The sequence below is a fragment of the Intrasporangium sp. genome, assembly GCF_039812505.1.
Classification (GTDB): domain Bacteria; phylum Actinomycetota; class Actinomycetes; order Actinomycetales; family Dermatophilaceae; genus Intrasporangium_A.
On the sequence record NZ_JBDIAQ010000014.1, the window covers coordinates 1 to 44,586 of the forward strand.

44 protein-coding genes and 1 pseudogene are annotated in these 44,586 nt (G+C 71.6%); 20 read left to right on the top strand and 25 right to left on the bottom strand.

Annotated elements, in window-relative coordinates:
• Positions 1-355: 355 nt before the first annotated feature.
• Entirely contained in the window at positions 356-655 is a 300-nt protein-coding gene (locus WMI84_RS03625; RefSeq protein ID WP_347350645.1) for a DUF2249 domain-containing protein, read from the bottom strand.
• A 74-nt stretch (positions 656-729) separates the two neighbouring features.
• Between WMI84_RS03625 and WMI84_RS03630 the strand changes: the two genes are divergently transcribed.
• The 7 genes from WMI84_RS03630 to WMI84_RS03660 all read left to right on the top strand — a co-directional run bounded on the left by WMI84_RS03630 (position 730) and on the right by WMI84_RS03660 (position 9,549).
• Complete coding sequence (locus tag WMI84_RS03630; RefSeq protein ID WP_347350646.1) at positions 730-1,401, top strand: helix-turn-helix domain-containing protein; 672 nt, start codon at positions 730-732, stop codon at positions 1,399-1,401.
• A 22-nt stretch (positions 1,402-1,423) separates the two neighbouring features.
• The gene (gene glp / locus WMI84_RS03635; protein WP_347350647.1) at positions 1,424-2,617 is read left to right on the top strand and encodes a gephyrin-like molybdotransferase Glp; all 1,194 of its coding nucleotides are present in this window, start codon (positions 1,424-1,426) and stop codon (positions 2,615-2,617) included.
• Between the two features lie 110 nt (positions 2,618-2,727).
• A complete protein-coding gene (locus WMI84_RS03640; RefSeq protein ID WP_347350648.1) occupies positions 2,728-3,786 on the top strand; it encodes a LacI family DNA-binding transcriptional regulator in 1,059 nt (352 codons plus the stop codon).
• Positions 3,787-3,931: 145 nt separating this feature from the next.
• Entirely contained in the window at positions 3,932-6,250 is a 2,319-nt protein-coding gene (locus WMI84_RS03645) for an alpha-galactosidase (protein ID WP_347350649.1), read from the top strand.
• The gene (locus WMI84_RS03650) at positions 6,247-7,161 is read left to right on the top strand and encodes a sugar ABC transporter permease (RefSeq protein WP_347350650.1); all 915 of its coding nucleotides are present in this window, start codon (positions 6,247-6,249) and stop codon (positions 7,159-7,161) included. The genes WMI84_RS03645 and WMI84_RS03650 overlap by 4 nt, the downstream gene beginning before the upstream one ends.
• A 13-nt stretch (positions 7,162-7,174) precedes the next feature.
• Positions 7,175-8,116 (top strand): carbohydrate ABC transporter permease, encoded by a 942-nt coding sequence (locus WMI84_RS03655; protein ID WP_347350651.1) that lies wholly within the window; start codon positions 7,175-7,177, stop codon positions 8,114-8,116.
• An 11-nt stretch (positions 8,117-8,127) separates the two neighbouring features.
• Positions 8,128-9,549 carry a sugar ABC transporter substrate-binding protein gene (locus WMI84_RS03660; RefSeq protein WP_347350652.1) on the top strand — a complete coding sequence of 474 codons (1,422 nt, stop codon included), beginning with the start codon at positions 8,128-8,130 and terminating at the stop codon, positions 9,547-9,549.
• Between the two features lie 23 nt (positions 9,550-9,572).
• On the opposite strand, the gene WMI84_RS03665 is transcribed toward WMI84_RS03660, so the two are convergent.
• The 3 genes from WMI84_RS03665 to fdhD form a co-directional block, all read right to left on the bottom strand.
• Positions 9,573-11,036, bottom strand: a complete 1,464-nt coding sequence (locus WMI84_RS03665) for a nitronate monooxygenase (protein WP_347350653.1) — start codon at positions 11,034-11,036, stop codon at positions 9,573-9,575.
• 185 nt (positions 11,037-11,221) lie between these two features.
• Positions 11,222-11,560: a YciI family protein gene (locus WMI84_RS03670; protein WP_347350654.1), complete on the bottom strand. Its 339-nt coding sequence runs from the start codon at positions 11,558-11,560 to the stop codon at positions 11,222-11,224.
• Between the two features lie 35 nt (positions 11,561-11,595).
• Complete coding sequence (gene fdhD / locus WMI84_RS03675) at positions 11,596-12,444, bottom strand: formate dehydrogenase accessory sulfurtransferase FdhD (protein WP_347350655.1); 849 nt, start codon at positions 12,442-12,444, stop codon at positions 11,596-11,598.
• Between the two features lie 26 nt (positions 12,445-12,470).
• Between fdhD and WMI84_RS03680 the strand changes: the two genes are divergently transcribed.
• Positions 12,471-13,157 (top strand): NTP transferase domain-containing protein, encoded by a 687-nt coding sequence (locus tag WMI84_RS03680; RefSeq protein ID WP_347350656.1) that lies wholly within the window; start codon positions 12,471-12,473, stop codon positions 13,155-13,157.
• Positions 13,158-13,233: 76 nt separating this feature from the next.
• On the opposite strand, the gene WMI84_RS03685 is transcribed toward WMI84_RS03680, so the two are convergent.
• From WMI84_RS03685 to WMI84_RS03695, 3 genes are read right to left on the bottom strand one after another with little or no spacing between them, the layout of a single operon-like run.
• The gene (locus WMI84_RS03685) at positions 13,234-14,037 is read right to left on the bottom strand and encodes an amino acid ABC transporter ATP-binding protein (RefSeq protein ID WP_347350657.1); all 804 of its coding nucleotides are present in this window, start codon (positions 14,035-14,037) and stop codon (positions 13,234-13,236) included.
• The gene (locus WMI84_RS03690; protein WP_347350658.1) at positions 14,034-14,978 is read right to left on the bottom strand and encodes an amino acid ABC transporter permease; all 945 of its coding nucleotides are present in this window, start codon (positions 14,976-14,978) and stop codon (positions 14,034-14,036) included. Before WMI84_RS03690 ends, WMI84_RS03685 begins: the two co-directional genes overlap by 4 nt.
• Entirely contained in the window at positions 14,975-15,949 is a 975-nt protein-coding gene (locus WMI84_RS03695) for an ABC transporter substrate-binding protein (protein WP_347350659.1), read from the bottom strand. Before WMI84_RS03695 ends, WMI84_RS03690 begins: the two co-directional genes overlap by 4 nt.
• Before the next feature lie 378 nt (positions 15,950-16,327).
• Here WMI84_RS03695 and WMI84_RS03700 point away from each other — a divergent pair, with 378 nt between their 5' ends.
• The 4 genes from WMI84_RS03700 to WMI84_RS03715 all read left to right on the top strand — a co-directional run bounded on the left by WMI84_RS03700 (position 16,328) and on the right by WMI84_RS03715 (position 19,635).
• Positions 16,328-18,325, top strand: coding sequence for a M4 family metallopeptidase (locus tag WMI84_RS03700; RefSeq protein ID WP_347350660.1), 1,998 nt, complete (start codon positions 16,328-16,330; stop codon positions 18,323-18,325).
• Between the two features lie 285 nt (positions 18,326-18,610).
• Complete coding sequence (locus WMI84_RS03705; RefSeq protein ID WP_347350661.1) at positions 18,611-18,844, top strand: hypothetical protein; 234 nt, start codon at positions 18,611-18,613, stop codon at positions 18,842-18,844.
• Positions 18,834-19,145 (top strand): type II toxin-antitoxin system PemK/MazF family toxin, encoded by a 312-nt coding sequence (locus WMI84_RS03710; protein WP_347350662.1) that lies wholly within the window; start codon positions 18,834-18,836, stop codon positions 19,143-19,145. Before WMI84_RS03705 ends, WMI84_RS03710 begins: the two co-directional genes overlap by 11 nt.
• A gap of 301 nt (positions 19,146-19,446) precedes the next feature.
• On the top strand, positions 19,447-19,635 hold the full coding sequence (locus WMI84_RS03715; protein WP_347350663.1) for a DUF1707 domain-containing protein: 189 nt from the start codon (positions 19,447-19,449) through the stop codon (positions 19,633-19,635).
• Positions 19,636-19,839: 204 nt separating this feature from the next.
• Here the strand turns inward: WMI84_RS03715 and WMI84_RS03720 are convergent, their stop codons facing one another.
• From WMI84_RS03720 to WMI84_RS03730, 3 genes are all read right to left on the bottom strand, one after another.
• The gene (locus WMI84_RS03720) at positions 19,840-21,282 is read right to left on the bottom strand and encodes an aldehyde dehydrogenase family protein (RefSeq protein ID WP_347350664.1); all 1,443 of its coding nucleotides are present in this window, start codon (positions 21,280-21,282) and stop codon (positions 19,840-19,842) included.
• A 163-nt stretch (positions 21,283-21,445) separates the two neighbouring features.
• The gene (locus tag WMI84_RS03725; RefSeq protein ID WP_347350665.1) at positions 21,446-22,030 is read right to left on the bottom strand and encodes a hypothetical protein; all 585 of its coding nucleotides are present in this window, start codon (positions 22,028-22,030) and stop codon (positions 21,446-21,448) included.
• A 43-nt stretch (positions 22,031-22,073) separates the two neighbouring features.
• Positions 22,074-23,996: a penicillin-binding transpeptidase domain-containing protein gene (locus WMI84_RS03730; protein ID WP_347350666.1), complete on the bottom strand. Its 1,923-nt coding sequence runs from the start codon at positions 23,994-23,996 to the stop codon at positions 22,074-22,076.
• Positions 23,997-24,117: 121 nt separating this feature from the next.
• On the opposite strand from WMI84_RS03730, the gene WMI84_RS03735 reads away from it, so the two are divergent.
• Genes WMI84_RS03735 through WMI84_RS03745 form a run of 3 tightly spaced genes read left to right on the top strand, consistent with a single transcriptional unit; the run spans position 24,118 to position 26,882 of the window.
• Positions 24,118-25,254, top strand: a complete 1,137-nt coding sequence (locus WMI84_RS03735) for a phosphatase domain-containing protein (RefSeq protein ID WP_347350667.1) — start codon at positions 24,118-24,120, stop codon at positions 25,252-25,254.
• 27 nt (positions 25,255-25,281) lie between these two features.
• The gene (locus tag WMI84_RS03740) at positions 25,282-26,142 is read left to right on the top strand and encodes a DNA-formamidopyrimidine glycosylase family protein (RefSeq protein WP_347350668.1); all 861 of its coding nucleotides are present in this window, start codon (positions 25,282-25,284) and stop codon (positions 26,140-26,142) included.
• Positions 26,139-26,882, top strand: a complete 744-nt coding sequence (locus tag WMI84_RS03745) for a hypothetical protein (RefSeq protein WP_347350669.1) — start codon at positions 26,139-26,141, stop codon at positions 26,880-26,882. Before WMI84_RS03740 ends, WMI84_RS03745 begins: the two co-directional genes overlap by 4 nt.
• A gap of 7 nt (positions 26,883-26,889) precedes the next feature.
• Here the strand turns inward: WMI84_RS03745 and WMI84_RS03750 are convergent, their stop codons facing one another.
• Positions 26,890-27,279: a CD225/dispanin family protein gene (locus WMI84_RS03750; protein ID WP_347350670.1), complete on the bottom strand. Its 390-nt coding sequence runs from the start codon at positions 27,277-27,279 to the stop codon at positions 26,890-26,892.
• A 106-nt stretch (positions 27,280-27,385) separates the two neighbouring features.
• Between WMI84_RS03750 and pdxY the strand changes: the two genes are divergently transcribed.
• Together pdxY and WMI84_RS03760 are read left to right on the top strand one after the other, a co-directional pair.
• Positions 27,386-28,234 (top strand): pyridoxal kinase PdxY, encoded by an 849-nt coding sequence (gene pdxY / locus WMI84_RS03755; protein WP_347350671.1) that lies wholly within the window; start codon positions 27,386-27,388, stop codon positions 28,232-28,234.
• 190 nt (positions 28,235-28,424) lie between these two features.
• Positions 28,425-29,702 carry an ATP-binding protein gene (locus WMI84_RS03760; RefSeq protein WP_347350672.1) on the top strand — a complete coding sequence of 426 codons (1,278 nt, stop codon included), beginning with the start codon at positions 28,425-28,427 and terminating at the stop codon, positions 29,700-29,702.
• A 130-nt stretch (positions 29,703-29,832) separates the two neighbouring features.
• Here the strand turns inward: WMI84_RS03760 and WMI84_RS03765 are convergent, their stop codons facing one another.
• The gene (locus tag WMI84_RS03765) at positions 29,833-30,270 is read right to left on the bottom strand and encodes a hypothetical protein (protein ID WP_347350673.1); all 438 of its coding nucleotides are present in this window, start codon (positions 30,268-30,270) and stop codon (positions 29,833-29,835) included.
• 36 nt (positions 30,271-30,306) lie between these two features.
• Positions 30,307-30,771: a hypothetical protein gene (locus WMI84_RS03770; RefSeq protein WP_347350674.1), complete on the bottom strand. Its 465-nt coding sequence runs from the start codon at positions 30,769-30,771 to the stop codon at positions 30,307-30,309.
• A gap of 825 nt (positions 30,772-31,596) precedes the next feature.
• Between WMI84_RS03770 and WMI84_RS03775 the strand changes: the two are divergent.
• Together WMI84_RS03775 and WMI84_RS03780 are read left to right on the top strand one after the other, a co-directional pair.
• Positions 31,597-32,220, top strand: a pseudogene (locus WMI84_RS03775) (transposase); the annotation flags it as partial.
• Positions 32,135-32,452: a transposase gene (locus WMI84_RS03780; protein WP_347350688.1), complete on the top strand. Its 318-nt coding sequence runs from the start codon at positions 32,135-32,137 to the stop codon at positions 32,450-32,452. The pseudogene WMI84_RS03775 and the gene WMI84_RS03780, both read left to right, overlap by 86 nt.
• Before the next feature lie 167 nt (positions 32,453-32,619).
• Here WMI84_RS03780 and WMI84_RS03785 read toward each other — a convergent pair whose 3' ends face one another.
• The 10 genes from WMI84_RS03785 to WMI84_RS03830 form a co-directional block, all read right to left on the bottom strand.
• Entirely contained in the window at positions 32,620-33,405 is a 786-nt protein-coding gene (locus tag WMI84_RS03785; RefSeq protein ID WP_347350675.1) for a DUF1883 domain-containing protein, read from the bottom strand.
• A 9-nt stretch (positions 33,406-33,414) separates the two neighbouring features.
• Complete coding sequence (locus WMI84_RS03790; RefSeq protein ID WP_347350676.1) at positions 33,415-34,098, bottom strand: hypothetical protein; 684 nt, start codon at positions 34,096-34,098, stop codon at positions 33,415-33,417.
• Positions 34,099-34,111: 13 nt separating this feature from the next.
• Complete coding sequence (locus tag WMI84_RS03795) at positions 34,112-34,759, bottom strand: hypothetical protein (RefSeq protein WP_347350677.1); 648 nt, start codon at positions 34,757-34,759, stop codon at positions 34,112-34,114.
• Positions 34,756-35,562: a TIGR04255 family protein gene (locus WMI84_RS03800; RefSeq protein ID WP_347350678.1), complete on the bottom strand. Its 807-nt coding sequence runs from the start codon at positions 35,560-35,562 to the stop codon at positions 34,756-34,758. Before WMI84_RS03800 ends, WMI84_RS03795 begins: the two co-directional genes overlap by 4 nt.
• Before the next feature lie 427 nt (positions 35,563-35,989).
• Positions 35,990-36,349, bottom strand: coding sequence for a type II toxin-antitoxin system VapC family toxin (locus WMI84_RS03805; protein ID WP_347350679.1), 360 nt, complete (start codon positions 36,347-36,349; stop codon positions 35,990-35,992).
• Positions 36,346-36,543 (bottom strand): type II toxin-antitoxin system VapB family antitoxin, encoded by a 198-nt coding sequence (locus tag WMI84_RS03810; protein WP_347350680.1) that lies wholly within the window; start codon positions 36,541-36,543, stop codon positions 36,346-36,348. Before WMI84_RS03810 ends, WMI84_RS03805 begins: the two co-directional genes overlap by 4 nt.
• Before the next feature lie 412 nt (positions 36,544-36,955).
• Complete coding sequence (locus tag WMI84_RS03815; protein WP_347350681.1) at positions 36,956-38,395, bottom strand: insulinase family protein; 1,440 nt, start codon at positions 38,393-38,395, stop codon at positions 36,956-36,958.
• A 247-nt stretch (positions 38,396-38,642) separates the two neighbouring features.
• Positions 38,643-39,449, bottom strand: coding sequence for a hypothetical protein (locus WMI84_RS03820; RefSeq protein WP_347350682.1), 807 nt, complete (start codon positions 39,447-39,449; stop codon positions 38,643-38,645).
• Between the two features lie 153 nt (positions 39,450-39,602).
• A complete protein-coding gene (locus tag WMI84_RS03825) occupies positions 39,603-40,331 on the bottom strand; it encodes a hypothetical protein (RefSeq protein ID WP_347350683.1) in 729 nt (242 codons plus the stop codon).
• Between the two features lie 73 nt (positions 40,332-40,404).
• Entirely contained in the window at positions 40,405-40,884 is a 480-nt protein-coding gene (locus WMI84_RS03830) for a PspC domain-containing protein (protein WP_347350684.1), read from the bottom strand.
• A gap of 312 nt (positions 40,885-41,196) precedes the next feature.
• On the opposite strand from WMI84_RS03830, the gene WMI84_RS03835 reads away from it, so the two are divergent.
• Positions 41,197-41,700 carry a hypothetical protein gene (locus WMI84_RS03835; protein WP_347350685.1) on the top strand — a complete coding sequence of 168 codons (504 nt, stop codon included), beginning with the start codon at positions 41,197-41,199 and terminating at the stop codon, positions 41,698-41,700.
• Positions 41,701-41,802: 102 nt separating this feature from the next.
• Here WMI84_RS03835 and WMI84_RS03840 read toward each other — a convergent pair whose 3' ends face one another.
• Both WMI84_RS03840 and WMI84_RS03845 read right to left on the bottom strand, forming a co-directional pair.
• Positions 41,803-43,137, bottom strand: a complete 1,335-nt coding sequence (locus WMI84_RS03840; protein WP_347350686.1) for an MFS transporter — start codon at positions 43,135-43,137, stop codon at positions 41,803-41,805.
• Complete coding sequence (locus WMI84_RS03845; protein WP_347350687.1) at positions 43,134-44,357, bottom strand: M20 family metallopeptidase; 1,224 nt, start codon at positions 44,355-44,357, stop codon at positions 43,134-43,136. The genes WMI84_RS03840 and WMI84_RS03845 overlap by 4 nt, the downstream gene beginning before the upstream one ends.
• Positions 44,358-44,586: the final 229 nt, after the last annotated feature.

The following is a 44,586-nucleotide window of genomic DNA, read 5'->3' on the forward strand; positions in this document are numbered from 1 at the left end:
GCCGGCCCAGGACGACGCGATCGACCTCGGCGCGACCGTCGGGCCCGTGCTGGTCCGGCGCTACGCCGGGCTCGGCGTGGCCGCCCTGGTCGGGCTGCTCGTCGGCTGGCTCCTCGGGCGACGCGGCCGGCGCGGCTGAGCCCCCGGCCGGCCCCGGAAGCACGAGAACGGCCCCCTGACCGTACGGTCAGGGGGCCACTGGTGGGACCGTGCGGTCCCACTCGCCGCTCACGACGTCCGCCCCTCCCCGGCAGCCTCGAGCGACGAGGTCCTGGTCGCGCGCCCGGTCGTGCCGACCGGGCGCGCGGGTCTCCCGGCAACCGCAGGAGCGGCCCGCGCAGGAGGCGTCGAGGGCTCAGCCCTTACGCGTGAGCCGGAGCGTCCACTTCTCGGGACCCTCCTCGAGGTAGGCGATGTCGATCTCGCCGAACATGCTCTGCAGCTGGGCCAGCAGCGGCAACGGGTTGTGCGGCGCGATCAGGTCCAGGGCTCCGCCGACCGGGATCGCGTTGAACGCGCCGAAGACCGTCGCGTGGCGGATCGCGTGCGGGATGGCGCGGGCGTCGAGGCTGGGCACGTCGGCATCCTCCTCGCCGCACCCACAGGAGTGGCCGTGCTTGACTTCGGTCAGGGGGATCTGGTCGTGCGTGGACACTCAGGTGCTCCTCTGGTCTGGTGGAGGGACGACATCCTTTGTCATCCCGGCGATCATTTTATACGGTTGCTCTTGTGCAAAATACCGAGGGCTGGGGCCCGGCGCCAACTCGGGACGGCACGGCCGACCTGGTCGCCGGCCTGTCCGCGCAGCGCCGCCGCGTCTTCGAGGCACTCGGTGACCAGCCCCGTCCGATCGGCTCGATCGCCGGCAGCCTCGGGCTGCACGTGAACACCGCCCGGGAGCACCTCGACGGCCTCGTCGCCGCCGGCCTCGCCGTGCGCACCCGACTCGCGCCGAAGGGCCGGGGCCGCCCCGGCTGGGGCTACGCGGCCCGCCCCGCCGTCACCTCGGCCGCAGGCGAGTACGCCACGCTGGCAAGGGTGCTCGCCGACCACGTCGCGGCACAGGGCGGCGACGTGCGCGGCGACATGCGCCGGCTCGGCCGCGGGTGGGGCCGGGCGCTCGTCGAGGACCTGCCGGCCGCGACGGCACCGGGCGGGGCCGACCGCCAGGTGGTCGAGCTGCTCGCCCGGCTCGGCTTCGCCCCCGACGGCGCGCCCGAGGGCTGCCTGCACCTGCGCGAGTGCCCGATGCTCGCGGTCGCGCGGGAGCGCCCCGACGTCGTCTGCAGCGTGCACCACGGCATGGTCGAGGGCGCCCTCGAGGCGGCCGGCGGCGACCCCGACGGGGTGCGGCTCGAGGCCTTCGCCGAGATCGGCGCCTGCCGGCTGCACCTGCACTGACCCGGCCCGGCAGACTGGCCCCGTGGGACACCGCTCCGTCGCCGAACACCGCGCCGCCCTGCTCCGCGTGGTCGGGCCGGGGCGGGCCGAGCGGCTCCCCCTCGACCGGCACGCGGTCGGCCGGCGGCTCGCCGCCGACCTGCTCGCCGCCGACGACCTGCCGCGCTTCGACAGCAGCGCGATGGACGGGTATGCCGCCCACCCCGGCCACGACGGCCGGCGCCGCTTCGAGGTGGTCGGGGACGTGCCGGCGGGAGCCGCGGCCGACTTCGAGGTGCGCCCGGGACAGGCGGCCCGGGTCATGACCGGCGCCCGCGTCCCGGGCGGGGCGCTCGCCGTCGTGCCGGTCGAGCGGACCGACGCGTCACCGACCGGCCCCCCGCCGAGGACGGTGACGGTGACCGGGGACCTCGTCGCTGGGCAGCACATCCGGCGTCGCGGCGAGGACGTCACCGCCGGCGAGACCCTCGCCGCGGCCGGAACGCCGGTCGACGCGGCCCTGCTCGCCCTGGCCCGGTCGGCCGGCTGTACCGTCCTGACCGCCCACGCTCCGACCCGGGTCGCGGTCATCGCCACCGGGGCCGAGCTGGTCGGGCCCGACCACGACCCCGGGGCCGGGGAGATCCACGAGTCGAACTCCGACATGATCGCCGCCCTCGCCCTCGAGGCGGGGTGCGTGGTCGGCCACGTCGAGACCTGCTCCGACGACCCGGGCGAGCTGGGCGCGCTGCTGACCGCGCTCGACGCCGACCCGGACGTCGACCTGGTGATCACCACCGGCGGGGTCAGCCAGGGCGCCTATGAGGTCGTCCGGCAGGTCGGCACCCGGCTCGGCGGGTTCGAGTTCGTCCACGTGGCCATGCAGCCTGGTGGCCCGCAGGGGACCGGCCGGCTGGCCCGCACGCCCGTCGTGTGCCTGCCGGGCACGCCGGTCGGGGCCTACGTCTCCTTCCGGATGCTGCTGCGCCCGGCCCTCGACCGGCGGCACGGCAACCCGCCCCCGGAGGCGGGCTGCGCAGCCTACGTGGGGGCCGGCCGACGGGTCCGGCCCGGCCGGGTGCAGTTCGTCTCGGCGGTGCTGGCACCCGACGGCACGGTGGCGGCGGCACCCGGGCACCATCTGCGGGCGCTGTCCCACGCCAACGCGCTCATCGAGGTGCCCGAGCAGGTCGACCGGCTCGGTGCCGGCGCCGAGGTCGTCGTGCACCGGCTGTGACGGGACGCTCGCGAAGAACCCCGTAACGACCTCTTGCGCGCTGCCGTGCGGACTGTCACACTGCAAGTGCAAAAACGATTCAGCAGTTCGGCTCCGAGGGAGGTGCGCAGGTGAAGCCGCCCCGGATCCGCGACGTCGCAGCCCTCGCCGGCGTGGCTCCGTCGACGGTCAGCGTCGTGCTGAACGACGTCGCCGCGTCGCGGATCTCCGACGACACCCGGCGTCGGGTCCACGAGGCCGCCGAGGCGCTCGGCTACACCCCGAACGCGGCCGCCCGCAGCCTGCGCAAGGGCCCGGAGCGGGCGCTGCTGCTCGTGGCCTGTGACGGCCTCGGCCACCTGCCCTACGGCCTGGGTCTGGTCCAGGGGCTGCAGGACGCGTGCTGGGAGCGCGGCGTGCAGCTGCTCACCGTGGCCGTCGGGACGGATCCCGCCCGGGAGGCCGAGGCGCTGCGGTTCGCCGCCGGAGCACAGGTGGTCGGCACGGTGCTGGCCTCGGTCTACCACCAGCGTCGAGCGGTGCCGCGGGAGCGCAACCTGCTGTGCCTGAACATCGAGCCGGACGACGGCGGTGCCCGGACCGCGGCGGTCGTCCCTGACGAGGCGGCCTCGGGTCGGCTTGTCGCGGACGAGCTCGTGGCGCTGGGGCACCGCCGGGTCGCCCTGCTCGGCCTGACCGAGTCGCTGGAGATCTCCAGACGCCGGGAGGCCTTCGTGGACGCGCTGGTCCGGGGCGGTCTCGCGCCGGGCGACATCGTGCTCGACGAGTCGCCGAACCACGACGGCACCGCCTCCGGCGGCTGGGTCGCGGCGACCCGGGTGCTCGAGCTGCCCGAGCGACCCAGCGCGATCGCCTGCTTCAACGACCGGATGGCGATGGGCGCCTACCGGGCGGCCGCGGACAAGGGGCTGCGGATCCCCGACGACGTGAGCATCATCGGCCACGACGACCTGGAACCGGTCGCCGAGTCCCTGGAGCCTCCGCTGACGACGGTCGCGCCGCCGTACGCAGAGCTGGGGGAGCTCGCCGCCGGGCTCATGCTCGAGTCCGGCGGGTCACCCTCGCCGGGGATCCGCAGCATCCCGGGTGAGCTCGTGCGGCGCCGGTCTGCGGCTGCGCCCGGACACCCGGCGCGACCGCCGGTCCGCACGCCCCGACGGCACACCTGAACCGACACCCGAGCCCGGCGCCGCCCGGCGCCGGCTCTCACCTCCCGGCGGAGCCGCGCGAGACCCGCGCGGTGCCGCACCACGTCACGCCCGACCGGGGCGGACCAGCAAGCCCGCAGGCACTCTTCGAGTAGTAGGGAACCCCATGGAAACATCCACGCCTTCCGCGACGTCCGCGACGATCCACCTGCGCTCGGGCGGCGTCTCGCTGCTGCTGATCGTCCGCGACGGGGCCCTGCCGGTCGCCGTCCACTGGGGCGCCGACATCGGGCCGCAGCCGGCGGACCTGGCCCGTGACCTGACCGCCGCGGCCGTGCCGGTCGTCGGCCCCAACGCGGTGGACGTGCCCGTGGCCGTCGCGCTGGTACCCGAGCACCACACCGGGTTCGTCGGACGCCCGGGCCTGGCCGGCTCCAGAGACGGACGGGCGTGGTCACCCCGGTTCGTCGTCACGGACGTGACGTGCGACGACCGGGTCGTGACCGGCTTCGCCGAGGCCGGGCCTGCCACGGTGCGGTTCGAGTGCCGCGACGACGAGGCGCGGCTCTCGCTGGAGCTGGTCGTCGCGCTGCTGCCCAGCGGCCTGGTCCGCCTGCGTGGCACCGTCACCAACCACGGCGGCCCCTACCAGCTGGACCGGCTCGACCTCGCCCTGCCCGTCCCGGCCGAGGCCGGCGAGCTGCTCGACTTCGCCGGACGGTGGGGCCGGGAACGGGCACCGCAGCGCACCGCGTTCACCGTCGGGACCCACCTGCGCGAGAACCGCAAGGGCCGCACCGGTGCGGACAGCGCCTACCTGCTGCACGCCGGCACCCCCGGGTTCGGCTTCGCCGACGGGGAGGTCTTCGCGCTGCACACTGCCTGGAGCGGCAACCACACCCACTACGCCGAGCAGCTCTTCACCGGCGAGCGGGTCCTGGGCGGCGGTGAGCTGCTGCTGCCCGGTGAGGTCGTCCTCGCCGACGGCGAGTCGTACACCACCCCATGGGTGTACGGCTCCTACGGGCGCGGGCTCGACGAGGTGGCCCGCCGGTTCCACCGGCACCTGCGCACCCGCGACCGGAAGGTCGGGACCGACCGGCCGGTCACCCTCAACGTGTGGGAGGCGGTCTACTTCGACCACGACCTGCCCCGGCTGCTCGACCTCGCGGACCGGGCCGCCGCCGTCGGGGTGGAGCGGTTCGTGCTGGACGACGGCTGGTTCGGCGCGCGTCGCGACGACCGACGCGGCCTGGGCGACTGGGTCGTGTCGCAGCAGGTGTGGCCCGACGGGCTGCACCCCCTGGTCGACCACGTCCGGGGTCTCGGGATGCAGTTCGGCCTGTGGTTCGAGCCCGAGATGGTCAACCCCGACTCCGACACCGCCCGCGCCCACCCCGAGTGGGTCATGTCCGCCCGTCGGGAATGGCCGGTCGAGTCGCGCTTCCAGCAGGTTCTGAACCTCGGCATCCCGGAGGCGTACGCCCACGTGCGCGACCAGATGTGCGCCATCCTCGACGAGTACGACATCGGCTACCTCAAGTGGGACCACAACCGCGACCTGATCGAGGCCGGCACCCGGGCCGACGGCGGCCGGCCGGGCGTCCACGCCCAGACCCTGGCGTTCTACCGGCTGCTGGACGAGCTGCGCGCGGCCCACCCATGGCTGGAGATCGAGTCCTGCTCGTCCGGTGGGGCGCGCGTCGACCTCGGCGTCCTCGAGCGCACCGACCGGGTGTGGGTGTCCGACTGCATCGACCCGCTGGAGCGCCAGCACATGATGCGCTGGAGCACCCAGCTGGTCCCACCGGAGTACCTGGGCTCGCACATCGCCTCCGGCCGCTCGCACACCACCGGCCGGGTGCACGACCTGTCCTTCCGGGCCGGCACGGCCGTCTTCGGGCACCTGGGCATCGAGTGGGACCTGGCCCGGGCCACCGATGACGAGGTGCGCCAGCTGCGGGACTGGATCTCCTTCTATGCCGCCCACCGCCGGCTGCTGATGGGTGGGGACCTCGTGCGGATGGACGGCTACGACCCCCACCTGCTGGTCCACGGGGTCGTCGCGCCGGACCGGTCCGAGGCCGTCATCGCCATGGCCACCGTCGGCAGCCTCGCGGCGGTCCCCGGGCCCCGGCTGCGCTTCCGCGGCCTGGACCCGCAGACCCGCTACCGGCTGCGCCCGCTCGTCGTCGGCGCGGCGCCCTCCGGGCTGCAGCCACCTCGCTGGTGGGGGGCAGGGGCACCTGCCCCGCACGCCACCGAGTCCGGCGGCTACCAGCCGCCCACCCTGGACCCGGCCGGCCTGGCCGGAGTTGGCATCACCGGCGCGGCCCTGGCCGGCGTCGGCGTCGCCCCACCTGTCGTGCACCCCGACCAGGTGGTGCTGTTCCACGCCACGACGCAGGGCCCGGTCCCGGGCCTCGTCGACCCCTCCTCCGCCGACCCGTCGGCGACCCTGCCTGAGCCCAAGGAGGACTCATGAGTACGTCGGTGCCAACGAAGCCACCGGTGTCGGCCCCCCGCCGCGCGCGGGACGACACCAGGCTCGCCCTGCTGTTCATCGCCCCTGCCCTCGTCGGGTTCCTCGTCTTCCTGCTGTGGCCGACGGTGCGGGGCATCTACCTCTCCTTCACCCGGTTCAACCTGCTCACCCCGCCGGAGTGGGTCGGGCTCGACAACTACGTGCGGATGTTGCACGACCCGGTGTTCTGGAACTCCATCGAGGTCACCCTCTACTACGTCGTGCTCAACATCGGCATCCAGACCGTCCTGGCCCTGGTGATCGCCGTCATGATGCAGCGCCTGACCCGCAAGACGTGGCTGCGCAGCATCGTGCTGACCCCGTACCTCGTCTCCAACGTCGTCGTCGCGATGGTCTTCCTGTGGATCCTCGACTACCAGCTGGGGATCACCAACAACATCATCGCCGCCGTCGGGCTGGACCGGATCCCGTTCTTCACCTCCAGCGAGTGGGTCATCCCCACGATCGCGCTCGTCAACGTCTGGCGGCACGTCGGGTACACCGCACTGCTGATCTTCGCCGGGCTGCAGACCATCCCCGAGACGGTCTACGAGGCGGGCCGGATGGACGGCGCCAGCGAGGCGACGATGTTCCGCCGGATCACCATCCCGCTGCTCCGGCCGATCCTGTCCCTGGTGCTGATCATCACCATCATCGGCTCGTTCCAGGTCTTCGACACCGTCGCCATCGCCACCCAGGGCGGCCCCGTCAACGCCTCCCGCGTCCTGCAGTACTACATCTACGACGTCGCCTTCAACCGGTTCCAGTTCGGCTACGCCTTCGCGATGTCCGTCGGCCTGCTCGTCGTCCTCGTCGTGATCACCTTCGTCCAGTACCGCCTCAGCCGGGCCGAGTCCAGCGACCTGGACTGACAGGAGAACCCCCATGACCGACACCACCCTCACCCCCACCGACCGGGTCGCCACGATCGCTGCGGCCCCTCCCGAGAAGCCCGGCTTCAACTGGGGCCGGGCCCTGGCCTGGACCTTCATGGTCCTGATGATCATCGTCACCCTCTTCCCCTTCTACTGGATGCTGCGCACGGCCCTGTCCTCCAACAGCGCGCTGTACGCCGGGTCGAACAGCCTGCTGCCGGTCAAGCCGTCCCTCGGTGGCTTCGAGCGGGTCTTCGGGCTGCAGACCGGCCAGGCCGCCGTCGATGCCGGCGGCGCCGGGCAGTCCATCAGCTTCTGGCGCTACCTGCTCAACTCCACCGTCGTGGCCACCCTCATCACGGTCGGCCAGGTCTTCTTCTCCGCGATGGCCGCCTACGCCTTCGCCAGGCTGCGCTGGCGCCACCGCGAGAAGGTCTTCGGCGTCTTCCTCATCGGCCTGATGATCCCGGCGATCTTCACCCTGCTGCCCAACTTCGTCCTGATCAAGCAGCTCGGGCTCGTCGACACGCTGCTGGGCATCGCCCTGCCGAGCATGCTGATGACGCCGTTCGCGGTCTTCTTCCTGCGGCAGTTCTTCCTCGGCATCTCCCGTGAGGTGGAGGAGGCCGCCCTCGTCGACGGCGCCTCGAAGGTCCGCGTCTTCTTCCAGCTCGTCATCCCCATGTCGACGGCGCCCATCGCGACGCTGTCGATCCTGACCTACATCGCCGCCTGGAACGACTACTTCTGGCCCCTGATGGTCAGCTACACCGACGCCTCCCGCGTGCTGACCGTGGGGCTGGGCGTGTTCAAGTCGCAGACCCCGCAGACCGGCCCGGACTGGGCGGGCCTGATGGCCGCCACCCTCGTGGCGGCGTTGCCGATGCTGCTGCTGTTCGGCGCCTTCGCCAAGCGGATCGTCAACTCCATCGGCTTCAGCGGCATCAAGTGAGAGGCAGCCTCATGAACACCATCAGGACCACCCCCGGGACCCCCCGGGCCCGGCGTCGCCGTCGCATCGCGCTCGCCGCCGCCGGCGCCGTGCTCGCGGCCACCGCCCTCGCCGCCTGCGGCCACGGCGACAGCGCCGGGGGCGGCGACGGCGTCATCACCTACTGGCTCTGGGACGCCTCCCAGCAGCCCGGCTACCAGAAGTGCGCCGACGCCTTCCACGCGCAGAACCCGCAGCTCACCGTCAAGATCACCCAGTACGGCTGGGCCGACTACTGGTCCAAGCTGACCGCCGGCTTCATCGCCGGCACCGCCCCCGACGTCTTCACCAACCACGTCTCCAAGTACCCGCAGTTCGTCGACCTGAAGGTGCTGCGGCCCCTCGACGAGCTCGGGCCCACCAAGGACATCGACAACGACGACTACCAGCCGGGCCTGGCCCAGCTCTGGATCGGCCAGGACGGCCACCGCTACGGCACACCCAAGGACTGGGACACCGTGGCGATCTTCTACAACCCCGCGGTGCTCAAGGCCGCGGGCGTCAACCCTGCCACGCTGGACACGCTCACCTGGAACCCCACCGACGGCGGCACCTTCGAGAAGCTCGTCGCGCACCTGAGCGTCGACACCAAGGGTCGCCGCGGCGACGAGGCCGGGTTCGACAAGGAGCACGTGAAGACCTACGGTCTCGCCTCCGACGGCTCCGGCGGCGGCGGCTGGGGACAGACCCAGTGGTCCGCCTTCACGGGCAGCAACAACTGGCGGGCCACCGACAAGAACCCGTGGGGCACCCACTTCAACCTCGACGAGAAGAACTTCCAGGACGCGATCGGCTGGTACTTCGGCCTCGTGCGCAAGGGCTTCATGCCGACGTACGCGGCCACCGGGAGCGGGGCCAACGGCGTCGACAAGCAGCTCGGTTCCGGTTCGGCCGCGATGGGCATCGCCGGCGACTGGATGATCTCCACCTACGCCGCGATGACCGACGCAGACGGCAAGAACCTGGGCATCAGGATCGCGCCCACCCCGATCGGCCCCTCGGGGCACCGAGCGTCGATGTTCAACGGGCTCGCCGACTCCATCACGACCCTGTCCCGACAGCCGGAGAACGCCGCCAGGTGGGTCGCCTTCCTCGCCGGCGCCCAATGCCAGGACATCATCGGGGACTCGGGTGTCGTCTTCCCTGCCCGGCCCGAAGGCACCGCCCGGGCCATCGCCTACAACAAGAAGGTCCGGCACCTGGACGTCACGCCCTTCACCAACCACGTCAAGGACCACACGACGTTCCTGTTCCCGGTCACCTCGAACGGCGCCGACATCACCGCGCTGATGCAGCCGGCCATGGACGCCGTCTACATCGGCAGCGCGCCCGTGTCGTCGCTCACCGAGCTGAACAACCAGCTCAACCAGCTGTTCCGCATCGTGGAACGCTGACCGGGCCCGGTGGCAGCACCCGCCTACGGGGTCGGTTCCGCCACCGCGGCGCCCTCGGACTGCCGGGCCCCGGCCAGCAGCCAGTCGAGCGCCTCGGTGGCGGTCCAGCCGAGCGGGAGGCGGGCCAGCAGGCGGTGGGCGCCGTCGAGGTCCTGCCCCAGGGTGACCGCGGCGACCTCGTCGTAGCCGTCACGCCGGTGCTGGCCCAGGCCGACGTTGGCGGTCAGCGCGTTGCACAGGCACTTGCGACCCTCGGTCGCTTGCACCGACCCGCCCTTGCGGACGAACGCGTCGACCGGCTCGGCCGCGCAGCGGTATCCGACCGACCCGTCGGCGCGCTCGAACGGCTCACGCAGGTAGGACAGGTCGCACAGGCGCGGGCGAGCGGCATACGCCTCGTCCTCGGAGAGGGTGCCGGGCAGCGCGGCGACCTTGAACGGGAACGAGGTCGGCGAGGCGCGCGGGTCGTTGTGCACGGTCAGGGTCCCGCGGGCCAGCTCGTCCAGCACCTGGCGGCGCAGGTCGAGGGTGAGGCCCGACTCCGCGCAGAGGGCGAACAGGGTGCCGCACTGGATCCCGGCGGCGCCGGCGGCCCGGGCCTGCTCGACCCGTTCCGGGGTGCTGTACCCGCCGGCGAGCCAGAACGGCAGCCCGAGCTTGGCGATCGCACCCAGGTTTGCCTCGTCCCGGCGGCTGTAGACCGGCTGGCCGTGCTCGTCCAGCGTGAGCGGGCCGCGCGGTGGCGCGCTGTGGCCGCCGGCGCTGGGCCCCTCGACGACGAAGCCGTCGGGCCGGATCGACTCGTCGCGGCACAGGTAGCCGGCCAGGCTGTGCAGCGAGACGATGGCCAGGAACCGCGGGCGGGTCAGGGCAGGCAGGTGGGCCCCGAGCAGCTCGACCGGGTCGATGCTCGTCGTGTGCGTGCGGGTCGCGCCCAGCACGTCGACCGTTAGGGTGCCCGGTCGGCCCGCGGCCAGGTCGGTCAGCAGGCGCGGGATCTCGCGGGGGATGCCCGCGCCCATGAGGACGTAGTCGACCCCGGCCAGCATCGCGCCCAGTGCCGCGGCGGGGGTGGCCATCTGGATCTTCTCCAGGAAGTTGATGCCGACCGGGCCGTCGTGGCCCTCCTTGGCCAGCCACACGTGCACGAAGTTGCCCAGGACGGTCAGCTCGAGCACCGCCCGGGACGGGGTGATGGTCAGGGTGGGGTTGGGCCGGTAGGGGCGGTCCGGGGCGCGCCCGCCGGCCACGAAGTAGCGGTCCCGGGCCCGCGCAGCCATCCGCGGGTCGGGGAAGGCGTCGAGCGCCCGGCGCAGGTGCCCGCCGGGATCCCCGTCCTGCAGCCCCCGGGCCAGCACCGCGTCCAGGGCGGTGCCCGAGACGACGCCGAGCTGGCCGCGCTCGGCGACCGCGCGGGCCAGCTGCCACGAGGAGACGTTCACGCCCATGCCGCCCTGGATGACGACCGGGAGGGACTGGCCAGCCATTTAACCTCCGAGACCGTAACCTACGTTCCCGTAGGGATGACTTCGTAGGGAGACTGTAGGCCACCGGGTGGCGGCCCGGACAGCCCGCGTGATCTTGCTCATGCCCGGCGAGCCTCCAGCAGCCGACCCTCCAGCAGCCGACCCTCCGACAGCCGGCCCTCCAGCGCCGGCGCCGCCGGCGCGGGTCAGGCGCCGTACGGGCCCTCCTCGGCCACCCACCGGCCGAGCGGCGGGTCCCACTCGCGTACGACGCGACGCAGGACGAAGCCGTTCTGCCAGTACGGGTCGTGCTCGAACGTGGCCACCACCTGCTCCAGCGAGTCGGCCTCGTAGACGATCAGGGCCGCCTGGGCCGGCTCCTGGTCGGTCGGCTCTCCCTCGGAGACCTCGTCGCAACCGGCCTGGTACATCCCGGCCACCAGCAGGCCGGCCAGGCCGGAGAGCCACTCGCGGTGCTCGGGACGGACCTTCAGCTGTTCGGTCAGGTCGTCTGGGTAGGTGTAGTGGATGGCGTAGATCCCCATGCGCTCCTCCTCGGGTCGTGGGTGGGTGGGCCCGGTCAGCCGGTGGTCACCCGGTGGTCACCGGAATACACGTTGAGCCGGCCGCCGCGCACGAAGCCGGCGAGTGTCATACCGGCGTCTTGCGCGGCCTCGACGGCCAGCGACGACGGCGCCGACACCGCTGCCAGACAAGGGATCCCGGCCATGAGGGCCTTCTGGGTGAGCTCGAACGAGGCGCGCCCCGAGACCATCAGGACGGTCCCGCCGGCCGGGAGCCTGCCGTTCAGCAGCGCCCACCCGACCACCTTGTCGACCGCGTTGTGGCGCCCGACGTCCTCGCGCACGACCAGTGCCTCGCCGGCCGCGGTGAACAGCCCGGCCGCGTGCAGCCCGCCGGTGCGCTCGAAGGAGCGCTGCTGGGCGCGCAGCCGCTCCGGCAGCCCCGCCAGCACGGCCGCGCCGACCCGCAGCGGGTCGTCCCGTACCTGCCACGTCGTATCTGCGCGCAGCTGCTCGATGCTCGCCTTGCCGCAGACCCCGCACGCCGACGAGGTGAGGAAGCTGCGCGTCAGCTCCTCGGCCGGGGCCGCCACGTCGGGGGCGAGCGTGACGTCCAGGACGTTGTAGGTGTTCTGCTCCTGACCGGTGTCGTCGGAGACGACGGCACCCTCGCAGTAGCGAGCGAGCAGCACGTCCTCACGCGAGCGGATGATCCCCTCGGAGACGAGGAAGCCGTGGACCAGCTCGATGTCGTGCCCGGGGGTGCGCATGGTCACGGTGAGCGGACGCCGGCCGACGCGGATCTCCAACGGCTCCTCGACGGTCAGCGTGTCCGGCCGGGTGTGCTCGCTGCCCGCGTTCACGTCGATGGAGCGCACCTTGTGCCGGACCGTGACCCGTCCCATGCGCCCAGCGTGCCAGACTCTGCTGTGTGGACTCGCTCGGCGTCATCGTCCTGACCGGGGGTGGCTCGACCCGGATGGGCCGCCACAAGCCCGCCCTCGACGTCGGTGGGCGTTCCATCGTCGGCCGGGTGCTGGCCGCGTGCGCGGGTCTGCCGACCGTCGTGGTCGGTGACGGCGCCGGCGTCCCGACCGGCACCCGGGTGGTGCGTGAGGACCCGCCCGGTGGCGGCCCGGTGGCCGGCATCGCGGCCGGTTTCGCCGCGCTGACGAGCCCGTATGCCGCCCACGCGGTTACCCACGCGCGTGGCCGCCGGCTCGGGGCCGGCCCGGCCCACGGCCCGGGGCCGCTCGGCGCCCCGGTCCCGGAAGGTGTCGCGGTACTGGCCGGGGACCTGCCCTTTCTGACCCGGTCGGCTCTGGAGCAGCTCGCCGACGCGCTCGAGTCCGACCCCTCGGCGGAGCTGGCCCTGCCGGTCGACGCCGACCAGCACGTCAACTGGCTTTGCGGCGTCTGGCGTGCGGCGGTCCTCGCCCGGCGCCTGGTCGCGGTCGGCGACCCGTCCGGGGTCAGCGTCAGGCGGCTGATCGACAGCTCGTCCCGGGCGCTGGTGGCCGACCACTCCGGCTGGTCCGCCGACGTCGACACCCCCGAGGACCTGGCCGCCGCCCGGGCCCTCGCGGCCGCCCGTGCCGTTGCGGCCGGCCGCGACTAGCGCGGGCCTGAACCAGCGCAGGCCGAGCCGGCGCGGCGCGACCGGCTGCCCGGGACGGTCCGGGCGCGGCCCGCGGCTACCGGACGGTGGACAGGAACGCCTGGGTCCGCTTGTGCTGCGGGTTGGCGATCAGCTCGCGCGGGGCACCGTGCTCGAGCACGACGCCGGCGTCGAAGAAGCTCAGGGTGTCGCCCACCTCGCGGGCGAAGCCGATCTCGTGGGTGACCACGACCATCGTCATCCCCTCCCGGGCCAGCTCCTTCATCACCTCGAGCACCTCGTCCACCAGCTCGGGGTCGAGCGCGGACGTGGGCTCGTCGAAGAGCATCACCTTCGGGTGCATGGCCAGGGCCCGCGCGATCGCGACCCGCTGCTGCTGGCCCCCGGAGAGCTGGTGCGGGCGCTTGTGCGCGTGCTCGGCCAGACCCACCCGGTCCAGGTACTGCAGGGCGGCCGCGGCGGCCTCGGCCTTGGGCCGACCGGCCACCTGCACCGGGGCGCAGGCGACGTTCTCCAGGGCGCTCTGGTGCGCGAAGAGGTTGAACCGCTGGAAGACCATGCCGATCTCCGTGCGGAACCGGGCGTACTCCTTCGGACCCCAGGGGTGGTAGTGCCCGCCACGCAGGGTGTAGCCGACCTCGTGGCCCAGCACGCGCAGGCTGCCGGCCTGCACGTGCTCGAGCCCGTTCAGGCACCGCAGGAAGGTCGACTTGCCCGACCCGGACGGGCCGATGATGCAGCTGACCTCGCCGGGCTGGACCTGCAGGTCCACCCCCCGCAGCACCTCGACGTGCCCGTAGCCCATCCGGACGCCCTCGGCCACCACGACGGGTCCGGCGCCCTTGGTGCTGTCCAGGGCCTGCTCGTCCACGAGACTCATGCGACCACCCCCGCCTCAGAGCCGGGCTGTTGGCGCCCGAGCAGCTTGCTGGCCAGGCCGCCCTTGCGCACCAGGCGGACCGCGTCGCTGCCGTAGCGACGCTCCAGCCGGCTCTGCAGGAAGGTCGCGATCGCGGTCATCAGCATGTACCAGAGGCTGGCCACGATGAGCAGCTCGATGATCAGGTTGTTCTGCTTGTAGATCTGGCTGGCGTTGGTCATCAGGTCGTGCCCGGCCACCACGTACACCAGGGAGGTGGTCTTCAGCATGGAGATGAACTCGTTGCCGGTGGGCGGGATGATGATGCGCAGCGCCTGGGGGAGCACGATCACCCGCATCCGCTTCGACGGGGTCATCCCCAGGGCGTACGCCGCCTCGGTCTGTCCGGCGTCGACGGCCTGGATCCCGGCGCGGACGGTCTCGGCGAAGTAGGCCGCCAGGTTCAGCCCCAGCCCCAGCAGGGCGGCACTGAACCCGGTCATCACGTTGTTGGTGTCCCAGATCAGGCCGATCTGGGTGAACGGGATCTTGACGACCAGGTGCGGGAAGAGGAAGGCGAGGTTGTACCAGAAGATCATCTGCACCAGCACCGGCGTGCCCCGGAAGAAGCCGATGTACCCGGTGGAGATCCCGCGCAGGACGGGGTTGTGGGACAGCTTCATCACCGCGAGCACGACGCCGAGCACCAGGCCGAGCACCGTGGCCAGGATGGAGATCTCGATGGTGACCCACACGCCGCTGAGGATCTTGCCGTCGAACAGGTAGTGGCCGACCTGGGACCAGTCCAGCCGGGGGTTGTCGATCACCAGCCAGGCGATCCAGGCGACGACCAGTACCGCGACCGCGCCGGCGATCCAGCGCTGCCAGTGCCAGGTCCGCGCGACCGGGATGACTGTTCCGGAGTGGTCGGTGAACGGTGCCCTCCGGGTCGCCGTGGTCATGACTTGGCCCCGTTCACGGTGACCTTGTCGATCGCGAGAGCCGGCACCTGCCAGGCCTGCAGGATCTTGGCGTAGGTGCCGTCGGCGACCAGCCGGGCCAAGGCAGCCTGCACCACCTCGATCAGGGCCTTGTTCTGCGGGTTCATGGCGATGCCCCACGGGCTCTCGGTGCCCTTGAGCGTCACTGCGTCGACCCCCTCCTTGGGATCAGCCGCCTTGGTCGCGGCAACCACGTAGTCGGTGATGTTGACCTGCGCGCGGCCGCTCTTGAGCGCCAGCAGGGCGTCCTGGTCGCCCGTCATCCGCAGCAGGTCGATGGCCGGCTTGCCGGCGGCGACGCAGGCCTTGCTGTACTTCTCCGCGAGGATCAGCGAGGAGCCGTTGTCCACGACGGACAGGGCGTGGCCGCACATGTCGGCGGGGCCGTTGATCCGGTCGGGGTTGCCGTGCTTGACCAGGAACCCCGCGCCTGCACTGACGTAGTCGACGAAGGACACCTTCTGCTGACGCTCCTTGGTGTCGGACATCGAGGACATCACCAGGTCGTACCGCCCGGTCAGCACCCCGGGGATCTGCGCGTTGAAGTCCTCGTTGGTGACCGTCAGCCGCAGCCCCAGCACCCGGGCTATGGCCAGCCCGATCGCCGGGTCGACGCCGACGATCGTCGTCCCGTCGGGTGCGTAGATCTCCATCGGGGGATAGCCCACCGAGGTGCTGAGGACCAGGCCTTTGGCCCGGATACTCGCCGGCACCTTGGCGGCCAGGGCGGCGTCGGGCTCGATCGCGTCGATGACCGGCGCCGCCTTCTCCCCGGTGGGCGCCGGCTGCTGCACGAGCGCGGTCGCCCCGGCCGACTGGGAGGCGTTGTACGAGGCGAGCGTCTGCACCCCGCAGCCGCTCAGGGTCACTGCCCCGATGACGACCGAGGCAGCTGCGAAGAGGCGGCTGCGGCGACTGTCGGTCGCTACCACTGGGCTGCACCCCCTTCATCGAGCGGCCGTTCGACCCTTTCGTCGCACGGGCAGGCGTACCCTCCGGCCGATCCGGCACCTCGGAATGTCCGCATCGCTCGACTGTAGGGGCAGGGCGCTCGTCCTGAGAAGGGGATCCGGCCACCACCGGCGACATGACCCGGACGCGGTCATCACCACCGTCGCCTCCCTGATAGTCCGCTGGGTGTTCCGTCAAGGAACCGTCAAGCGCCGGGCGGCTTGGACCTGCCACGGGTATGGGCTTGGCAAAGACTTCCCCAGCCCGGTTGACGGCCCTGCCCGGCTGCTGCGATCTTTCGCTCCGACCCCCGTGTCGCAGCCGACCCGGCGCCCGGCCGACGGACAGAGGAGCCCGACATGAACCGACGCAAGTCCGCCCTGGGGACCGGTGGTCTCCTCGCTCTCGCGCTCGCTCTGGCGCCCGCCGCCCCGGCGTCCGCCGCCCCGGTGCAGGCCGCCCCGGCCGGCAGCCCCGCCGGGGAGCAGCTGGTCGTCAGGTCGGTGCTGCACGACCGCGACGGCGGGACCCACGTGCGCTACGAGCGCACCTTCGCCGGGCTGCCGGTCATCGGCGGCGACCTCGTCTCGCACCGCGACGCCAGGGGCACGGTCACGGACGTGACCTACAACCGGGGCCGCCGCAGCGCCGCACCGAACACGCTCACCGCGTCGGTCTCCGCCGCGGTCGCCCGCAGCACCGCCCTGGCCTTCTCGCACGCCCGCCAGAAGACCGCCTCCCCGGGTCGGCTCGTCGTGCTCATGACCGACGGGGGCCCGCGGCTGGCCTACGAGGTGGTGACCGAGGGCGTGCAGGCCGACCAGACCCCCAGCCGCCTGCACACCGTCGTCGACGCGACCACCGGCGCGGTGCTCCGGTCGTGGGACGCCGTCCGGACCGGCACCGGGCACGGCATCTTCGTCGGCACCGTTCCGCTCGGCACGACTGCGCAGTCGGGCGGCTACCGGCTCGAGGACTCGCACGGCAACTACACGACCGACCTGGGCAACCGGACCCGCGGCAACGGCACGACGTTCACCGACGCCGACGACGTGTGGGGCAACGGCAGCCAGAGTGATCGCCAGTCCGCCGGGGTCGACGCCCACTACGGGGCCGAGCAGACCTACGAGTTCTACGACACGGTGCTCGGCCGCGCCGGCATCTGGGGCGACGGGCGCGGCGCCCGCTCCCGCGTGCACTACGGCAACAGCTACGTCAACGCCTTCTGGGACGGCACGCAGATGACCTACGGCGACGGCGCGAGCAACCAGCACCCGCTCGTCGAGCTCGACGTCGCCGGCCACGAGATGACCCACGGGGTCACCGAGAACACCGCGGACCTGGACTACTCCGGCGAGGCCGGGGGGCTGAACGAGGCGACCTCCGACATCTTCGGCACCGCAGTCGAGTGGTACGCCGACAACGCCAGCGACATCCCGGACTTCCTGATCGGCGAGGAGATCGACATCAACGGCGACGGCACGCCGCTGCGCTACCTGGACAAGCCCAGCAAGGACGGCGCGTCCAAGGACTGCTGGAGCTCCAGCCTGGGCGGGCTCGACCCGCACTACTCGTCCGGGCCGCTGAACCACTGGTACTTCCTGGCCTCCAACGGCTCCGGTGCGCGCACGATCAACGGCATCGCCTACAACAGCCCCACATGCAACGGCTCGGCGGTGACCGGCATCGGGCACCAGAAGGTCGAGAAGATCTGGTACCGGGCCCTGTCGGCCTACCTCACCTCGTCTAGCAACTACGCCGCCGCCCGCAACGGCGCGATCCGGGCCGCCAAGGACCTCTACGGCACCGACAGCGCCGAGTGTACGGCGGTCGCCGGCGCCTTCTCGGCGATCAACGTCGCAGCCGGGTCCGAGGCGTGTGGCGCCACCCCGCCCCCGCCGCCACCGTCGGGTGACAGCTGGGTCACCAACGGTGGCTTCGAGTCCGGGCGGACCGGGTGGACCGGCACCTCCGGCCCGATCACCGACAGCGCGAGTCGCCCGGCGCACACCGGGTCGTGGAAGCTGTGGCTCGGCGGCAACGGCCGCCGGACCACCGAGAGCGAGCAGCAGGACTTCACCGTGCCACAGGCGGCGACCGCACCGACCCTGACGTACTGGATCCGCATCGACACCGCGGAGTACTCGACCCGGTACGCCTACGACACGATGAAGGTGTCGCTGAACGGCACGACGGTCAAGAGCTACTCCAACCTGTCCGCGAACGGCTCCTACCAGAAGGTGTCGGTCGACCTGTCCGCCTACAAGGGCAAGTCCGTGACGCTGAAGTTCACGATGCAGGAGGACGGCTCCTACCAGAGCAGCTTCGTGGTCGACGACGTGAGCGCGCAGGGCTGACACCCCGCCCCGCGCCCGGGCGCCGGTATGCCGCTGTGCCCGGCTGAGCGGCATACCGGCGGGTCTGTTTGTCGAATCGCGCAGAGTGCTTGTCTGGGCGGGTCTGGCCCGCCGCACGCTCACGGTCCGCCACCTCGTGTTCCTGATCATCGCGGCCTCGGCGCCGCTGACCGCACGTACCGGGGGAGCGCCACGGCGCGGCACCGCGCGGCCTGAGGCGGCCGAACCGACCCGCCCGCTCGCGATCGCCTGCCTATGTCTTACAACTCGTATTACACTCTTCTCATGGCTGACACGATCACGTTCCGTCCCGACGAGGATGCGGCGCGAGCCTTGGCTGTGCTGACCCGTGACGGCACCCCCGTCTCAACGGCGGTGCGGACCGCCCTGATCGACGCAGCCCGCGAACGGGCCCGCAGGGTCCTTCGTGCCGAAGCCGAGGCACTTGCCGCCGATGAGCAGGACCGGGCCGAGGCGGCGCAGGTGCTGCGTGACATGGAGTCCCTGCGTGCGTGGTGAGGTATACCGGCTGCCTGCCCCCCGTGACGCCCGCGGGCACGAGCAGCGCAACCGCCGGTACGCGGTGGTCGTCCAGTCCGACCAGCTCCCGCTGTCGACCTGGCTCGTGGCTCCGACCTCCACGTCCGCTCGAGCAGCCGGTTTCCGGCCCGAGGTGGACATCGAAGGACGTCTCACGCGCGTTCTCGCCGAGCAGACCGCGGCCGTCGACCCGACTCGACTCGGCGAGAGCGTCGGTCACCTGGGGTTCGACGAGCTGCGGAGGGTGGAGGCAGCGCTGCGCCTGGTCCTGGAACTCTGAGCCGGTGACGAGCCGCCCGGACGGGACTGCGACCGGTGGGCGCGCCTGCTGGTGATCGGAAGAACACAACAAGTCCGGCCGTCACACGTATGGTGTGCGGCGGCCGGGTGGGGGTAGCGCACTTGTTGTGTCGGTCCGTACACCCGGGGCGCCGGCCCCTCGGGACGGGCTGCCGTCGATCCGTACACCCGGGATCCGTCCGACCCGCCCACCCCGGCGCTCCGCCGTGCGGGCGCTCCGCCGTGCGGGCGTTCCGCCGCCGTGGTGTGATGGGCCGAGACGACCGGAAGGGCAGGCCCCGATGACACCGCTGCGGATCGGCACGCGCGAGCGTGAGCAGGTGGTGCGGTCGCTGATGCGGCACCAAGGGTTGGGTCGGCTGACCGCTCAGGAGTACCAGGAGCGGGTCGCGCGGGCCCGGGCCGCGGTCGTGGCCGGTGATCTCGAGGGCCTGCTGGACGACCTGGAGCCGCGGTCCGAGCAGGAGTGAGGCGCCCGCGAGGTCTCGGGCAGGTCGGGACCGTGGGTCTGCTCGGGTGGATGAGGGGTCCGTCGCCCATCCGGGGCGAGCCCGTGCGTTCGGACCGACGGCCCGGCCGGTGACGCCGACGAACCGCAGGTATGCCGCTCAGCGGGCTGAGCGGCATACCTCACGTGCGGCGCCGGGACGGTGGTCCGTGCGTCCCCGCCCGGCTCAGTAGCCGTAGTGCATCCACACGCCCTTGACCTCGGTGAAGGCGTCGATGGCGTACCTGCCCATCTCGCGGCCCCACCCGGAGGCCTTGTACCCGCCCCACGGCGCGGCCTGGTCGGGGATCGGGGGCATGTTGATGTACACGGCACCGGCGCGCAGCCCGTTGGCCACCCGGGTGGCGAACGCGATGTCCTTGGTCCAGACGGTGGCGGCCAGTCCGTACTGAGTGTCGTTGGCGCGGGCCAGCAGCGCGGACAGCTCGTCCTCGTCGTCGTAGGACAGCACCGACAGCACCGGCCCGAAGATCTCCTGCCGGGCGATCGTCATGTCGTCGCGTACCCCGGCGAACACGGTCGGCTCGAAGAAGTAGCCCCGCTCGCCGGTGCGCTTGCCGCCGGTGAGCAGCTCCGCGCCCTCGGCGGCGCCGGTGGCCACCAGCTGCTCGACGTGGGCCAGGTGCTCGGCCGTGACCAGCGGACCCAGCTGGGTGGACTCCTCGATGCCGGGCCCGAGCCTGAGGGCGCTGGCGCCGGCGACGAACTTGTCGAGGAACTCCGGCTCGCGCTTGCGGTCGACGTAGAACCGGGTGTAGGCGGCGCAGACCTGCCCGGAGTTGAGCGTGGCTCCGCCGAGGTTGCCGGCCACGGCAGCGTCGACGTCGCTGTCGCGCCCGATGATGCTCGGCGCCTTGCCGCCCAGCTCCAGGGTGACCCGCTTGAGGTTGCCGGCCGAGGCGCGCACGATGCTGCGCCCCACGTCGGTGGAGCCGGTGAACGAGACCTTGTCCACGTCGTCGTGTTCGGCCAGGGCGGCACCCACGGACCCGTCGCCGGTCACGAGGTTGATCACGCCCTTGGGGAAGCCGACCTGCTCGGCCAGCTGCACCAGCCGGATGGCGCTGAGCGGGGTCTGCTCGGCCGGCTTGATGACGATCGTGTTGCCGGTGGCCAGGGCCGGCGCGATCTTCCACACCAGGATCATCAGCGGGAAGTTCCACGGCGTGATCAGCGCGCACACTCCGATCGGCTCGCGCCGGGTGTAGTGCAGCGTGTTCGGGAAGCCGATCGGGTTGGTCTCGCCGGTGATCTTGGTGACCCAGCCGGCGTAGTAGCGCAGGTGCTCGATCGACGAGCCGATGTTGGCGAACCGCGCGATCCCGATGGGCTGGCCGACGTCGGTGCTCTCCAGCCGAGCCACCTCGTCGGCGTTCGCCTCGAGCGCGTCGGCCAGCCGGAAGATCAGGTTGGCCCGCGCGACCGGGCTCATCTCGCGCCACTCCGGGTTCTCGAACGCCCGGCGCGCGGCCGCCACGGCGGCGTCGACGTCCTGCGTGGACGCGGCCCCGACCTGCTCGATCACCTCCTCGGTGGCCGGGTTGACGGTCTGGAACGAGCCGCCCTGGGCCTCGCTCCACTCGCCATCGATGAACAGCTTCGTCGGCATGTCGTGCTCTCCTGTGGGTCGTCGCTTCTCGGTACCGCTGCCCCCATTCTGTGGGCCGTCGCGCAGGTCGCGCCTTGTCGCTGCGCGAACGCCCGTTGTCTCCGGCTGCACGGTTGCGCGCCCGAAGCCGCGGTATGCCGCTGAGCCGGGTGGGCGGCATACCTCACCTCGGTGGGTGGCCGGGTGTGCAGCGGGTCAGCGCGGGGACGGTGAGCGTCACGTCGGAGACGAGCGCGGCGATCCGGCTGTGGATCTCGCCCAGCGACGGGTCGTCGATGTCGACCGGCCGGTGGTGCACGTCGGTCACGGTGAGCGTGATCGGGTCGCTGCTGGTGGGGGTGCGCTCGGGGAGACCGGCCGGTGTGGTGTGCGGGCTGCCGAGCTGCAGCGTCGACAGGGCTACGAGCAACGCCGTGCGGGTGGCCCGGTCGAGCCGGCAGGTGCGCCCGTGGATCGTGTCGGTGTCGACGGTCAGGGTGCCGTCGCCCCGCAGCACGACGGTGTCGTGGAAGCCGGCGGTGCCTCCGGTGCGCCGCAGCGTCAGCGGGAAGACCGGCCCGGTCAGGACGACCGGCGGGACCTCGAGCCCGGGGGCGCCGGCCACCCGGGAGGTCCCGGGCCGGGTGGTGGCGGCGTCGACCGGTGCCACGGGCGTCGTGGTCGACCCGGGCGCCTGGGTCGCCACGCCGCACCCGCCGAGGCAGAACAGCCCCGCCGACAGGCCGGCGACGATCCCCGAACGGACCACGGGCTCCATCATCGTGCCGACCCGGCCCCGTCGCACGCTGCCGTCACGGAGTGTCGTAGCCGCGCAGGAAGTCGATGATGAACGGCGCTGCATGAGTGGTGCCACTGGGTCCGATCTCGTTGTACGCGGCGATGGCCAGATCGCTGCGCCCGGCCACCATCCAGGCATGGGTCTTCGGGGGGTTGGCGGTGCCGAACTCTGCCGTACCCGTTTTGGCGTACTCGACACCGACCTGCTGCAGCACCTTGCCCGAGCCCTCCTTGACCACGGCCCGCATCTCGGCGCGCAGCACCTCGGCCTCGGTGGGCTCGAGCGGCACGTCCGGCGGCGGCAGTCCGGGCTCGTCGGCGACCAGGCTGGGCCGCACGGTCTGGCCCCGCATGACCGACGCCGTGGCGACGGCCATCGCGAGGGGCGAGGCCTCGACGCGGCCCTGGCCGATGAGCGAGGCGGCGTGCTCGACGACGTTGTCGGTGGGCGGGACCGAGCCGAGGAACCCGGTCCATGGCAGGTCGAGGTCCTCGCCGATCCCGAGCGAGTGCGCCGCCGCGATCAGGTCCTGCTGGGACACCTTCTTGTACTGGCTGATGAAGGCTGTGTTGCACGAGTAGGCGAGCGCCGTGGCGAGGGTGATGTCGCCGAGCTTGTCCTTGGGGTAGTGCGAGTAGTTGCCGAACCTGCGGCCGTTCACGGTCAGGGTGTTCGTGCACGGCAGCTTCGTGTCGGCGGTGGCTCCGTGCCGGACCAGTGCGAGCGAGGTGGCCAGCTTGAAGGTCGAGCCGGGGGCGGCCCGGCCGGCGAGGGCCAGTGGCGCGCCCTTGGTGCCCGGGCCGACCGCGGCCGCGAGGATCTCCCCGGTGGAGACGCGCACGACGACCAACGCCGTCGGGTGCTTCGTCTGCTTCGCGAGCGCCTTCTCGGCCGCGGTCTGGGCCGACACGTCGAGGGTGAGCCGCAGCGGCGTGCCGTCGGTGGACAGCTCGGCGAACAGCTCGCGCCTGGCCAGCGTGCTGCCGTCGGCGCCCTTGGTGACGGCCTGCACCGCCAGGCCGGGTGCACCGCGCAGCTGCTTGTCGTAGCGTAGCTGCAGGCCCGACTGGCCCACCTCGTCGCCGGGCTGCAGGGTGCCGCCGGACTTCTCGACCTGTTCGGCGGTGGCCTCGCCGACGGTGCCCAGGATCGGGGCGGCCCAGGTGCGGGTCGGCCCGAGCACCATCATCCGCGGGAGCCGGGTGGCGCCCTGGATGGCGTCGATGGCCGCGGTGTTGCGCTTCAGCGTGGGATCGGTCGTGCGCAACGTCAGGGCCGGGACGAACGCCTGCGGCCCGGCCTGGGCGACCTTCGCGGCATAGCCGGCGGCGTCGATCCCGAGCAGCTTGGCCAGCCTGGTCGCCGACTGCTTGGCACCGGCCGCGCTGACGTGGCTCTTGTCGATGCCGACGACGGCCACCTCGCGCTCGGTCATGACGGGCCGGCCGTCCCGCGCCAGGATGTCGGCCCGCTTGGGCCACTTCTTCACGAGGGCGAGCACCTCGTCCCGGGTCAGGTCGGGGGCGACCAGGTCCGGCGACCACCTGACCCGCCAGGACCCGTCGACCATGGTCAGTGGCACCTGCGTCTCGTAGCGCCAGTCCTTCGGCGCCTTCGAGACGTCCCACTGCGTCACCATCGTCGCGGTGGCCCGGTCGGTGCCCTCGGCCTGCGACACGTCCGTGATCGTGATGGCGGGGCGCACGGCCCCCATCCGCTGGTAGGCCCGCTCGACGAACGCGGTGGCCTCGGCCGGGGTGGCCCCGGTGAGCGGGACCCGGCCGAGGTTGCCGCTGGTGAGCCCGTCGGCGAGGGCCTGCACCGCGGTGTCCGGGGTCGGCGGCTTGTCGAACAGCGAGCAGGCCGTCAGCGGGCCGGTCAGCAGGACGGCCGCCAGGGCGAGCGTCCCGCTGCGGCGACGGACGGACGAGGTCACGGGTCAACGGTACGTTGGCCGTCCGGGTTCGCGGCGGCGGGCACGCCCGAGACCGCCGTGGTCTGCTCGGCGCCCGAGCGCTCGACCGTCGTGCCGCGCCGCAGTCCGTTAGGTTTGGCTCATGTCCCGCCCGCACGCCGCCGCGCTGATCGAGGATGCCCTCGACAGCCAGGTCGAGCGGGTCCTGCGCAGCCGCGGCTGGGACAACCGGGTCATCGCCCACCCCGGCTACGGGTCCACCACCTTCGTGCGGGTGCTCGCCCGCGTCATCCTCGGGCGGGTGCGCGACGAGCCGGAGCCGCCGGACCCGGACGGGACCGCTGCGCTGCGGCCGCCCCCGTCGGCACGTGGCTGGCGGGCCTTCGTCACTGCCCCGGCGGCCGGGGTCCCGGTCAGCGTCACCATCGGTGACCGCGTGGTCCACGGCCGGTCCGACCGCGGCGGCCACGTCGACTTCGTCGCGCACGACCACGGGCTGGAGCCGGGGTGGCGACAGGTCACCCTGCGCGCGGCGGGCGCCGCGCCCGTCCCGGCCGACGTGTTCATCGTCGCCGACGACGTCGAGTTCGGCATCGTCAGCGACCTCGACGACACCGTGATCACCACGATGCTGCCGCGGCCGATGCTGGCCGCCTGGAACACCTTCATCCGGCGCGGCCAGTCCCGCCGGGCGGTGCCGGGCATGGCGCCGCTCTACCGGGCGCTGCTGGACGAGCACCCGGGCGCGCCGATCGTCTTCGTGTCGACCGGCGCGTGGAACGCGGCGACCTCGCTGACCCGGTTCCTCGCGGCGGCCGGCTACCCGCTCGGCACGCTGCTGCTGACCGACTGGGGGCCGACCAACACCGGCTGGTTCCGCAGCGGCCAGCAGCACAAGCGCGAGAGCCTCAGCCGGCTCGCGCGCGACTTCCCGGGGATCAGCTGGATGCTCTTCGGCGACGACGGCCAGCACGACCCCGAGCTGTACGCCGACTTCGCCCGGATGCATCCGGACAAGGTGGTGGCGGTCTGCATCCGCGAGCTGACCCCGACCGAACAGGTGCTCTCGCACCCGATCGGCCGCGGGGACAGCCTGATCGGGGCCTACGTGTCGCGGACCAAGCCGACCTTCCGCGCGTCGGACGGGTACGCCCTGGCGCCCATGCTGCGCCGGGCCGGACTGCTCGGCGACCGGGCCGCCGCGGACGCGCAGCCGCAGCCCGACGGGTCGGCGCGGCCCGACCGGCCGCCGCTGCGCACCGAGCCCGGTCAGTGGTGACGGCACGCCACGAGGCAGGAGGTAGGGATGCCCGAGCTACCCGAGGTGCAGGCGCTGGTCGACTTCCTCGCCGAGCGCACGGCGGGCCTGGCCGTCGCCAAGGTCGAGCTGGCCTCGATCAGCGTCCTGAAGACCTTCGACCCCCCGCCCCAGGCCCTGGAGGGTTCGCCGGTCGACTCGGTCACCCGGCACGGGAAGTTCCTGGACCTCGACGCCGACGGGACCCACCTGGTCTTCCACCTGGCCCGGGCCGGCTGGCTCCGGTGGTCCGAGCGGCTGCCGGCCACGGTCGTGCGCCCCGGCAAGTCGCCCATCGCGCTGCGGGTGCGCCTGTCCGACGGGTCGGGCTTCGACCTGACCGAGGCGGGCACGAAGAAGTCGCTGGCGGCATACCTCGTCCGCGACCCGCGCGAGGTCCCCGGGATCGCCCGGCTCGGGCCCGACCCGCTGGGCGACGGCTTCACCCTCGAGGTGTTCCGCGGGCTGCTCGCCGGCCGGCGCACCCAGATCAAGGGGCTGCTGCGCGACCAGGAGGTCATCGCCGGGGTCGGCAACGCGTACTCCGACGAGATCCTGCACGTCGCGAAGATCTCCCCGTTCGCGATCGCCGGGTCGCTGCCGCCCGAGGTCGTCGAGCGGCTGTATGCCGCCGTCCGCGACACGCTCGCCGGTGCGGTCCGCGCCGCCTCCGGCCGCCCCGCCGCCGAGCTGAAGGACGCCAAGCGGGCCGGGATGCGGGTGCACGGCCGGGCCGGTCAGGCCTGTCCCGAGTGCGGTGACGTCGTGCGCGAGGTGTCCTTCGCGGACACGTCGCTGCAGTACTGCGCGACCTGCCAGACCGGCGGCAAGCCGCTGGCCGACCGGCGGATGTCCAGGCTGCTGAAATGAGCGGGCGGTTCGGTCGGGTCGCCCTCGGGCTGCTGCTCGTCGGGGTGATGTCGGTGTCCGGCTGCGGCGGCACCGGGTCTGGCGGCCCGGGGTCTGGTGGCTCCGGGTCTGGCGGCCCGGGGCCTGGCGGCGCGACGACGGGTTCGCAGCCGGGGCCCGGGGAGACGTCGACGGCCGGCGAGACCCCGACCGGTCCGCTGCCGGCTCCGCTGCCGACCGGGATGGCCGGGGTGCGCCTGACCGCGGACCTGACCTCGGGCGACGGCCGGCTCGTCGCCGAGTACCGGGTGGACAACTCCTCGGACCACCCGGTCGTGGTGGTCGACCGGATCCCCGAGAGCCTCGGCTCGGCCGCCCTGGGCGAGACCGACCCGGACCACGCCTGGGTCGTCATGGCCGGCGACGTCGTACGGGTCACCAAGCAGTCCTTCCCGATCGCGCCGGGCGTGCGCTTCGTGGCCGCCCCGGTGATCGGCGCCCATGTCGTGGCACCCGGGGCCGGCGTCAGCGGCTCGGCACGGGTCCCGCTCCCGGCCCGGCTCGACGTGCCGGGCCGCGAGTTCGAGGCGCCCCGCGAGCCGGTCGACCCGGCGGCCACGCGGTGGCAGTTCTGCGTACAGGTGGCCGAGCTGGACCACCCCAGCGAGGTGGTCACGGTCAGCGCGGTCGCGGGAGCCCCGCTGCTGTGCAGCGCAACGGAGCCGCTCCCGGGCGCGGATGCCCGGCCGACCGGGCGGTAGTGCCCGGTCAGCCCGCGATGAGGACGAGGGTCCCGAGGAAGCCGGCCAGCACGACGAAGGCGAGCTGGATCGGGGTGCACACGACCGCAGCGACCGCCCAGTTCCGGGCCGCCCGTGAGGCCCGGTACGCCTCGACGTGGCGCCCCTGCGCCCACAGCGAGGCGACCGAGCTGCCCCGGACGACCGAGACGATCCCGAACGGCAGGAAGCAGAAGACCGCCGCGAGGATCCCGAACAGCAGGTGGCTCGGCGGCGGTGTGACGACCGGTAGCGCTGGGCCTGCCGGCGGCGGTGTGGCGAGCGGCACGGCCGAGCCTCCCGGCGGCGGCACGTCGGCCCACGCCGAGTGCCGGTCCCGGGTCGGGTCCGGCGGCGAAGCCCACCTGTCGTCGGTCATCACCCGGCCATCCTCCCACGCGCGCGGGCGGCCCGAGGGGCGGTGAGCGGCATACCCCCTGATGCTTCGCGCCCTGCGGCAGGCCTGCGGCACTATCGTCGAGGGGGTGAAGATCCTCTCGATCCAGTCGCACGTCGCCTACGGCCACGCGGGCAACTCGGCGGCCGTCTTCCCGCTGCAGCGGCTCGGGCACGACGTCTACCCGGTGCTCACGGTGACGTTCTCCAACCACACCGGTTACGGCCTGGCGCGCGGCCCGGTCATCGCTCCGAGCGACGTGCGGGACGTGATCGACGGCGTCGAGGCGCGCGGCGTGTTCCCGTTCGTGGACGCGGTGCTGTCCGGGTACCAGGGTGCCGAGGCGGTCGGGGAGATCATCCTCGACGCGGTGGCGCGGGTGAAGGCGGCCAACCCGCACGCGATCTACTGCTGCGACCCGGTCATGGGCGACGTCGGCCGGGGGTTCTTCGTGCGGGCGGGGATCCCGGAGTACATGCGCGACGAGGTCGTCCCCAAGGCCGACATCGTCACGCCGAACCAGTTCGAGCTCGAGTTCCTCGTCGGACGCCCGCTCGCCACCCAGGGCGAGGTCGACACCGCCGCCAAGGAGCTGCAGGCGCGGGGCCCGCGGGTGGTCGTCGTGACGAGCGTGCTTACCTCCGACACGCCGTCCGGGTCGATCCAGATGGCCTGCTACTCGGACGCGGGCGCCTGGATCGTGACCACCCCGATGCTCGACATGGACGTCAAGGGCGGCGGCGACGCGGCCACCGCGATCTTCCTCGCGCACTACCTCACCGACGGGGCGAAGGCGGCCCTGTCCCGCACGGCGGCGACCATGTACGCGGTGCTCGAGAAGACCCACGCGGCCGGCTCCGAGGAGATGCTGCTGGTGCGCGAACAGGACGAAATCGCCCACCCCAAGGAAGTTTTCGAGATCGCGGCGATTTCGTGACCTGTCCCCGGCGCTGCCGGGCTATAGTCCAATTGCGCCGTTCCGCATGACCACCCCTGACCGTGCGGAACGGCGTTCTGCTGTTTGCGGGAGGTAGGTTTCGGAGGCGCCCGGTCGCCTCCGCCGCGACACGATCGTGTTGTATGCCGCCGTCTCGGGTTTTCGGTATAGCCGCGTATAGCGTGTGATCGTGGACCCGGTCACCAACCCCTACGCGCCCGGCGCCGGTCAGCGCCCGCCCGAGCTCGCCGGCCGCGACGAGCAGCTGCGCGCCTTCGACGTGGTGCTCGAGCGGATCGCCCGCGGGCGGTCGGAGCGCTCGATCGTGCTGACCGGGCTGCGCGGGGTCGGCAAGACCGTCCTGCTCAACGCGCTGCGCTCGGCGGCGGTCCGTGGTGGCTGGGGGACCGGCAAGTTCGAGGCCCGCCCCGAGCAGCGGCTCCGGCGGCCGCTGGCGGCGGCGGCCCACCAGGCGGTGCGCGAGCTGGGACACCCGCGCGGCGACGACGTCGACCACGTGCTCGGCATCGTCAAGTCGTTCGCGCTGCGCGAGACGCCGTCCGGGGCGCGGCTGCGCGACCGGTGGCAGCCGGGCATCGACGTGCCGGCGGTGTCCGGTCGGGCGGACTCGGGCGACATCGAGATCGACCTGGTCGAGCTGTTCACCGACATCGGCGGCCTGGCGGCCGACGTCGGCAAGGGGGTGGCGGTGTTCATCGACGAGATGCAGGACCTCGACCCCGAGGACGTGTCGGCGCTGTGCGCAGCGTGCCACGAGATCTCGCAGACCGGGCTGCCGGTCATCGTCGTCGGGGCGGGGCTGCCGCACCTGCCGGCGGTGCTGTCGGCCTCCAAGTCGTACTCGGAGCGGCTGTTCCGCTACCAGCGGATCGACCGGCTGCCCCGGGAGGCGGCCGACCGGGCGCTGGTCGGGCCGGCCGCCGAGGAGGGCTGCGGGTTCACCCCGGAGGCGCTGGATGCCATGTATGCCGTGACGGCCGGCTATCCCTACTTCATCCAGGCCTACGGCAAGGTCGTCTGGGACGTCGCGCCGGTCTCGCCGATCACCGCCGAGGACATCCGCGTGGCGGCACCGGAGGCCGAGTCGGAGCTCGCGGTCGGGTTCTTCGGGTCACGCTACGAGCGGGCGACCCCGGCCGAGCGGGAGTACCTGCGGGCCATGGCCGAGGCCGCGCTCGTGGGCTCGCTTGGGCACCAGGGGGATTCGTCGGGGGTTGGGTCGGCGGGGGTCGGGTCGGCGGGGGTCGGCTCGGCGGGGCGCGCCGGGGGGTCCGAGCTTTCGGCCGTGTCGACGTCGGCGGTCGCCGACTTGCTCGGGCGCAAGCCCCAGTCCCTTTCTCCCGCAAGGGATGCGCTGATCAAGAAGGGGTTGATCTTCTCGGCCGAGCGGGGGCAGATCGCGTTCACCGTGCCACACTTCGGGAGGTATCTGCGCGGGCAGGCGTGAGAGGGGCTGTCAACGGCGAGCGATTTTGAGACTTACCCCGGAGTATGAGACGGCGTGAGACGGATCGGCACGTCAGCGGCGGACTTCGAGACGTCAGCAGCGGAGTTTGAGACGCGGCCGACCTGTCACGTCACATCCCCATCTGTCGGTTGATCGCGGTGGCCCCGATCTCCACCGCGAGGTCGCGACCTGCGTGGCCGAGGTAGGAGGCGGTCTTGCTGAGCCAGCCCTTACGCTCAGGATCGGGCTCGCGGTCCGCCGCCTCATCAAGCGCCTTGACGAGGCGATCGGCGATCGTCTCTGCGGTCGGCCAAGCGCCGACCGCACGACGCGCGTGCCCCGTGGGCGCGCCGATGAAGATGATGTCCCCGGTCATGACCCGCTCCAGCTTGGAGATGTAGGGCGGCTCTTCGGAGTCCAGGGCTCGTAGGGCGGCTTGCACCATGCCCGTGTCGAAGCCTGTTACGGCCTCGATGGCGTCGGGGCCCATCGGGCTTCCCGTGTCTTCGTACACGTCGACGATCGCGCGGAGGACAGGCGGGTCGCGGTTCGTCCGGGTCTCAGTCATGGAGCCATTGACTCAGACGCCACCGACAACCCCGGGTTACGGGAAGTAGCTGCCGATCTTGACGAACGTCGGTCCGAACTCGTCATCGAAGACATAGAAGTAGTAGCAGGTGACCCGCCGCTCGGCCCGGTCCCACCCGAAATGCGGGGCCCCGCCGTTGCGGGCCTCGGTCGTGGTGCAGGTAGCCACCCGTTGGAACTCCTGCGCCCACCCGATCGCGGCCACCGCGGACCGGCCCGTGCTCGCCTGCCGAGCCAGGTACGGCCTCATCCGCTCGATCTTCCGCTCGCCCCTACCGAACTTGACCAACGGGATGCGGTTGTTCTCGGCGAACGAACGCACCGAGGCCCGGAACCGGTCACCGATCCGAGCGACCACCGCCGGGGACGGGATCGGGAACCCCCGCGAGGCCAGGAAACCCACCACCTGACCACCGACCTGCAGGTTCGGCACATAGCCGTTCAGGTAGATCCGGTCCATGCACTCCAGGTCCAGAACCACATGCCCATCCAGCACATCTGCCGTCCTCACCACACGCGTAGCCATCGGCTCACCCCCACAGGCCAGCCTCCCCCCGACAAGGCGAGAACACCAGAGCCGCGACGCCAGTCAACCGACCAACCCAACCACCGACCTCGGCGGTCCGAGGCGGAGCCTCGCTAGGTAACTACTCACGTCCCGGCGTGGGGTTGATGTGGCTGGTGGTTCGGTAGGTTCCGGGGGTGCCTGCTGCGTCGCTTGAGGAAGTCCTTGCGATGGTGGCGCGGCTGCAGGCGCGGGTGGCGGAGCTGGAGGCGAGCAACGCGCAGCTGGCAGCACGAAACGCCCAGCTTGAGGCGGACAACGTTGAGCTGCGGCGCCGGTTGGGGATCGACTCGAGCACCTCGTCGAAGCCGCCGTCGAGTGACCCGCCCGGGAAGGTGCCCCCGACCTCGTTGCGCAAGAGGAGCGGCCGGCCCAGCGGTGGGCAGGCGGGCCGTCCGGGTCGCACGCTGCGGCAGGTGGCTGACCCGGACGTGACGCGGGTGCACCGCCCGTCGGCGTGTGCCGGGTGCGCGGCCCCGCTGGGTGGTGAGGCGCCGGTGGTCGGGGCGCCGACCGTCCGGCAGGTGTTCGACCTGCCGCCGATCGAGGTGCAGGTGATCGAGCATCGGATGGTGGCGGTGGCCTGCGGCTGCGGGCACGTCACCCGGGCGGTGGCGCCGGTCGAGGCGACCGGCCCGGCGTGCTGGGGTCCGGAGGTGACGGCGGTCGCGGCGTACCTGGCGGCGGGCCAGATGATCCCGATCGAACGAGTCGCCGAGGCGCTGGCGGAACCGGCTCGGGGCCGAGGTGTCCACCGGGTGGGTCTCGACGGCGGCCGAGCGGGCCGCCGATGCGGTGCAGGGCGTCAACGAGCAGATCAAGGACCGGCTGGCCGACGCGCCGGTGGTGTTCCTGGACGAGTCGGCCACCAAGGTGAACGGCAAGCAGACCTGGTTTCATGTCGCGGCGACCGGCACGCTGAGCGCCTACCATGCCGATGAGCACTCGCGCGGGTTGAAGGCGATGACCGCGTTCGAGATCCTGCCCGACCGCGCCGGGGTGGTCATGCACGACGCGTACAGCGCCTACTACTCCATGGTCTACCCACAGCAGACCATCACCCACCAGCTGTGCATCGCGCACATCCAGCGTGAGCTGGCCGCCCTGGCCGAACACGACCCGGCCGCACGCGAGGACGGCTGGGCTCAGGACGCCGATGTGCTGATCGAGGACCTGTTCCGGTGGCGGGCCACCCACCGGGCCACCGGGAGCGACCAGCCTGCCGCCGTTCAAGCTGGCCAAGGCGAACCAACGCTGGGACGACCTGGTCGAACAGGCCCTGACCGCCCACCCCCCAAACGCGGCGGCCGGTGGCCAGCCCCACGGCCGGCGCCTGGCGCTACGCATGCGACGCCTACGCGATGACTACCTGCGCTGGCTGACCGACTTCACGCTACCGGCCACGAACAACACCGCCGAACGCGCCGTGCGGATGGCCAAGACCAAAACGAAGGTCTCCGGCGGGTTCCGCACCCTGACCGGCCTGCAACGCTTCGTGGCCCTACGCGGCTACCTCGACACCCTGCGCAAGAACGGCATCCCCGCCCTGCACGGACTCCGCAACGCCCTCACCGGACAAGCATGGATGCCCGCGTAACCCCGGCACCTGAGTAGTTACCTCGCTAGCGATCTGCCAAGGCTCCGCGTGTGCGCGATGAATCGCGACGATAGGACACGGCGCGAGCGGCATCATGCAGGCCATACGCGGCGATATGACGGCTATCACGCGACTCCGTGAGCCGATTCACTCTCGACAGATGTCGATCAAGTCTCAACACTGACGACGTTAGCAATCTGCTCTGCGATGTCGTCGATGCTGTACTCGCTGGTGCTCAGCGCAACCTTGTCGGCGAGGGAGGGACTGAAAGCCCGCACCTGTTCGCCGTCGATGTCGTGCCAAATCGGCAGGAGCGACTGCTCCCCGGCGATGGTGCGGGTGACCAGCCCGTCTAGCTCGTGGTTGGTCCACCCTTTGCGGAAGAAGTCTTTCGACAGAACGACGACACCGAAACGGCTCGAGCGGATGCCGTCGTCGATCTTGCGACGCAAACTGTGCCCAATCTTCATCTGTGCCTCGTCGAGCCAGACGGTAACGCCGCGGCGGGCGAGCGCGTCTCGAAGGGGTCGGGCCACCGCGTCCTTATCCTCGGCCGCGTGGCTGATGAACACATCCCAGGTCTGGCCGCCGAGCACGTCGCCGTCGGGCTCTTGCGGGTGACGGCGGAGCGCGACCTGCGCGGCGGGGTTGTCCTGTGCGGATCGGGCCGTCGGCAGGTACCCGCGCGGCGGTGGCTGGACGGCTACGCTCGACGCGATTCGACCGGCGTAGCCGCCTAGGTCGATCGCCACGACCCAGTGGCCGGTCGACGGGACGGGGATCCGGAACGGTGACTGGGTGACGCGACCACCGTGGTAGCGGTATCGGCGGCCCGCCTTATAGTTGTTGTATTCGACGCTGGTCATCAGTTGGACGTTGGCCTGGTTCTTCAGAGTCACGACGACAGTGGAGCCCTTCTTCACGCTCCCCAAGTCGTACCGTTGGTGCTCCATCCCGTGCGCCTACTCCCCTCTGGTCGCGGCACGCTGGCGAGCCGACTCGTGGGTCTGCTTGCGCACCGTGGCGTGGTTGATCTCGTCACGCAGCAGTGCCCGCCTCGACGGATCGCCCTGCCCCAGCCAGTCATCGAAGATCTTGGCCTCGGCGTCAATGGCCTCGTTGTCCTCGAGCTCTGAGGGGGTGAGGACCTCCTCGATCCAGTGCCACTGCAGTTCAGCTTCGGTCAACACAGCCACCGACTGTCGGCGGAGCAGTTCCAGTGGCATCTCAACGCGCGTGTAGTGCTTGATGAGCCGCTGCTGGAGCACGTAGATCCCCTTATGTGTCAGGGTGGCGATCCGACGCTCACGGGTGAGCAATTCGGCCGGCGCAGCAGTCACATCGACGAACTTGGTCGCGAAGCTGTCGCTGCCGATCAGTTCGACCAGGGGCATCACCCGCAGGCTGCCGTTCCAGCCGCTGCCCGCGACCACTTGGTGCGGCACAACCGGCGCCACCGTGATGCGCGGCGTCAGGTCCGGGCCGGTGCGCATCCCACAGGGGTGCGTGACGATCTGGACCATCTGGGGCTCGTCGCCGAATCCGGGCAAGACAACCTTCTCGAACACGTCACCCTGGAGGAGAGGACGTGCCCGGCTGGTCTCTCCGCGCTCTTCGTAGAGCGCCTCCGGCTCGATCTGGTCCATGGCGTCCCGTGCTTTACTCTTCCCGCCGTCGAATAGATCGTTCGCCGTCGCCGTCGAGGAATACCTCGAAGTCGCTGCGAGTCTCGCGCCAGTTCGGCCGGACCCGGTCGAGCACCTGCACTGCCTCCTGACGACGTTCCGCCAGATCCAGGAGCGCGTCGATGTGACCTTCGAGGTAGAGGTCCAAGGGTCGGATGTAGTAGCCGGCGGCGAGGGGCAAGTCCATCTCCATCCAGCCCGCCGGGTCCGCGATCGGGGCCTTCTCCTCCAGCACATCCATCAGGGCGGCGATCTGGGCGAGCTTGAGCCTGCTCCCCGGGCTGGCGTCGCCGCCTTTACGCCACTTGCGGATCGCCGAGACGCTCACACCCACGACCTCGGCGATGTCGGACCAGCCCATGCCGCGGCCGCCAGCGAGCTCCTCAAGCAGGTCGCCGACCGATTTCGCGGCCTTCTCGCGGGTGCGGTCGGCCATGTCCTGCTGGCGGACCTCGCCGTGCAGTTCATGCATCTCGCCATTGAGCATGTCGACCTCGGTGCGCAGGTAGTCCGCGCGCAGGGACAAAGCGCGTGTCTCGCTCGGGGCCGCTGGCGCGTAGTCCGATACCGCGCCGGCAATGGTGCCTGTGGGGACGCCACCGGCCGTGGTGCTGACGGTCATGACCTCTCTCCTCGGAACAGGGTTCGGGCTTCATCGGTGATGGAGCGCTGGAATGCGGTACCGCACGGCACGTGGACGACCGACAGAGAGTCGCTTACTACTTCGGCACTCAACTGGACCGTGTCCAAGCGGGTGAAATCACGAAACCCGTCGAAGTCCAAGACGAAGAACGGCCCGGACTCGACCGCCGCTCGCTTGAGGTGCTGCGGGACGACGATGGAGCCTTGGTCGAGCGCGGCGCAACGGACGTTGAGGCCGCGGCCCTCGCCCAGGTCGTAGGTGCTGATCGTTTGGGTCGACGTGGCCGGAAAGTCCTCGGGGCCAACCCAGAGGTGCCCAACCAGCCGCTCGTCAATCCACCGGCTCCACTGTCGTACGTCATCGACCGTCTCCGGTACCCGCACCTCGTCGATGTAACGAAGGCCGACCCGCTGCAGCGCGGGGAGGACTTTGGCCTCGACCAGCGCATCGCAGGCTGTGGTGATTGCCGTAAGGAGTTCCTCGAAGCTGTGGTAGGCGGTCGTTTCATAGGTGAGAGACTCAGACATGAGCGTCAGGCTCTCGGTGCTGCTGGAATTCTTGAGTACGACGCCAAGTCGCTCCTGGACTTGGGCTGAGCCGCCCAAGGTCAGATGGAAGTTGGCCTGCTGCAGTGGCTCGGCGAAGGGAAACCGGTCTTCTAGAGCGATGGCGATGTCGTCTTTGGTCTGCTGCTGCCGCAGACGAGCAGAATCTGTGAATCGGACCTCGGCTGCCACCAGGGCGAGGGGCGCGTTCGGGAAGACCTCACGGTTGGGGTACACGTAGGTAACCTACTCTCGTCGTGCCAACAGCGTACCCAGACACGTACCAATATCGCAACCAAAATCTGTACGCCCTGCCCAGCGTGCCGCCTGATGCCCAAGTAGACCGCCCCCTCTCGCGGCTCTGCTCGTGGCGGGTTGGCTGCTGCGGAGCCACCGGCTCGGTTGCTGATGCGCTGGTCGACCATCGAGCCCGACCCGTTCGCCGCGGGTGCCAGCGTGTTCCGACCTGCTTGATGATCCCCTGGGCACGCCGCCACGTCCTTCTGGGGGCGATAAGGCGTACTGCGCAGGGAAGCGACTGCCGGCGCCCACGAGCGGGCTCGGTGTGGCGGCCTGTCTCAGAATCCTCAGCTGGGCACGTCTCAGATTGGCCAGAGAGGACCAGGCGCTGTCTCAGAGTCGGTGATCGCTGACAGCGCCGTCGTCATCCTGCGGCGAGGCCGTGCTGGACGGCGATGGCGGCAAGACGCTTGTCCCGTGTCCACAGACGGCTGGTGGACAGCATCGTCGCGGCGAGCAGCTGCGCATCGACGTACCCGATACCGAGTCCGTGCAGCCGCTGGTTCTCGATCAGGGCCAGGACCTCGGCGTCGGTGGCGACGGTCGCCTGCGGGAGGTTGCGGAGCAGTCCGAGCACCTCGCCGCGTCGCGAAAGGTGCCCGAGTGCGAGCTCGCCGATCACCCACGGATGTGCCAGCACGAGGCCACCCTGCAGGAGCTCGACCAGCTCGGGGTCTCCCACGCGCAGATGGTCGATCCAGACCGACGTGTCGACCAGGATCACGTGGCTGTGGCCTGTCGCCGCGGGATGGGCTTCACGTCCGGCTCGCTGCCGGCCAGCCGGGCCAGCCGCCGTGCGCTCTCGCGCTCGATGAGCGCCTGCAGGGCCTGCCGGACAAGTGCAGTCTTCTCGGTCGTGCCGGTCAGACGCTGCGCTTCGGCGACGAGGTCGTCGTCCAGCGCGAGGGTCGTTCTCAAGGCTGCCTCCTTGTGCGCCATAGACACGTCATACGACATCAGATGATGACGATACACGTGCTTGCTGGGCTGCAGCCGGCCAGCGACCGCACCAAGCCGCGCATGAGAGGTCGCGACGCTGCGCCGCCGACGGTGACCAAGACAGACCTGTACCCCGACTACGTGGACGAGACGGTGCAGTACTACTCGCTCGATGACGAGCCAGACCGGCCTGCGCCGGCGCACCGCCATCGAGGCGATCCGGTGCGAGGTCATCGGCCGGGAACGCACCGAGGACGAGTGCGCCGAGCTGATCGAGCGCGCCGGGCCGTCCTACGACGCGGTCGAGCCGACTGCGACGCCGTGGTCCTGTCGCGTCGCCGGTCAACGAACCGGCCGGACGCGGCAGACGACCAGCTCTGCCGGCGCCGGCTCAGCCCAGGATGTCCTCCGCCGACGAGGCGAACAGGCGCTCGCCGGCCAGTGCGTCGATCCGTTCCAACAGCCGGTCGCCGTCCCTGAGAGACTTGGCGATGACGGGGAAGCTTCGACCGTCGGCCGTCACGACGCCTCGCATGCCCTCGGCACTGGCGACCCCGACGATGCCGTCCCAGGTGGCGCTCCCGGTCCGGCCCGACGCGGTGATCGAGAAGCCCGACTCGCCGACCCGGATCTCGAGGTCGCGCGGGCTCCGCGAAAGGGTCCTGCGCCGGTAGGTGTGTTCGCCGCGGAGGCTGTCCGAGGGGTACTCGTGCTCGTCCAGCGACGGCACGCCGGGGATGTCGTAGTCGCCCTCCGGGAGCAGCAGGATCGCACCGTCGCGGACGGCTGCAGCCGCCTCGCGGATCGCCTCGGGGGATGCCCCGTCGATGAGCTGACGTTGCGCGGCTCGGGTGCGCGGCGGCTCGCCGCGCAGCATCCGGGCAGCCTGCGCCAGGAGCCAGTCGGGCACCGAGCGCGGGTCGTCGAGGCCCTCGTGCAGGACCGCTCGCGTATGTGCCAGCTCCTCGGCGGTGGGGCCGTCTGCCGCGAGCCGGCCCAGGGTCTCCCACATCGTCCGCGCGACCAGGTCCATCTTGTCCTCGTGCCCGTCGCTCCAGACCGCGAGGAGCCCGTGCTCGTAGTCGATGCGTTCGCCGGCGGAGCCGATGTCGTAGGCGACGCCCTCCTTGTGGCGCAGCTCGTCGGTGACGCGCTCGGTGAGTATGGCGCCCAGCGCCGGCCCCACGTCGAGTGGCGTCACGCCGGTCAGGGCGGCGAACGGGCTCGACCCGACCAGGTAGGCGGGCAACGGCAGGTCGAGGGGCGGCGCGACGGGGAACCCTGCGCGGGGGCCGTCCGGCAGGGACACGTGCAGGCCCTCCGGAGGGGGTCCGGTCAGCACGAGAACCGCGTTGCCCCGGGTGAAGAACCGCGCCGCGTGCGCGACGACCATGTCACGGGAGATCTGGTCGGGGCCCGGGCCGACCGCCCCGGCCAGGCCCTGGGCGGTGACGCCGTACCGGTTCACCAGGCTCACGGCCACCGCGGGGTGGACGGCAGTCGCGCCCTCGGCCCGGAGCACCCCTGCCTCGCGGTCGAGGCGGTCTACCGGCAGGTCCGAGAGGGCGGCACACACGCGGTGGATGAAGTCGACGACCAGCTCGGGTCGGCCGGTCGCATGGAAGATCGTCGTGTCGAGGCGCACCTCGGCGTTGCTGTCGACCGGGCTCTTGGGCAGGGCGCCCATGGCGAGGTGCTCGATGAGGTGGGTGACGCCGGCCGTGCGGAACGTCTCGTGGCGGGCACCGACCCCGAAGACGAGAGCGACCGTCAGGGGAGCGGGTCCCTCCTCCCAGAGGGCGGGAACGTCGTCGATCGATGTCTGCTGCACCTGCGCATAGTAGGGGTAAGCACGTGGGGCTACGTCGGTAACGAATACGGTGCGGGTCTTCTGGAGTGACTACACGGCTCCGGGAGTGACCGCGTTTGGCGTAGCAGGATTCGTGGACTCGTTGGCGTTCGCGTTGCAGGTGGAAGCGGCAGTAGGTGCCGAACTCGTTGTTGGCGCGGACGGCTCGCAGGTTGAGGACCGCTCGACGTGCCCTGCAGCACACCTCCCCGCCGGCCGACCTACCCTCTCACACATGCCCGCTCAGCTGCGCCAGCCGGGTCGCGAGCGCGTCGACCATCGCGTTGGCGTGCTTGGCCGTCATCGCCGACCGGCGGTCGCCGCCCTGGCTCGACACCGGGAGCACGTCGATGTACAGCTTCGCGCCGCCGGCCAGCGCCCGCAGCGCGTCGACCTTGTCGCCGAAGGGCGAGCCGCTGCCCGGCGAGTAGTACTGCACCGTCTCGTCCACGTAGTCGGGGTAGAGGTCCGTCTTGGTGACCGCAATGACGAGCCAGACCGGCTTGTGCCGGCGCACCGCCATCGAGGCGATCCGGTGCGAGGTGATCGTCCAGTCCTCCAGCTCCGCGGCGAGCTGCTCCTCGCGGGTCGCGGCCGCCACGCCGGTGGTGCCCGCCGTCCGCCGCGGCGTCGCGTAGCCGTTGGCGACCACGTGGATCACCCCGTCCACCGGCTCGTCGTTGAACACCTCGTCGAGGGCACCGAGCCGGGTCGCCGCGTTGTCGCCCGGGACCACCAGGAAGCGGAAGCCGTGCAGCCGCGCCGAATGGCGCGTGCGGCGCTCCATCACCGCCGAGCCGACCGCGGCCGCGCCCTCGCTGGACGCGTGCCGGGTCAGCCGGTCCACGAGCTGGCTCTTGCCGACCCCGGTCATCCCCGTCACGGCCACCATCGGGAAGCGCCCACGCAGCAGCCGGCCCACCCGCTCCGGAGCCGACGCGAGCCCGGTCAGCAGACCGCCGAGCAGGGTCGCGCCCAGCGCGGTGTGGCCCGAGCTCGGGATGATCGTCCGGAATCGGGACGGGGTGTGGGACAACGCAGCCTCCTCGGCGTGCTGGTCAGGAGCCAGTCGGCAGCTCGAGCCTACGTTCCGTAGGGCGCCGGGTGCGCGCTCCCGGGGGCGTCGGCCCGGCGGGAGGCGACCTTACCGCGCGGGGCGGGTGGGCGGCATACGGCTGACGTATGCCGCTCAGCCCGTTCCCGAGGCAAGCCGCCCCGGGCGGGTGGCGGACGCCCGACGAGGTGGTCGGGCTGCGGTGGGGACGGCGACGACGGTCGAGTGGAGCGGGTCGATGGTCGTGTCGGCCCGGCCGCGGCGGGACAGGTAGCCGTGCCAGAGCAGACGGGCGGCGCTCGAGCGCAGCGGACGCCAGCGCTCGCCGAGACCGTCCAGCGCAGTGGGGTCGGGCACCTCGTCCAGCTCGAGCGCCTCGGCGGTGGCGACCTGCAGGGCTCGGTCGCCGACCGGCCACAGGTCCGGACGGCCGAGGCAGGCCAGCAGGTAGACGTCGGCGGTCCACGGGCCCACCCCCGGCAGTGCGAGCAGGGCCCGGCGCGCCTGGTCGTCGGGCTGCCGGGCCAGCAGGTCCAAGTCTAGGCTGCCGCTGCGCACCGCCTCGGACAGGGCGCGCAGGTAGCGGTCCTTCTGCCGCGAGACGCCGTCGGCGCGCAGCTGCTCGGGCGAGGTGGCCAGGAGCCGGTCGGGGACCATGGCGCCGAGGCGGTCGACGATCCGGCCGTAGGCGGCCGCAGCGGAGGCGAGGCTCACCTGCTGCTCGAGGATGAGCAGCACGAGGGCGGCGAAGCCCGCCGGTCGGGTCCACAGCCGGGGGCGGCCGTACTGCTCGACCAGCCGGGCGAGGTCGGGGTCGCGGGCGATCAGCTCGTCGACGGCTGCAGTGAAGGTGCGCTCGTCCATCGTCTCGCAGTCTGGCACGCCCGGGGTGGAGTGGTTCGGCCCGGCGGTGCGACATCGCCGGGCCGCGGCCGCGTCAGGCGTGGTGCCGGGAGCCCGTCCGCCCGCGCCGGGACCGGCCGAGCAGCCACGCGCCGCCGAGCACGACGAGCGCTGAGAACAGGCCCGGAAGTCCGAGCAGGCCGGTCAGGACGGCGAAGGAGACCACGGCGAGCAGCACGAGGGGGCCGCCTCGTCCGGTCCGGAGGGCCTCCTCGCCGAGGATGCGGTCCGCCCGGTCGGGCAGCAGCAGCCACGCGGTCAGGTAGGCCAGCACGCCGAAGCCGGCGAGCAGCGCCAGCACGACGGTCACCACGCGGACCGCGGTCGCGGACACCCCCAACCGGGCCGCCACGGCCGAGCACACCCCGCCGACCCAGCGGTCGGTGCTGTCCCGGCGCATCGGCTGGCGCCGTAGCCACGCGAAGAAGCGGTCCGCGGTGCGGGAGGTCGTCGGCTCGTGACCGGCGGCACCCGTGGAGTCGAAGTTCGGGTTCGGGACTGGGTTGGAGGTCATGTACCTACTGTCGCCCGAACCGGAGGCCCCCGCGATGAGGGTCAGCCCTGACCGTCCCCTGACCCGACCCCTGACCCGACCCGGAGCCGGGCTCGTGGTGGCTGCTCCCGGTTGCCTGCTCCGGCCCGGTACGCCAGGACACAACAAGTGCGGCGCGGGCGTCCCGCTCGTGCGGGGACCTGCGGGGCGGGCCGGACTTGTTGTGTTCTTCGGTACGCGACACTGCCGGCCGTTGGTCCGGTCGGGGGCGGATAGCATCGGTGCTCCACCCGCTGACCGTGCGGACGGCGGCCGACAGACGAGGAGCGAGGCATGCACGAGTTGTTCGGGTCGCTGAAGGCCGACGAGAAGGACCTGGTCCGCGAGACCGACCCGGACCAGATGGCCCTGCTGGACGAGGACGATCTGCTCGCGCTGCACTCCCGGATCCGCAAGGCCCGCAACAAGCACACGAAGAACTACCGCCGCCGGGCCGCCGCCCGCGTGGAGGAGGTCGGCGGGCGCGGCGAGGCCCGCCCGAAGAACCGCCGCGCGGCCGAGAAGGCCGAGGTCTTCGAGGACGCGCTGGCGAGGGTGAGCCACGAGGTCGACCTGCGTGCCCGCCAGGCCGCCGAGGACCTGAAGGCACAGCGACTGGCGGCCGCGCGCGCGGGCCGGTCGACCGGCCCCGGCTCGGTGACCGCAGCCGGTCCCGGGAACGACGGGGCGGGGGCCGGACGTGAGCCGGCCGCGTCCAAGACCCCGGCCGATCGCAAGCGGACCGCCTCGACCCGGGCCGAGGGCGCGCGCCGCCAGGCCAAGCGCGACAGCCGCTGATCCCACCTCAGGGTGGGGCGACCCGGCAGGTGCCGACCCGGTCGGGTCGGCACCTGCCGGACGGCGAGCTCTCGCCAGTGAGTCGAACGCTCCCCGCGGGAGTCAGTCGTCCTCGGCGAGGTCCTTGCCCTTGGTCTCCTTGAGGGTAAGGATCGTCAGTATCGAGATGACGCCCATCGCCATGGCGTACCAGTTGAACGCGTTGGGGTTGCCCGCGTCGGCGAAGGCGGTCTGGATCAGCCCTGCGGTGCCGCCGAAGAGGGCGACCGCGATCGAGTACGGGACCCCGAGGCCGGTCGCCCGGATCGAGGTGGGGAACATCTCCGCGTAGACGGCCGGCACGACGGCCGTGGTGCTGCCGAGCAGGATCAACGCGATCGCCATCGCGACGAACAGCTGCCAGGCCTGGTCCTTGACGAGCCAGGACAGCGGGAACATGAGCACCACGATCAGGACCGTGCCGATCAGCATGACCGGCTTGCGTCCGATCCGGTCGGACAGCGCTCCCCAGAGCGGTAGCACGATCAGGAAGATCAGGTTGGCGAACACCCCCGCCCACAGCGCCCCCTCGGCGGACATGTGCCGCACGGTGATCGAGTAGGCCGGAGCGGCGACCGCCCACGTGTAGTAGATGACGGTCAGGCCGATGACCAGGCCGATGACCTGCAGCAGCAGCTTGGGGTGCGCGAGGATGGCGCGGAGTACCGATGGGCGCTCGCCGTGGCCCTCGTCCTCCTCCATCTCGGCGTCCTCGACGAAGATCTCGGTCTCGGTCATCTTGGAGCGCAGGTAGAGCGCGTAGAAGCCGAACAGGCCACCGAGGATGAATGGGATGCGCCAGCCGAAGTCGCCCATCTGCGTCTTGTCCAGCAGCATTGCCAGGACCGCACCGAGCAGCGTGCCGAAGAGCACCCCGATGGTGCCGGAGAAGTAGATCAGGCTCGACCACAGGCCACGCTTCTCGCGCGGCGCCATCTCCGAGAGGTAGGTCTGCGCGGACGGGAGCTCGCCACCGTGGGCCAGGCCCTGCAGCAGCCGGCAGATCAGCAGGATGATCGGGGCCAGGACACCGATCGTGCTGTAGGTCGGGGTGATCCCGATGACGAGGCTGCCGACGGAGGCCAGCGCGACCGCGATGGTCATCGACAGCTGCCGGCCCTTCCGGTCGGCGATCCACCCGAACACGAACCCGCCGAACGGGCGCGCCACGAACCCGACGGCGAAGATCGCCAGGGTGGACAGCAGGTCGGTGACCGGGTCGCCGCTGTGGAAGAACTGGTGCGAGAAGAACGCGGCGAAGGTCGCATAGACGTTCCAGTCGTACCACTCCATCGCGTTGCCGGTACCGATGCCGACCAGGGTCTTGCGGGTGCTCTGCTTGTGCACCCGGATGTGGGCGGCCTCGACGGCTTGGCTGTGATGGGGCTCTACGGTCATGACGTTGCTCCTTGCTCGCTCGCCCGCGCCAGGCGGTGCACGGCCAGGCCGGCATACACGGCGACGCAGTCGGCCAGGACCGTGTCGTCGAACTGGGCCAGCGGTGAGTGGTTCATCGGCGCGGTTGCCGGGTCCAGTCCCGGCATGCAGGCGCCGACCCCGAGGAAGGCACCCGGAACCTCGGCGAGCACCCGGGAGAAGTCCTCCGAGCCGCTGATCGGCTCGTCCAGCCCGGCGTAGCGTTCCGCGCCGAGCAGCTCACGGACCACACCGGCGCTGAAGTCGACCTCGCCCGGGTCGTTGATCGTCGGCGGGTACTGGTTCTCGAAGAGGATCTCGGCGGTGACGCCGTGGGAGGCGGCCACGCCGTTGACCACCCGGGGGATCAGCTCGGTCAGCCGAGCCTCGGCCGCGGGGGAGAAGCACCGGACCGTGGCGTTGAGCTCGGCGGTGTCCGGGATGACGTTGCGCGCCGTGCCCGCCCGGAACACCCCGACGGTGAGCACCACCGGGTCGAACATGTTCATCCCGCGGGTGATCATCGTCTGCAGCGCGAGCACCATCTCGGCCGCGGCGGTGACCGGGTCGTGGGCCGCGTGCGGCATCGACCCGTGCCCACCGGCCCCTTGCACGGTGATGTCCAGTCGGTAGGACGCCGACAGCATCGCCCCCGGCCGGCAGACGAACGCGCCGGTGGGCATCATCGCGGAGAACACGTGCATCGCGTAGGCGTAGTCGGCTCGCTTGCCGGCGGCGTCGAGGACCCCCTCGCGGATCATCACCCCGGCGCCGTCATACCCCTCTTCGCCCGGCTGGAACATGAAGACGACATCCCCGGGCAGGCTCTCCCGGTGCCGGCTCAGCAGCCGGGCGGCCCCGATGAGGTTGGTGGTGTGCAGGTCGTGCCCGCACCCGTGCATCGCGCCGTTGGTCGAGGCGAACTCCAGGCCGGTCTCCTCCTGCACCGGCAGCCCGTCCATGTCGCCGCGCAGCAGCACCGTCGCGGGGTCCGCCTCGCTGCGCCGCCCGCCGCGCAGCACGGCGGTCACCGAGGTCGTCTCCGTTCCGGTGCTGATCTCCAGTGGTAGGCCCTCGAGCGCCTGGAGCACGCGCTGCTGGGTACGTGGCAGGTGCAGCCCGACCTCCGGATCCTGGTGGAACTGCCTGCGCAGCCCGACCAGCTCGCCCTGCATCGCGCGTGCTTCTTCTCGTAGGTCCATGGTGCTCCTCTTCCGGGATCGGACCGGCCGTCGGAACAGGGTCGATGGCGGCCGGTTGCTCAGGGAACGACACGAGACAATCGAGTGCCCGTCACGCTAGTCCCATCTGGTAACACCCGACAAGGTTTCCACGACGGTGTCGTACGGTGCGGCGCATCGCGCCATGTCCATCTCGCGCCGCTGGTCCCGGTTGCGGACGAGCCCCCCGACCGCCGACAGGTATGCCGCC

Excerpts from the sequence above, each read along its gene's own strand:
- WMI84_RS03645 (WP_347350649.1), top strand. The coding sequence starts at position 3,932 with ATGGAAACATCCACGCCTTCCGCGACGTCCGCGACGATCCACCTGCGC.
- WMI84_RS03650 (WP_347350650.1), top strand. The coding sequence starts at position 6,247 with ATGAGTACGTCGGTGCCAACGAAGCCACCGGTGTCGGCCCCCCGCCGC.
- WMI84_RS03655 (WP_347350651.1), top strand. The coding sequence starts at position 7,175 with ATGACCGACACCACCCTCACCCCCACCGACCGGGTCGCCACGATCGCT.
- WMI84_RS03660 (WP_347350652.1), top strand. The coding sequence starts at position 8,128 with ATGAACACCATCAGGACCACCCCCGGGACCCCCCGGGCCCGGCGTCGC.
- WMI84_RS03665 (WP_347350653.1), bottom strand. The coding sequence starts at position 11,036 with ATGGCTGGCCAGTCCCTCCCGGTCGTCATCCAGGGCGGCATGGGCGTG.
- WMI84_RS03670 (WP_347350654.1), bottom strand. The coding sequence starts at position 11,560 with ATGGGGATCTACGCCATCCACTACACCTACCCAGACGACCTGACCGAA.
- fdhD (WP_347350655.1), bottom strand. The coding sequence starts at position 12,444 with ATGGGACGGGTCACGGTCCGGCACAAGGTGCGCTCCATCGACGTGAAC.
- WMI84_RS03685 (WP_347350657.1), bottom strand. The coding sequence starts at position 14,037 with ATGAGTCTCGTGGACGAGCAGGCCCTGGACAGCACCAAGGGCGCCGGA.
- WMI84_RS03690 (WP_347350658.1), bottom strand. The coding sequence starts at position 14,978 with ATGACCACGGCGACCCGGAGGGCACCGTTCACCGACCACTCCGGAACA.
- WMI84_RS03700 (WP_347350660.1), top strand. The coding sequence starts at position 16,328 with ATGAACCGACGCAAGTCCGCCCTGGGGACCGGTGGTCTCCTCGCTCTC.
- WMI84_RS03705 (WP_347350661.1), top strand. The coding sequence starts at position 18,611 with ATGGCTGACACGATCACGTTCCGTCCCGACGAGGATGCGGCGCGAGCC.
- WMI84_RS03715 (WP_347350663.1), top strand. The coding sequence starts at position 19,447 with ATGACACCGCTGCGGATCGGCACGCGCGAGCGTGAGCAGGTGGTGCGG.
- WMI84_RS03720 (WP_347350664.1), bottom strand. The coding sequence starts at position 21,282 with ATGCCGACGAAGCTGTTCATCGATGGCGAGTGGAGCGAGGCCCAGGGC.
- WMI84_RS03735 (WP_347350667.1), top strand. The coding sequence starts at position 24,118 with ATGTCCCGCCCGCACGCCGCCGCGCTGATCGAGGATGCCCTCGACAGC.
- WMI84_RS03740 (WP_347350668.1), top strand. The coding sequence starts at position 25,282 with ATGCCCGAGCTACCCGAGGTGCAGGCGCTGGTCGACTTCCTCGCCGAG.
- WMI84_RS03745 (WP_347350669.1), top strand. The coding sequence starts at position 26,139 with ATGAGCGGGCGGTTCGGTCGGGTCGCCCTCGGGCTGCTGCTCGTCGGG.
- WMI84_RS03750 (WP_347350670.1), bottom strand. The coding sequence starts at position 27,279 with ATGACCGACGACAGGTGGGCTTCGCCGCCGGACCCGACCCGGGACCGG.
- WMI84_RS03765 (WP_347350673.1), bottom strand. The coding sequence starts at position 30,270 with ATGACTGAGACCCGGACGAACCGCGACCCGCCTGTCCTCCGCGCGATC.
- WMI84_RS03785 (WP_347350675.1), bottom strand. The coding sequence starts at position 33,405 with ATGGAGCACCAACGGTACGACTTGGGGAGCGTGAAGAAGGGCTCCACT.
- WMI84_RS03790 (WP_347350676.1), bottom strand. The coding sequence starts at position 34,098 with ATGGACCAGATCGAGCCGGAGGCGCTCTACGAAGAGCGCGGAGAGACC.
- WMI84_RS03795 (WP_347350677.1), bottom strand. The coding sequence starts at position 34,759 with ATGACCGTCAGCACCACGGCCGGTGGCGTCCCCACAGGCACCATTGCC.
- WMI84_RS03825 (WP_347350683.1), bottom strand. The coding sequence starts at position 40,331 with ATGGACGAGCGCACCTTCACTGCAGCCGTCGACGAGCTGATCGCCCGC.
- WMI84_RS03830 (WP_347350684.1), bottom strand. The coding sequence starts at position 40,884 with ATGACCTCCAACCCAGTCCCGAACCCGAACTTCGACTCCACGGGTGCC.
- WMI84_RS03835 (WP_347350685.1), top strand. The coding sequence starts at position 41,197 with ATGCACGAGTTGTTCGGGTCGCTGAAGGCCGACGAGAAGGACCTGGTC.
- WMI84_RS03840 (WP_347350686.1), bottom strand. The coding sequence starts at position 43,137 with ATGACCGTAGAGCCCCATCACAGCCAAGCCGTCGAGGCCGCCCACATC.
- WMI84_RS03845 (WP_347350687.1), bottom strand. The coding sequence starts at position 44,357 with ATGGACCTACGAGAAGAAGCACGCGCGATGCAGGGCGAGCTGGTCGGG.